This window comes from Brevundimonas sp. M20 (assembly GCF_006547065.1).
Lineage (GTDB): Bacteria > Pseudomonadota > Alphaproteobacteria > Caulobacterales > Caulobacteraceae > Brevundimonas.
Genome location: NZ_CP041243.1, coordinates 787,314 through 839,854 on the forward strand (window position 1 = coordinate 787,314; position 52,541 = coordinate 839,854).

Genomic DNA, 52,541 nt, shown 5'->3' on the forward strand with positions numbered 1-52,541 from the left:
TCGGGCTGAATGCCCATCACTATTTAGCCCAAGGGGCCTTGAGTTCGCGATATTAAATTTGGGCGACGAGAAGTATTATTCGCCCCAGTGACGATGCCGCCGGCGGCGGCGCGATCGCCTTTCAAAGATCGCCGGGGGCGGCTTGTCGGAAGCGTATGGCGAATGATCCGGCCTTCGATGATGTCTTGGCCCCGATCGGTCGCCTAGCCCCCGACCGTGTCGCCCTTGCACCTGTGGCGACAGAACCAAGACAAGCTGGCCGCCCCACTCCGCGACCTAACGGCGGAAATCGAGGACGTTGCACGTACGCGGAACCTGATCGCCTACGGCCTTTTCAGCGCGTGCTCCCAGCCCGAGGCGTCTTTGACGTGTCGCGATCCTGTCGGCGCCGAAGTGACGATCTCGCTGGCCGAACTTGCTGAGGTCGCAGAACGGCTCGACGCGGTCCGCCTACGGCTACACCATCTGACCTGAGGTACCCCACTAACCCCGGTGCGGGCTCTGGACCGCGACCAGCTTCCGATCGGCTGCCGAGCAGGTCACCAGCACCGAGCCGTCGGCGGTGTTGAACCGCACGATCCGGGTTCCGGTCGTCTCGACGATGTTCGTCGGCGGCACGCCGAAATCGGTCGCCATCTCCTGGATCGTGCGCAAGCAGGTCTGGAAGTCCATCGACCGCGTCATCGTCGGCAGGCCGTCGCTACTGATGCCGGTGGTGACCTCGGGCTCCATCGTCGGCTGCTGGAGTGACCGGCTTTCGCGCGTGTCTCGTTCGACCTGGTTCTCGCCGCAGGCGGTCAGTAGCAGGGCGCCGGCGGCGATGGCGGGCCAGGGAAGCAATCGCGTCATCACAAGTTCCCCGTGTCGAAGGTCTGCGCGGGCGGCGGCTCGCGATAGGTGAAGAAGTCGAGTTCGCCTTCGGTGACGTCGCTCTGCGAGTGACGGCGCAGGGTCATGTGCCCCTCGGCAAAGCACCACTCGACCTCATCGCCAGCGAAGGTCGCGCCGAACGCGTTTTGAAGCTGCTTGCTATCCCGACGGCATGGCTCGCCGTAAACGCCGATCAGGGCTTGGGCCATCTCGTCGAAAGCGCGCGGCGTTATCTTCACGCTGAATCAGTCGAACTTGCCGTCTGTGAAGATGACCATGGATCGGCCCGCACCGACACCAGCGACGCTGTACTTGGTGAAGTCACAGCTTCCGCTGTCCGAACACCGGGTCACAGTCTCGGCTGCGCGCGCCTCTGCGATCGTCGTCACGTCAGGCTTCAGCCCCCTGAACTCGAACGATGGAAGCGGAACCGGCGGGGCCTCGACCTGGGGGGCTTCCCGCTGAGGTTCCGCCGGGTTCGAACACGCTACAAGCGCTCCGATCATGGACAGCAAGAGCAACCTACGCATCGCGGCAGACCTTCAGCGCTGCGTTTGCAGCCCGGTCAGCGGCTTCTCTCTCGGCGCTCTTGCTGACGGATGTCGCGGCCTTCGCGGCGGCACGGGCGTAGTCCGCGCACGGCCCAACTTGCAAATCGGCTGCGGCTGATCCGCAGGTCTCGGCGAGATCACGGGCTACGTCGGGGGTCGGATCGGTCAGGAAGCCGTAGTGAAGCGCGAAGCAGGGAACGACGCGGGCCGGCAGGCCAAGGTCAGTGACTGGGGTTTCGCCAAGCGTCAGGACTTCGTCATTCGGCTTCTCAGCCATGGGCGTGGCCTGCCCGCAGGCCGAAAGCGCCAAGGCAGCGACGATCGGTAGAGCCAAGCGCAACACAACCTCCCCGGTGATCTGTCCTCATCTCCCGGTTCGGTGGTCAGGGTCAACGGTGAAGGTCATCGAGTGTGATCAGCCAGCTTCGCCGCCCACTAATAATGGGGTTCGCCCCGTGCATCCGAAACTCAACGGTGCGGTGGTTGACCGGAGGTGCGGTCGCCGGAGCCGTGGTTGGCGGAGGTGAAACCGGGCAGGTTGTCGATCAAGAAGACGATCCGCTCGGCGTCCAGTGGGTCTGGTCGATATGCAAAGCGGTGCAGGCCTCGGTCAGCTGGGCGTTGCCCTGTTTCCCGGTGTGGCGGACGTGGTTGAAGGCGCCGGCGGGATGGCGCCGAAGACGGCGCCGGACTCCGTCACCGGGTTGCAGGAGACCCGGGCGCGGTTGCGGCGGGGGTCCGAGAGCACCCCTGAAGCGTCAGCCGCGAGGGCCTGCCCTAACCCGCCCGGATCAGACTTCGCTCAGGAGGTCGAAGCCGCCGTAGATCATGCGCTTGCCGTCAAACGGCGGCGCGACGTCGGCCATGCGCTCATCCTGCATGAGGGCCTCCCAGCCGGCGTCGCGCGTCGCCCTGTCGGGCCAGGTGATCCAGCCGACCGCGACGGTCTCTCCCTCCTGAAGCGCGACGGCGCGGCGGAAGTCGGTCAGCTTGCCCTCGGGCACATCCGCGCCCCAGGTCTCGGTGACGGATACGGCGCCGTGCGCCTTGAACAGGGCTGTCGTGAGGGTCGAGTGCTCCAGATAGGCCGCCTTGTCAGCGGTCCGGACGGGGATCACGGTGATGTCGATGAAGGCCATGGGGTTCTCCATTCAGGTCCGCGCCGGTGTCGGCGACCTGACCCTAACGCGTGACGCTACGGATCGACAGCCGGCGTAACGCGGGTCATCCTGCCGTTAACCGTCGCGGGGACCGTCGCCATGATCAGCCTGGCCCATCTGAAGAACCGTCTGGGGCAGTACGCCGCCCTGTGGATCGGGGCCTTCCTGCTGTCCGGGGTGGGGATCTGGCTGGTGGCGGTGTTCGTCGATCTGATCGACGCGACGGACCTGATCCTGCCGGCGGCCCTGATCGGTACGGCGCTGATCCTCGGCGTCGGCGTGATCGCCAGCCTTCTGTCGCGCGAGACGGTCGGGACGAAGCTGGCGGTGCTGGTGCTGGCGGCCCTTCTGGTGCTGCCCCTGCTGTGGGCGCCGATGTCGGCGGCGGTGGCCATCGCCTTCTTCGCGGATCGCTCCATCGAGTATTCGCAGGCCTATGCCGCCTTCCAGATCGGGGTGGCGCGGCTGCTGTTCCCGCTGAGTCAGGCGATCGGGGACGGTGATCTGTTCGGCTGGGTGTGGAGCGCCTTCCAGTGGGTGTCGACCGTGGTGGGCTTCCTGGCGGCCCTGACCAAGATCTGGCCCGCGGTGCGTCGCTTGCTGGGGCCGGAGCCCAAGGCGGAAGAGAGCTAGGCGCTCAGGCGAGGATGTCGAGCAGGCTGCCGTACATGGCGTCGGCGGTCTTGAGCACGGAGACATTGGCGCGGAAGGCGGTCTCGGCCTGAATACGCTCGACGCTTTCACCCGCCAGATCGGCGAGGGGCGCGCGGGCGGTGCGCTCGGCGCTGGCGGCGAAGCGGGCCGAGGCGTCGGCGATGCCCGAGGCGGCGATGGCGAAGGCTTGCATGGCAGGCTCCCGTGAAGCGGTCAGTGTCGCGCGCCGGCCTTACCGGGCGGCTGACAAGCATGGTGAACGCTTGACCGCACGGCGTTCCGGGCGGAACCTGCTTGCATGAACAGTCCACCCGCCCCCGGCGAACGCTATCAGTCGTTCAGCCAATTCTATCCGTACTATATCCACGAGCACTCCAACCGGACGTGTCGACGGATCCACATCATCGGCTCGGCGCTGGTGATCGGGGTCGCGGTGCTGGCGCTGGTGACGCTGAACGCCTGGTGGCTGCTGGCCATGCCGGTGATCGGCTACGGCTTCGCCTGGGTGGGGCATTTCTTCTTCGAGAAGAACCGGCCGGCGACGTTCCAGTACCCGCTGTGGAGCCTGATGGGCGACTGGCGGATGTTCTTCGAGACGATCAGCGGCAAGCGGAAGTTCTGAAGGCCAGAAAAAACCCCGGCTCGCGAGAGCCGGGGCTTTTTTGTTTGGGGCGCCGGGGCGGGCTTAGTTCGATGCGCCCGTTGCGCGCGGGGAGGCGGCGGCCATCAGGGGCGCGTTGCGGCTGGGGGTGTCGTCCCAGTCCGGCGGGCAGCCTTCAAAGCGACCGGCGTCGGCGATGGTCAGGGTGCGCATGTTCAGGCGCATGGCCGGCTGCATCGACCCGCGGCCGTGACCGGTGAACAGGTCGACCTTCTGGCCCTTGATCGCGCCGCCGGTGTCCGAGGCGTACCAGTAGCCGTCGTGAAGGGTGCCGTCGGCCAGACGCAGGCCGACCGTTTCGCGGATGAACAGGACGCTGCGGCGCGGAATGTAGCGGGGGTCAACAGCGACGGTGCGCATGGCGACCGGACGGCAGCCGAGGCTGTCGTTGCCCGTCGCGCCGCCGCCGCCTGCGTGATAGAGGCGCGCCGATGCGTTCCAGCGGGCGTCGCCGTCCATCAGGGCCTGTTGTTCGGAGGTCAGTTCGACCGCCATGCCGTCGTTGGAACCTTCATTCGTCGGGGCGGTTTCCTCAGCACCCCACGACTGCGCGGCAGCCGCTTCGTAGGTGACCGGTTCACCGGTGACGTCCGCTTGGGCGGGGAAGGCCATCGCCCAGAAAAGGGCGAACGCGGCGGCAGTGCCGAACATGAGCGGACTCGCGGAATCACCGGCCCCTGACGCGTCCGGCGAGGGGCTTTTCGTTTCCAATTGTGTCAAAAAACGGACCTGACAGATCAGCTGCGACCACCTGTCCGGATGATCGGTGGATAAGCAGGGCTTCTGCATGGTCAAGCGGAACCGTGCTTGGCTGATGCTGACAAGTCTGTAAGCTGTATTCGCAGATCAACAACTCTTTGCTGGATCGAGATGCTTACTGTCTATGGCGATATTCGTTCGGGCAACTGTTTGAAGGTCAAGTGGTTGCTGGAATGGCTGGGCCGTGATTATCACTGGGTTGAAACTGATGTCACAACCGGTGTGACCCGATCTCCACAGTTTTTGGCCCTGAACCCGGCTGGCCAGACGCCGACGATTGTATTTGATGACGGCAGACCGCTGGCGCAGTCGAACGCCATACTTGTCCACATGGCGGAAGGGACGGCCCTGATCCCGATCGACCCGTTCGACCGGGCGAAGATGTTCGAGTGGCTGTTCTGGGAGCAGTACAGTCATGAACCCTGTATCGCCGTGGTGCGCTTCCAGCGCGCCATCGCCGGGCGCGCGGCCGGGGAGATTGATCCCCGCCTGATCGAAAAGGGCTACGCCGCGCTGGCGCGGATGGAGGCCGGTCTGGCCGGGCGCGACTGGCTGGTCGGGGAGGCGGTGTCCTTGGCCGATCTGGCGCTGGTCGCCTACACCCGGGTGGCGCATGAGGGCGATTTCGATCTGACGGCGTACCCCAATGTTCGGACCTGGGTCGGGAAGGTGGAGGCCGCGTTCGGCATCGCGTGAAAGCAAGACTCCGCTGGACCTTGCGGCGAGGCGCATTTAACCCCTGAGCCTCCACAGCCCGGACACTGCCCCATGAAGCGTTTCGCCCTCGCCGCCGCCGCCGTCTGCGTGGTGGCCGCCGTCGCCGTTCCCGCCGCCGTTCAGGCCTGGGGCAATACCGGACACCGGTTGATCGGCGTCGCCGCGATGCGGGGCCTGCCGGAGGAAATGCCCGCCTTCCTGCGCACGCCGGGCGCCGCGTCGGATGTGGGCGAACTGTCGCGCGAGCCGGACCGCTGGAAGGGCGCCGGTCAGCCGCACGACCGCGAGCGGGATACAGCCCACTTCGTCGATCTGGATGACAACGGCTTCGTCTTCAACGCCCGGGGGCCTTCGGTCGACAGCCTGCCGCGTCTGAAGTCGGAATACGATGCGGCCCTGATCGCCGCCGGTCTGGACGTCGATGACGCCGGCTATCTCCCGTATGCGATCTGGGACGCCTACCAGAACCTGGTGCGGGACTTCGCCTACTGGCGCGTGCTGAACGCCCAGGAAGCGCGCGAAACCGACGAGATGAAAAAGGCCTGGTATCGGGTGGACCGCGAGCGCCGCGAGGCCCTGATCCTGCGCGACATGGGCGTGCTGGGCCACTACATCGGCGACGGCTCGCAGCCGCACCACACGACCATCCACTACAACGGTTGGGACCGGAACACCCCGAACCCGGAAGGCTTCACCACCTCGCGCCAGACCCACGGCCTGTTCGAGGGCGCCTTCACCGCCCGCGTCGCCCGTCTGGACGCCATCGAGGCGGCGATGGCCGCGCCGAAGCTGGACGGCTTCGACCTGCGCGCCCGGGTGCCCGCCTATCTGCGCGAGACCCTGTCGCAGGTGACGCCCTTCTATCGTCTGGAGAAGGCGGGCGGCTTCGCGGACGGCGACCGTCGCGGCGCCGAGTTCACCATCGCCCGTCTGGCGGCGGGGGCGTCGGAACTGCGGGACTTCTACATTCTGGCGTGGCGCGACTCGGCCGACGACAACATTGGCTGGCCCGCCGTGAAGGTGGCCGAGGTCGAGGCCGGGACGGCTGATCCCTGGCTGGCCATGCACGGCGAGGACTGACCCCGGGTGGGTGAAGAGTGTTAGTGAGCAGGAGGTGAGCGAGATCGCACCGGTGGTCACGACAGCGGCTCACCCCTTCGCTCACTTGCACTTTTCATCTCTTCACCTGCGCTGCCCATGTCCGACCTGACCCCTCCCGTCGTCATCCTCGACAAGTCCCAGCTGGCCGACAATATCGGCGCGGTCGCGCGGGTGATGGCCAATTTCGGTCTCAGCGAACTGCGCCTCGTCAGCCCGCGGGACGGCTGGCCGCAGGACCGGGCCTGGGCGACGGCGTCGGGCGCCGACTGGGTTCTGGAAGGCGTCAAGGTGTTCGACACCGTGGCCGAGGCGGTCGCGGACCTGAACACCGTCTTCTCGACCACCGCCCGCCCGAGAGAGACGCGGATGCCGGTGCGCACCCCGCGCGAGAGCGCCCGCATCCTGTACGACGACACCGCCTCGGGCCTGAGAACCGGCCTGCTGTTCGGCGGCGAACGCGCGGGGCTGGAGACGACCGATATCGCCCTGACGAGCGGCATCACCACCATTCCGATCGACCCGAAGCACCATTCGCTGAATCTGGCGCAGGCGGTGGCGATCAACGCCTATGAGTGGCGCACCCTGATCCTCGATGCCCCGCCGCCGCGCTTCCGCGAGCAGGATCCGCCTGCGTCCAACGACCTGCTGGTCGGGATGTACGAGCATCTGGAGACCGAGCTGGAGGCGGGCGGCTTCTTCTATCCGCCCGAGAAGAAGCGTTCGATGACCCAGAACCTGCGCGTCATGCTGGGCCGCTCGGCCTTCAGCGAGCAGGAGGTGGCGACCTTTCGGGGCGTGATCCACGCCCTGTCGAAGGGCCGCGGACGCCTGCTGGCCAAGATGGCGGCGAAGAAGGATGAGACGCCCTCAAGCACCGAGCCGCCGCGCGGCGAGGGGTAGGGCGAACATGAAACTGGTCCTGATCTACCCCCTTGCTGCGCTGGCGGAGATCGCGGGCTGTTTCGCCTTCTGGGCCTGGTTGAAGCTGGATCGGTCGCCGTTGTGGCTGGTCCCCGGCGTGGCCTGTCTGATCGCGTTTGCGTGCTTGCTGACCCTCGTACCGACCGATGCGGCGGGGCGGGCGTTCGCGGTCTATGGCGGGGTCTATATCTGCGCCTCGCTGGCGTGGATGGCGCTGGTCGAGAAAAGCCCGCCGGACCGCTGGGACCTGATCGGCGGCGCGGTGTGTCTGATCGGCGCGGGGATCATCCTGTTTGCGCCCAGAGGCTGAAGTGCGGTTGATCCGCCGGGGTGTCTCCTGTAGACGCCGCCCCGTTGGGGAGTAGCCGCCGGCGCCCATTCAAAGGCCGGGTTCGCGTCAACATACTCGTGGTCTTCAGGCCCGTGGCGCGATCAGTGGACCTCATGTCCGCCTGGCGAGACCAGCGTGCCTTGCGATCCCCAACCGGCGGGGGCGTGAGCGCGCTGTCTCGTGCGTCCGGCGGATTCTGTTCTGATGACCCCTCTGTCCATCGCCGTGCTGTCCCTCAGCATGTCCACGGACGCCTTTGCGGCGGCTGTCGGCCGCGGCGCGGCGCACCGGCCTCCGGTCGCCACCGCCATTCGCAACGGGCTGGTCTTCGGCGTGATCGAAGCCATCACGCCTCTGATCGGCTGGGGGCTGGGCATGATCGCCGCCGGGCTTGTCGAGCAGATCGACCACTGGATCGCCTTCGGCCTGCTGGGCGCGGTCGGCGCGAAGATGCTGTGGGAAGCCTTCCAGCCGGTCGATGAGGACGACGACGGATCACGCGCCGCTCGCAACGGCGTGCTGGCCCTGATCGCCACGGCGGTCGGCACCAGCATCGACGCGGCGGCGGTCGGCGTGGGGCTGGCCTTCATCGGGGCCAACATCTGGATCATCGCCCTGTCGATCGGCTTCACCACCTTCGCCCTGACCACCCTCGGCATGCTGATCGGCAAGGCCGTCGGCGCGCGCTTCGGCAAGATCGCCGAGTTTCTGGGCGGGGTGGCCCTGATCGTGATCGGCTCGACCATCCTGGCCGAACACATGGGCTGGATCGGCTGAGTTTTCTTTCTCCCCCGAGGGGAGAGGGGTCAGGCGTTCAGCAACCGTTCCACGAACGCCGGCACCGTTTCGGTTGCGGGACCATACAGGCCCTCATCGAACATCCGCGCGCCCTGCGTCGGTTCGAGATTGATCTCCACCGTCCGGGCCCGGGCGCGGCGGGCGTCCTGCACAAAGCCCGCGGCCGGATAGACGGCGCCCGAGGTGCCGATGGAGACGAACAGGTCGGCGTCGGCGATCGCCGCGTCGATCACAGGCATGGCCAGCGGCATCTCGCCGAACCAGACGATGTGCGGGCGCAGCCAGCCGTCGGGGTTGAACGGGCTGTCGTGGCGCGGGTCCAGATCGCCGGGGCAGTCGATGACCCGGCCCGTGGCGGTGCAGTGCGCCTTCAGCAGTTCGCCGTGCATGTGGATCAACTGGAACCCCGGCGCGGGCGGAACCCGCGCATGGGCGCGGTCGTGCAGGTCGTCGACGTTCTGGGTGACCAGCAGGAAGTCGCCCTCCCACCGCGCGGCCAGTTCCGCCAGCGCATGGTGGGCCAGGTTGGGCTGGACCTCGGCCAGCTGGCGGCGGCGCTTGTTGTAGAAGTCCTGCACCAGCGCCGGATTGGCCGCGAAGCCCTCGGGCGTGGCGACTTCCTCGATCCGGTGGCCCTCCCACAGGCCGTCCGAGGCGCGGAACGTCGGCACGCCGCTTTCCGCCGATATTCCGGCGCCGGTGAGGATGACGAGGTTGCGGTGATTGCCCATCACCACTCTCGCCACGCGTCGATTTCGTCGACGAGGGCCTTCTGCCGGGCGACGTGCGCCATCTCCTCCAGCAGAGCAAAAATATCGTCCCGCTCCTCGGTCTCGATGACGCCTCCTGCTCGGTCATCGGCCTCATTGAACCATTGCACCGTTTCTTTGAGGATCGCCCGAACCTCTGCCCGGCGAGGTTTGGCTCCCAGGTCTCTCAGCGCCACACAGGCGTCGAGAACGACTTTGCGGGCTGCGAGCGTGAAGTCTTCGGGCGGATATGGAGGTGACGGCGACCACCTTTCAAAGGGCGTTTCGGATAGAAGCTGCTCCCATGTCAGTTGGGCAAGACGGGTCCGATAGCGTTCTTTCCGGGCCGCCCGTTTGGCGTTGTCGCTTGCGGTTTTGAGCGCGGCTTCCTCAACCAGTTTGTCGCAGTCATTCGCCCACCGCCATTCGCCCTCGACAGCGTAGTTGATGCTGCTCAGCGTGCCGAAGCTCGTACCAATGGCGAAGGCAGAGACGGCTTTCGCGTTGGCCTGCTCATTCGCGGTCAGTCGCAACTCTCCCAACAGGTGGACGTCTGTCTGGTCGGTCTCCGGTTCCCACAAGTCCCGGGTCACTCCGAGGACGGCAGGCCGCCCCGTATAAGCAAAGCGATGTTCCTCAAGAATGGACGCGCGCTTCGTGTCTTCCAACACCGGAGGCGATGGCCAGATTCCGGTCAACGCCGCCACAACGATGAAACGATCATCTACCCACAGCACTTTGAATGCCCCGAACCGACCGGTTTCGGGCGGAGCAAATTCGGAAAAAGGGCTTGTCCGGAAGGCGTAAACCTCGCCGGCCCGGGGGGAGACGTTGGTCTTGGCGGGGCTCTTGAGGTTCATGGCATGGCCTCGGGCAGGGTGGTCGAGGTCGCCAGACTTTCCCGAAGATGGTCGATCATCAAGCGGACCTTAGGCGGGGCGTGACGGCGGTGGGGATAGACGGCCCAAACGCCTTCGTCGGGTGGGCGGTGATCGGGCAGCAGGGCGACGAGGGCACCGGAAGCGAGTGGTCCGGAGACATAGAAATCCGGTAGCTGGCACAGGCCGAGGCCCTGCATGGCGGCGTCCAGAACCGCCGCGCCGGAATTGCAGCGCCAGCGGCCCTGCGGACGGAAGCTGGTCTCGCGGCCGCCTTCGGTGAAGCGCCAGTGTTCGGACGAGCCGGTCAGCAGATCGTGGGCGGAGAGTTCCGACAGGGCTCGGGGCGCGCCACGGCGGGCGAGGTAGTCCGGGCTGGCGCAGAGGATCAGGCGGCGGGAGGCCAGCTTGCGCGCGATCAGGCGGGAATCCGTCAGGTGGCCGAAGCGCACCGCCAGATCGTAGCCGTCGCCGACGAGGTCCCGCAGGCGGTTGTCCAGGTCCAGTTCAATGGACAGCTCCGGATGGGCGCGGGCGAAGCTGTTGACGGCGGGGGCCACGAACCGTTCGCCGTAGGAGACCGAACAGGTCATCCGCAACAGGCCGCGCGGGGCGCTGTCGTCAGGCTGGACAGCGGCGAGGGCCTCGTCCCGCTCATCGATCAGGCGGCGGCAGCGGTCGAGGAAGTCGCGCCCGGCGTCGGTCAGTTCGACCCGACGGGTGGTGCGGTTCAGCAGCCGGGTCTGGAGCCGGTCCTCCAGCTTTGCTATCTCGCGGCTGACGGCGGAGGTGGACAGGCCGAGGCGTTTGGCGGCGGCCGAGAAGCTGGCCTGCTCCGCTACGGCGGTGAATTCGTCGATCCCGTCCCAGCGACTGCTCATGCGGACGATGCAGCACGATTGTCCCGCATCAGCAATAATGTTTTGCGTTTGTCGCCGTTTCGTCTGTCCTCACGCAGGCCTAGAAGGGGCCCATAGATCACTTTCCCCTCAAGCAGCGCGCCGGCGCGCGGCAAGCGATAGGGGCCTCCGGAGGACCTTGGATCATGAAAACCCGCGCCGCCGTCGCCTTCGAGGCCAAACGTCCGCTTGAGATCGTCGAGGTCGATCTGGAAGGCCCGCGCGCCGGTGAGGTGCTGGTCGAGATCAAGGCCACGGGCATCTGCCACACCGACGCCTATACGCTGGACGGTCTGGACTCGGAGGGCATCTTCCCGAGCATTCTCGGCCACGAGGGCGCGGGCGTGGTGGTCGAGGTCGGCCCGGGCGTGACCTCGGTCGAGGTCGGCGATCACGTGATCCCGCTGTACACGCCGGAATGCCGCCAGTGTAAGTCGTGCCTGAGCCGCAAGACCAATCTGTGCACCTCGATCCGGGGCACGCAGGGCAAGGGCCTGATGCCCGACGGCACCTCGCGCTTCAGCTACAAGGGGCAGTCCATCGCCCACTACATGGGCTGCTCGACCTTCTCGAACTACACCGTCCTGCCCGAGATCGCCCTGGCGAAGATCCGCAAGGACGCGCCGTTCGACAAGGCCTGCTACGTCGGCTGCGGCGTGACCACGGGCGTCGGCGCGGTGGTCAACTCGGCCAAGGTCGAACCGGGCGCCAATGCGGTCGTCTTCGGTCTGGGCGGCATTGGCCTGAACGTCATCCAGGGCCTGAAGATGGTCGGCGCCGACATGATCATCGGCGTGGACATCAACGGCGACAAGGAAGAGTGGGGCCGTCGCTTCGGCATGACCCACTTCGTCAACCCGAAGACCGTGTCGGATGTGGTCGCCCATCTGGTCGAGCTGACCGGCGGCGGCGCGGACTACACCTTCGACTGCACCGGCAACACCGTTGTCATGCGTCAGGCGCTGGAAGCCTGCCACCGCGGCTGGGGCGAGAGCATCATCATCGGCGTGGCCGAGGCGGGCAAGGAGATCGCCACCCGCCCGTTCCAGCTGGTCACCGGCCGCGTCTGGAAGGGCTCGGCCTTCGGCGGCGCGCGCGGCCGCACCGACACGCCGAAGATCGTCGACTGGTACATGGACGGCAAGATCGAGATCGACCCGATGATCACCCACACCTTCGGTCTGGAAGACATCAACAAGGCCTTCGACCTGATGCATGAAGGCAAGAGCATCCGGTCGGTGGTGGTGTTCTGACGACAGGGTTGCTGAAAGCAACGGACTTGTGCGAAGTCAGGTCACCTTGAGGGAGGACACACTGTTCACACACATCACCGTCGGCGCGAACGACATCGAGGCGTCGCGGAAATTCTATGACGCGGCGCTGGGCGCGTTGGGGATTGAGCCGGGCCAGCCGGACGGCATGGGCCGCGTCTGGTGGCGCACCGCGCGCGGCTCGTTCGCGATCACCAAACCTATCGACGGCGACCCGGCCTGCCACGCCAACGGCGGCACCATCGGCTTCGGCGCGCGTGATGCGGAGGCTGTGAAGGCCTTCCACGACGCCGGCGTCGAGGCGGGCGGCACGTCGATCGAGGATCCGCCCGGCGAGCGCAAGGGCCCGTTCGGCGCGCTGTATCTGTCCTATCTGCGCGATCCGTCGGGCAACAAGATCTGCGCCCTGCACCGGCCGAAGTAACGGCTGCGCTTGCGACAACTGACCGCGTCATCGCGTCGATATGAACGGGGCTACCAAGCCCCGTTCAATGAAGGGGGACGACATGAAATTCGACGCGCAGAAGGCCCTGATCGCCTACTCCGGTGTGCTGACGGCGGTCTTTGTCGGGGTAATGATTTCGGGCGCGGTGCAGGGCGTGGGTCCGGCGCGTTTCACCGAGATCGACGTTCACCGCATCAATGTGCGCGAGCCGGACGGCACGCTGCGCATGGTGATTTCCAACCAGACCGCCTTCCCGGAAATTCCCTATCGCGGGCGCGAGGTGCCCCATCCGGGGCGTGATTCCGCAGGCATGCTGTTCATGAACGAGGAAGGCACCGAGGTCGGTGGTCTGGTGTTCGGCGGCCGGAATGTCGATGGCGTCAAAACCTCCGGCGGCAGTCTTACCTTCGACGGCTATGAGCAGGATCAGACCGTCCAGATCATGGGCTTCCAGCAGGGCCCGCGCCGGGTGTCGGGTGTCTTTGTGAATGATCGGCCCGAAGAGTCGATCGACTATGACGTGCTGACCCGTCTGGCCGGCATGAGCCCGGAGGAACAGCAGGCGGCGATGCTCGCAGCCAATATGGACGGCCAGCCCCGCGCCTTCCTGGGGCGTCAGGGCAGCGGCGCGTCGGAACTGGTCTTGCGCGACGCAGCCGGGCGGGCGCGTCTGGTGTTGAGCGTGGCGGCGGATGGCGGCGCGCGCATCACCTTCAGGGACGAGAATGGGCAGCCCACCCGTGTGGTGACGCCCGAGGGCTGAGGCGGTTCAAAAGGGCGCTGCTCGTGCGGCGGATTATGAAGAAGGCCGGGTTCGGCCTGCGGATCATCGGAGTTTGAGTTTTATGGAAGTCACGAAGACCCACACCGTCCACGGCGGCACGCTGCGCTATCTGAAGCACGACAGCGCGGTGACCGGCACGCCGATGACCCTGTCGGTTTTCGTCCCCGGCGGCGAGGGGCCGTTCCCGGTGCTGATCTGGCTGTCGGGTCTGACCTGCACCGAGGACAATTTCACCACCAAGGCCGGGGCCTATCAGGCGGCCGCCGAGCACGGGGTGATTATCGTCGCCCCTGACACCTCGCCACGGGGAGAGGGCGTCGCCGATGATCCAGCCTATGACCTCGGTCAGGGGGCGGGCTTCTATGTCGATGCGACGCAGGCGCCGTGGGCGCCGCATTTCCGCATGGAAAGCTATGTCACCGGCGAGCTGATCGATCTGATCGACCGCGAGTTCCCGACCACCAAGGTCTGCTCCATCTCGGGCCATTCGATGGGCGGGCACGGGGCGCTGACGCTGGCGTTGCGCCATCCGGACCTGTTCCGTTCGGTCTCGGCCTTTGCGCCGATCAGTTCGCCGACGCGCTGCCCGTGGGGCGAGAAGGCCTTCACCGCCTATCTGGGCGAGGACCGGGCCGACTGGGCGAACCACGACGCGGCCCTGCTGATCGAGAACGGCGCGGCCAAGGGGCGCTATGACGACATTCTGGTTGATCAGGGCGACGCCGACAGCTTCCTGGTCGAGCAGCTGAAGCCTGAACTGCTGATCGCGGCCGGCGAGGCGAGCGGTCAGAAGGTCACGGTGCGGATGCAGCCGGGCTACGACCACTCCTACTTCTTCATGGCCAGCTTCATCGCCGACCATGTGGCCTTCCATGCGGCGCGGTTGAAGGCGTAGGCTCCGGGCGAACCGGAGAGACGCCATGAGACGGTCCAGCCCCAAGGCGTTCGCCCTGATCCTGTCCGCCCTGCTGCTGGCCGCGCCTGTCGCGGCGCAGGAGCAGATGGGCGATCCGTCCTTCCGTCCGACCGTGGCGCGTCCCGCCTATGCGGGCGAGGGGCCGCTGATCCAGCTGGATGCGGCGCATGACAGCGTGCAGACCCTGGACGGACGTTATGCGGGTTTCGCGGCTCTGGTGCGCGCGGACGGCTATCGCATCCGGGCGGGCGAGCGGAAGCTGGACGCGCCCGGCGCGCTGGACGGCGTCGATGTGCTGGTCATCTCCAACGCGGTCCGCCCCGCCGACGGCAGCAGCCCGGACGCCTTCACGCCGGGCGAGATCGCCGCGCTGGACGCCTGGGTGCGGGCGGGGGGATCGCTTCTGCTGGCGGCCGACCACGCGCCCTACGGCAGCGCCAATGAGACGCTGGGGCGGGCGCTGGGCGTCGAGATGGGCAAGGGCTACGCCTTCGTCCTGACGCCCGGAGGGCCGCTGACCAATCTGGACTATCCGGCCGAGGCCTTGGGCGAGCATCCGATCACGGGCGGACGGGACCAGGGGGAGCGCGTTCGTCATGTCCGCACCTTCACCGGCCAGTCGCTGCGCGGGGCGGAGGGCGCGACCGTGCTGTTGGCGATGAGCGCGGATGCGCGCGAGGCAGCGGACCTGCCGACCCTGCGGGAGATCGACCGGCGGCTGGAGGCCGGGCAGGCGTCCGACGTCGTGCTGGCCGAGCTGTCGCGGCCCGCGCTGCCGGCGCAGGGACTGGCGTTCGAGCACGGACGGGGCCGGGTGGTGGTGCTGGGCGAGGCCGGGATGCTGACGGCGCAGGTCGTCCGTTTCCCCGCCGATTCCGGGCGCGAGGATGTCGTTTTCGGTCTACAGACCCCCGGCCATGACGATCAGCAGTTCGCCTTGAACCTGCTGCACTGGCTGAGCCGCATTGAGGGACTGAGATGAGCGACGACCGCTACGATGCGATGTTTTCGGCCCTGTGCACCGAGGTCGGCTTCTGCCTGCACGACAAGGGACAGAAGCGCGTGATCGCGGCCCTGCCCGAGGGGCTGGATGCGGCGACCAAGGTGGCCTTCGCGGCTGCGGGCGTGGACTATCTGAACGCGCTGGGCGACCACCGCCGCGCCGTGCGGGACTGCATGAAGGCGCACCTGCCCAAGGACTAGCGTTCGTCCTTCGCCCCGTCGGTGGGCGCCGATGTCGTCGTGGTGGTCGTGCTTGTGGTCGTGGTGACGGTTCGCGACGTTGAGTAGCTGATGGTGCACCCCGGCGCGTTGACGAACTGGCCGTCGCTGGTGTGGCAGTTGGAGCTGGCCGTGATTGGCTCTCCGCCCATACAGCCGCCCAGTCCGAGCACGGCGGCGGCGATCAGAAGGGCAGGGCGTCGTGCGGTCATTAGGCGGCTCCGGTGAGACGCTCCACCGTCTGACGTCCGGGCGGATCGCGCAAGGCCGTGAATCCAAGCTTGACCTCGCCCCGCGACGCAGCCTTTGAAGGGCGGCGGGCGTTCAAAGCCTGAGAAAATCCCGCTGCTGCGCCTTTGGCTGGACGGCTGGAGCGCCTACATGCGGTTCAAGATCAACCTGTCGACAGGAGCCCTCCATGGCCTTCACCCTTCCGCCCCTTCCGTACGCCTATGACGCCCTGGAGCCGGCCATCGACAAGGAGACGATGACCTTCCACCACGACAAGCATCACCAGACCTACGTCGATAACCTGAACAAGGCCGTCGACGCAGACGCCTCGCTGCAGGGCAAGTCGCTGGAGGAGCTGTTCGCGACCATGTCGAAGCTGCCGAAGGCCGTGCGCAACAACGGCGGCGGTCACTGGAACCACAGCCTGTTCTGGGAACTGCTGGCGCCGCAGGGCCAGACGGGTGAGCCGTCGGCTGAACTGGCCGCGAAGATCGACGCCGAACTGGGCGGTCTGGACAAGTTCAAGGCGGACTTCGACGCCGCCGGCGCCGGTCAGTTCGGCTCGGGCTGGGCCTGGCTGATCCTTCAGGACGGCAAGCTGAAGGTCACCTCGACCCCGAACCAGGACAACCCGCTGATGGACGTGGCCGATGAGAAGGGCGCCGTCCTCTTGGCCGCCGACGTGTGGGAACACGCCTATTACCTGAAGTACCAGAACCGCCGCGTCGACTACCTGAAAGCCTTCTGGTCGGTGGTGAACTGGAACAAGGTCAACGAGCTGTACGAAGCCGCCAAGTAAGCGGTCCGTCCGTCAGAACATAGGGAAGGCGCCGTAGCGATGCGGCGCCTTTCTTGTGTTTGGGTTTGTTAGCGCTAACATCACTCTCAACAAACATATCGCCGGGGAGCGGGACATGAGGGATTGGGCGAAGCGCGCGGGGCGTGCGGCGGCGGCGATGGCCGTGTGCGGGGCTCTGCTGTCGTGGGGCGCGGCGGTCGCGCAGACCCGGACCATTGTGGCGGACGCTTCCGCCGAGAGCCGTCCGCGTGACCGGATGGCGGACTTCTCCATCGGCGCCGACTATCCGGGGGTGACGGGGCGCGAGGATGCGCTGGCCCAGCTGCAGATCGCCCGCGAGGAACTGGGTTTCCGCTACATCCGCTTCCACGCCATCTTCCATGACGACATGGGCGTCTATCGCGAGGTGGACGGTCAGCCGGTCTATGACTTCAGCAAGATCGACGTCCTGTACGACCGGTTCCTGGCCATGGGGATCAAGCCGTTCGTCGAACTGGGCTTCACGCCGCACGACATGCGGACCTCTGACCAGACAATCTTTTACTGGAAGGGCAACACCTCCCATCCGCAGCCCGAGAAATGGGACGCGCTGGTGGACGCCTTCGTGCGGCATCTGATCCAGCGCTACGGCGCCGAGGAGGTGCGGACCTGGTTCTTCGAGGTATGGAACGAGCCCAATCTGGACGGCTTCTGGGAGCGGGCGGATCAGGCAGCCTATTTCGACCTCTATGTGCGCACGGCCAAGGTCATCAAGGCGATCGACCCGGCCCTGCCGGTCGGCGGGCCATCCACAGCGGGCGCGGCCTGGGTGCCGGAACTGCTGGCCTATGCGCGGGCGCATGACGCCCCGGTCGATTTCGTGACGACCCACACCTATGGCGTGGCGGGCGGCTTCCTGGATGAGAACGGGGAAGGGGACAACAAGCTGCTGCCCAACGAGGACGCGATCATCGGCGACGTCCGGCGGGTGCGCGAGCAGATCGAGGCCTCGGCGACGCCGGGCCTGCCGCTGTACTTCACCGAATGGAGCACCAGCTACAACCCGCGTGATCCGGTGCACGACAGCCATCTGAGCGCCTCCTACATCCTGAGCCGCCTGAAGCCGGTCGAGGGTGTGGTGCAGGGCATGAGCTACTGGACCTATTCCGACCTGTTCGAGGAGCCGGGTCCGCAGACGCGCCCGTTCGACGGAGGGTTCGGACTGATGAGCCCGCAGGGCGTCCGCAAGCCGTCGTGGTTCGCCTACAAATACCTTGCCCGACTGGGCGACCGGGAGCTGGCGAACACCGACGCGCAGAGTGTGGTGGCGCTGAACGACGGGGCTTTGCAGGTGCTGGCCTGGCATTATGAAGCGCCGAACCAGACGGTGAGCAACCGGCCGTACTTCCGCGCGGTGCAGCCCGACCGTGAACTGGCGCCGCTGGTCATCGAGGCTCGGGGGCTGACACCGGGTGCGCATCGGGTGCAGATTCGCCGGGTCGGATTCCGCAGCAACGATGCCTACACCGCCTATCTGGAGATGGGGCGTCCCGAGACGCTGACCCCGGAGCAACTGGCGCATTTGCAGGGGCTGACGCGGGACGAGCCGGAGACCCGGGTCGTGTCGGTCGGCCCGGATGGGCAAGCCCGGCTCGAACTGCCGATGCGCGCCTATGACGTGGTTCTGGTGGAATTCTCGCAGGAGTCGCGTTGATCCATATGCGCGATTCACCAGCCGCTAACCGTGACCATTGGGGCGGTGGTTAAGAGGTGGTCCAATAGGACTGCGGGCCGATTGTCCCCCGAGTTCGTCCCGTATGCGCGTTCTGACTTGCCTGACCGAGGATCATAACCTGCTCCTCGTGGCCCTCGCGGCCGTGATATGCGTCGTTGGCTCTGTTGTTCTCAACCGCCTGTTCGACAAGAACCGTCGCAGCTCCGCCAAGGCGCGGCTGCCGTGGCTGTTTCTCGGCGCCATGGCGGGCGGGGCGACGATCTGGTGCACCCATTTCGTCGCCATGCTGGCTTACCGCCCCGGCGTGGAGGTGGCCTACGCCCCTGTCCTGACCGGCCTGTCCCTGCTGGTGGCGATGTTCGCCTGCGCTCTGGCGATCGGTGTCGGATCGCTGCGCGGTCGATACGCCGCTGCGTCAGGAGGGGTGTTGTTCGGGCTGGGCGTGACGGCCATGCACTATACCGGCATGTCGGCCTTCACCGCGGAAGCGCTGGTGATCTGGCATCCAGCCTATGTCGTGGCTTCGATCGTCGCCGCCGTGGTCGGGGGCGCCGCCGCCTTCCATATCGCGACCGATGACCGGCGCTGGATGCGCCCGGTCGTGGCGCCGTTGCTGCTGGTTCTGACCATCGTCGCCCTGCACTTCACCGGCATGGGGGCCCTGACGGTTCTGCCGCTGGCGCCGAGCGCGGATGCGACGCTGCTGACCGAGGCTGAAGCCCTGCTGGCCGCGAGCGTGGCTGCGATCGGCTTCCTTATCCTGGGTACGGCTGTCGCCAGCTATGCGCTGGAGGCGCAAACCGAACGTCAGTCGCAGGATCGTCTGAGCGGCCTGATCGAGGGTAGCGTGGACGGCATGGTGGTCGTCGCGGACGGCAAGGTTCGTCTGGCCAACCACGCGTTCACCGAGCTTTGCGGCGTGCAGGAAGGCCAGACCGTCGATACCGACATCGGCGAGTGGATCGAGGATGTCGCGTCACTCCAGCCGGGTCTGCTGATGCAGAGCCGCGTCAGGGCGCGGGACGGCGCGCCCGTACCGGTCGAGATCGCCGTGCGCGAAGAGATGGCTGGCGCGAACACTACGCCGGTGCAGATCTTCGCCGTGCGCGATCTGCGCTCGCGTATCGCGCAGGAACGCCGCATCGCGCATCTGGCGCGCAACGACAGCCTGACAGGCCTGCCCAACCGCACCTCCTTCCTTGAGAAGCTGGAGCGACTGGCGGCGACCGACAGCGGCTTCGCCCTGCTGGCAATCGATCTGGACCGCTTCAAGGAGGTCAATGATCTCTACGGTCACGCCGTGGGTGATCGACTGCTGTTGCATGTGGCCGACCACATGAAGGCCGCCACCCGCGAAGGCGAGTTCGTGGCGCGACTGGGCGGTGACGAGTTCGTGGCCCTGATCCCGATCCGCGAGCGGATGGACGCCCACGCCGCCGCCGAGCGCCTGCGTCAGGCGATCCTGACGCCGCTGGAGGCGGAACACGCGGAGCTGCAATGCGGCGCCTCGGTCGGCATCGCCTTGTGGCCGGATGATGCGACCGAAGCCTCGGTGCTGATCAACGACGCCGATCTGGCGATGTATCGGGCCAAGAGCTCGCTGACGACGGACATCTGCTTCTATGAAGGCGCGATGGATGAGGCGGTGCGCCATCGTCGCCGGATCACTTTGGGCCTGCGCGATGCGCTTGAGAACGATCGCTTCGAGTTGCACTATCAACTGCAGGCGTCGGTCGAGACGGGCGATGTGACCGGCTTTGAAGCCCTGCTTCGCTGGAAGCAGGCGGACGGGACCTACATTTCGCCGGCCGACTTCATCCCGCTGGCGGAAGAGACAGGTCTGATCCTGCCGATCGGCGAGTGGGTGCTGCGTCAGGCCTGTTCGGAGGCGGCCAGCTGGGACAGGCCGCACCGCATCGCGGTGAACCTGTCGCCGGTCCAGCTGTCGCACGTCGACCTGCCGCGCCTGGTGCACCAGATCCTGATCGAGACGGGGCTGTCTCCGAACCGGCTGGAGCTGGAAATCACCGAGACGGCGATGATCTCGGACATGGAGCGGACCACCCACATTCTGCGCCAGCTGAAACTGCTGGGCGTGTCGGTGGCGATGGATGACTTCGGCACGGGCTATTCGTCGCTGTCGACCCTGCGGGCCTTCCCGTTCGACAAGATCAAGCTGGACCGGACCTTCATGTCCGAGCTGGACGGCGGGCCTCAATCCAAGGCCATCATCCGCGCCGTGCTGGCGCTGGGCGAAAGCCTGGACATCCCGATCCTCGCCGAAGGCGTGGAGACGCAGGAGCAACTGGTCTTCCTGCGCGAGCAGGGCTGTGACGAGGTGCAGGGCTACCTCCTGGGCCGCCCCAGCCGTGATGCGGCCCGGGATATGGGCGCGCTGACGGCGGAGACACACGTGGCCTGAAGACAGGGCGGCGTTGACTCATGGTGTGTCCATGGGCATAAGCGCCGCCTTCGCGCGCCTGACTCCGGTCAGGGGCGGGATTTATGACGGACGATGCGTGGACCGCCGTTGGGATCGTCTCTCCAGTTGGGGAGGGACCGGGCCGCATCAACATAGAGAGTGACTTATGTCCAAGCGCCACAGCGCCAAGTACAAGATCGACCGGGCCATGGGTGAAAACCTGTGGGGCCGTTCGAAGTCCCCGGTTAACAAGCGCTCGTACGGCCCCGGCCAGCACGGCCAGCGCCGCAAGTCGAAAGTCTCGGACTTCGGCCTGCAGCTGAAGGCCAAGCAGAAGCTGAAGGGCTACTACGGCAACATCACCGAGAAGCAATTCGCCGCGACCTACGCCGAAGCGACCCGTCGCAAGGGCAACAGCTCGGAGAACCTGATCGGTCTGCTGGAATCGCGTCTGGACGCGATCGTCTACCGCGCCAAGTTCGTCCCGACCGTCTGGGCCGCTCGCCAGTTCGTCAGCCACGGCCACGTGACCGTCGACGGCAAGAAGGTCGACATCGGTTCGTACCGCGTGAAGCCGGGTCAGGTGATCGAGGTCAAGGAAAAGTCGCGCAACATGGCTCTGGTGCTCGAAGCCCAGCAGTCGTCGGAGCGTGACATCCCCGACTACCTGGAGATCGGTGATCGTGGCTTCTCGGTTCGTTACGTCCGCGTTCCGGAACTGGCCGACGTGCCGTATCCGGTGAAGATGGAACCGAACCTGGTCGTCGAATACTACTCGTCCTGATCGCGCAGCGATCTCGACGAAATCGAAGTTGAAGGGCTCCGGAGCAATCCGGGGCCCTTTTGCTTTGGATCAGCGCCTGTGACGGTTCACTTTCGGGCCGAATAACGGCACACTGTGTCCGGGTTCAGGGTCCAGCCGAGGAGGCCGGGATGAAATCGAAGATCACGCTCGCCGTCGTGCTGGCGCTCGCCTCGCTGACGGCCGCTTGCGGAACCGTGCCGGGCCTGTTCACGGGAGACCGTGCGTCGGCGAACATGCCGGGCCAGCTGGAGCCCATCCATGCGGCGGCCATCGGTCAGGATCAGGCGGTCTTCTGGGTCAGCTCGAACGGCTGCACCAGCAAGGCGGACCTGACGCCGGTCGTGCGGCCGGTGCGCAACGGCTCGGTGATCACCCTGCGCCGCATCAAGGAAGACCGTTGTGTCGAGGTGCAGCCGCAAGGCGTAGAGATGCGCTGGTCCTTCGAGGAGTTGGGGCTCGAGCCCGGCGCACGGGTCTCGGTCGAGAACCCCTACCAGCTGACGCCCTCGGCCTGAAACCGGAGCGAGTGACCGCAGTGCGGTCGTAGGCTCGACCGTGCGGTTGGGACAAGGCCGCGCCTTGCCGATTGTTCACGTGTCATTCCGCGCCGCGGACGGCAGATTGCACGCAAGCTTCACCAATGAAGCGCTCCCACAGTATTGGAAGGGGATTTCCACATGCGTCGCCTCGCGCTCGTTCTCGCTCTCGCCATCGCCGCGCCCTCGCTGGGGGGCTGCATCATCATCGCCACGGACAAGCCGAGCACCCGCGTCGTGCACCAGCCGCCGGCGGAAGCGGGGCAGTGATGCGCGCGCTGATCGCGGCGGCCCTGTGCGCGCCCCTGCTGTCGGGCTGCGTGATCTATGCCAGTGACTCCGGCGAGTCCGAGGTCGTGGCTCAGTGGGGCGGCCCGCGCGCCGCGCCGCTGGAAGCGGTTCGTTCAGCCCGGATCGCGGACGGTCGTCTGACGGTCCGCGTCGAATCCAACGGCTGTACGGACACCACCCACTTCGTGGTGGACCTGACGCCGCAGGACGACGGCTGGACCGACATCGCCCTGCGCCGCAACACTCGGGACCTGTGCAAGGCCCTGGTTCCCGATGGCGTCGAGGTGAGTTGGTCGCTGATTGAGTTGGGGCTTCAGCCTGATACTCAGGCGCGTCTGGTCAATCCGACGACGCTGTAAAATCAAAGGGCCGGATCGCCATGCGGTCCGGCCCTTTCGATTCAGATTTTCTGGAAAGCCGGCAGCATTTCCGCCGGGATGCGATGGGGGCGCATGGTCTTCGCATCCACCAGAACCCATTCGGTGACGCCCTGGGCGCAGAGTTTGCCTTCAGCATCCTCAATGCGGACGTAACGGTTGAAGCGCGGGCCCTGCGGATCGCCGACCCAGGTGCGGGCCTTCACGTCCACGGCGTCGGGCATCAGGGGGCGAAAGTAGTCGATCTCGTGCCGAACGCCGACCCACGACCATTTCGTGCGGGTCTCTTCGTCGAAGCTCGCGTTCCAGTGGGCGGTGCCCGCATCCTGCAGCCAGCCGACATAAACCACGTTGTTCACATGGCCGTTCTCGTCGATGTGTTCGGGACGGACCTCCAGCGGGAGGACGAAGATCTCGCGGTCTTCGCGCGGCTCCAGCTGGACGCGGGCCATCAGTCTTCCTGACCCAGGACGACGCCCTTCTCGGCCATCAGCGACTGCAGTTCGCCGCTGTTGAACATCTCGCGCACGATGTCCGAGCCGCCCACGAACTCGCCCTTCACATAGAGCTGGGGAATGGTCGGCCAGTCGGTGAAGGCCTTGATGCCTTCGCGCAGGGCTTCGTCCTGCAGGACGTCGACGCCGACGAATGACGCGCCGATATGATCGAGGATCTGGACCGCCAGCGAGGAGAAGCCGCAACGCGGAGCGTCCGGGGTGCCCTTCATGAACAGGACGACGTCGTGTTGGGCGACGGTGTCGGCGATGAAGGCGTGGACGGGGTCGGCGACAGCTTGATCGGTCACGGCGGGGGCCTTTCAGTGAAGGGCGTCAGCTAGGGTCGGACAGGCCGGGGGTCAAGGGCGTGCGGCGACGGAGCCGCATCCGGCGTCCGATCTTCCCTGGGGGGAATGGCGCGATCAGGCCGCCCTGGCCCCGGCGACGCGGGCCATTTCGATCTGGGCGGCGAGGCCCGGAGGCAGGTCGCGGTCCGGGACGAGAGCCAGTTCGTTCAGGCGTTCGACCGCCGGGGCCTCGATCAGCACGCTGGCGATGGACGGATCGGTCAGGGCGTAGGCCAGACAGATGGCTTCGGCCGACCAGGCGTTGGTCTGATGAAGGAAGGCGAAGGTGCCCACACCGGCCAGCGGGTCGTGCGGGGCGCGGGCCGCGGATTTGCCGAAACCGAAGAAGCCCTTCTTCTCCTCATTCACAACGGTGGCTTTCTTCACCGTGTCGAGATTGTCCGGGAAATAGCCGTACACGAAGATCGCCATGTCACGCTGACGGGCGTCGCGCAGACGCGAACGGATCTGCCAGGGCGAGTTGACGTGGTAGGGCGTGAACAGGACATCAAATGCGCCGGTGGAGACGTAGGTGTCCATCACCTCGCCCTCGCCGGAGATGCCCAGCAGACGGATGCGCTGGGTAGCGCGCAGGGCCTTGAGCGCGTTCAGCGAGGACTGGGGCAGTTCGTGGTCTTCCGGCTGGTCCAGCACGGCCAGATCGAACCAGCCCAGACCGGAGGCGTGCAGGGCCCGGTCAATGGCGCTGGTCATGCCCTCGGCGGAGAAGTCGCGATCCGAACCTCGGCGGCCGTCGCCGGCGCCCAGCATCAGGGAGACCTGCACCAGCTTGCGGTCGACGTGGCGCAGCGCCTCGCCCAGCACCTCGGCCAGGACGGGATCGGCGGTGGTCAGGCGGTAGCTGTTGATGCCCGCCTCGAGCGCCGAATAGATCAGTTCGCGTCCGGCCTCGGGGCCGCCGGCGATGTCGCGGGCGCCCAGGCTGAGGGTGACGACCGAAACGGCCTGGCCGACGTTGCCGAAGGGACGGTAGCGCATGGGGTCAGCCCTCCGCGGGGACCGAGGTTTCAAGGGCGAGAGCATGCAGTTCGCCGCCCATCTTCCCCTTCAGGGCGGCATAGACGAGCTGATGCTGCTTCACGCGCGGCATGCCCGCAAAAGCCGTCGAGACAATACGCGCACGGTAATGGTCGCCGTCGCCGGCCAGATCGTCGATGGCGATCTCGGCGTCGGGGAAGGCCTCAATCAGATGACCGTGCAGGTCTTCGACGGACATGGGCATGGGCGGACGCACTCCGGAGTTCTGTCAGAAGCATGCCGCGTAAACCTTAATGGCTGGCTACGCTGCGTGGCGCTCCAGCAGCACCACGGGCTCGGTCTTGTAGGTGGTTTCGGCGTAGGGGGTGTAGCCGGCGCGGCGGGCGAGGGCGTGGGACGGGGCGTTGTCGGGGGCGATCATGCAGACTGTGCGGGGGGCGTTGAGGGTGTCGTCGGCCCAGGCGAGGGCGGCGGAGAGGGCCTCGAAGGCCATGCCCTTGCGCTGATAGCGAGGGGCGACGCCCCAGCCGAGTTCGGGCGCATCGAACGGCGGGTCCATCAGACGTCGCGCATCGAAGATGCCGACGCCGCCCACATAGTCGCCGGTGGCGGTTTCGCGGATCGCCCAACTGCCGTGACCCAAAGCTTCCCAATGGCCGATGTCTCGCAGCAGGCGGAACCACACGTCCTCGCTGGACATGGCGGTCGGGAAGATGGCTGTGGCGAAGGCGGGGTCGCCCCACAGGGTGACGAGGTCCGCATAGTCCGAGACCTGCATGGGGGTCAGGGTCAGGCGTTCGGTGATGAGGGTGGTGCTCATGCGCTGAACAGGGCGCCCGCGCGCTCGATGCGGGTTCGGCCTGATGCGTCGGTTACGGCGTAGGTGAATCCGGGCTGCAGGGCGAAGGCGCCTGCGCGGCCCTGCTTGTCCAGCGCCAGCAGGGCGACCTGCGAGTTGGCGACCTTCGTTCCGCGCAAGCGGGCGAGGCGTTCGATCACGCTGCGGCAGGCGGCGGTCGGGTCGAGGCCGTGGCGCATGGCCTCAACGACCGAGTGTGAGCCGGAGACCCGGACGACATCCTCGCCCACGCCGGTGGCGGTCGCGCCGCCGACCTCGTCATCGACATAGAGGCCCGCGCCGATGATGGGGCTGTCGCCCACGCGACCCCGCATCTTGAAGGCCATGCCGGAGGTCGTGCAGGCGCCCGCGATGCGGTTGTCGGCGTCGATGGCCACGAGACCGATGGTGTCGTGGTTGCCCGGTCCGCCGGGCATGGAGCGCCAGTCGCTATTCTCGCTGTTGATGCGCGGCGCGTATTCGGCGGTCTTCAGCCATTCGCGCCATGCGGCCTCGGCGCGGGGCGTCAGCAGGTTCCGCGTGGGGAAGCCCTGGTCGACGGCGAAGGTCCGGGCGCCGGTCCCGACCAGCATGGTGTGGGGCGTCTTCTCCATGACGGCGCGGGCGACCGAGACGGCGTGGACCACATCCTCCAGCGCGCAGACGGCGCCGATGTCGCCCGCCCAGGTCATGACGCAGGCGTCGAGGGTGACGAGGCCGTCGCGGTCCGGGAGGCCGCCCAGCCCGACGGAAGAGTTGCTTTCGTCCAGTTCCGCGACCTTGCCGCCCGCCTCGACCATGTCGAGAGCCGAGCCGCCTGCCTGACGCGCGGCCCAGCCGGCGGCATTGGCCGCGGCGCCGAAGTCCCAGGTCGAGACCATGACGGCGAGGGCGGCGTCATCCCGGGCGACGGCGGAGGTCGCGAGGGCCGCCGCCGGAGCGGCGGTGAGAAGGGTGCGGCGTGTGGTGGTCATGACTCCCCCGGAACTGAGGGAGCGGAGGCTACATCAACCCCAGCTGTTTGAAACTGGCCACGCCGTCCCGGCCGACGATCAGGTGGTCATGGACCGAGAGGCCCAAGGCGCGGGCGGCTTCCACGACCTGACGGGTCATCTCGATGTCCGCGCGGGACGGAGTCGGGTCGCCGGACGGGTGGTTGTGGACAATGATCATCGACTTGGCTGACAGCTCCAGCGCGCGGCGGACGACCTCGCGCGGATAGACGGGCGCATGATCGACGGTGCCACGGTTCTGAATCTCGTCGAGGATCAGCTGGTTGCGGTTGTCCAGATACAGAACCCGGAACTGTTCGCGCGGCTCATGCTGGAGCGACAGACGGACGTAGGCGAGCAGCGCCGTCCATGAGGAGATGACCGTCCGCTTGTTGGCCTCTTCCTTGGTGACGCGCCGGGCGACCTCATGCAGGGCGGCCAGGTCGAGGGCGGTTTCGGCGCCGATGCCCTTGGCGCGCCCCCTTGAATCCTCGGCCTTGACCGTCATCAGGTCCTCGACCGAGGCGGCGAGGACGGCGGCGAGGGAGCCGAAGCGGGTCAGAAGGGCCTTCGCGATGGGTTTGACATCGCCCTGCGGCTGGCTGCGGAACAGGAAGAGCTCCAGCAGTTCATAGTCCGGCAGGTGATGGATGCCCGCGCCGCGAGCCCGCTCGCGCAGCCGTTCGCGGTGGCCGGCGTGGTGGGGCGTCTTGGGCTTCTGATGCGGCGTTTCGAACATGCGCCCTCCGGGACGCATGCAGCCTATCCTAGAATTTCGGGCGGAACAGCCCGGCGGGACTGGCGGTGAAGAGTTCGTACCCGTCGTCCGTTACCCCGATGGTGTGCTCGCACTGCGAAGACAGGGACTTGTCGCGGGTCACGGCGGTCCAGCCGTCGGACAGAACCTTCACGTGCGGCTTGCCGAGGTTCACCATCGGCTCGACGGTGAAGAACATGCCCTTCTTGAGTGTCGCGCCTTCGCCACGGCGGCCGTAGTGCAGGACGTTGGGGCTGTCGTGGAACAGGCGGCCGATGCCGTGACCGCAGAAGTCGCGGACGACCGACATGCGCTGGGCCTCGACCACCTGCTGGATGGCGTAGCCGATGTCGCCGAAGGTGTTTCCCGGCTTGACCATGGAGAGGCCGGCTTCGAGCGAGTCATAGGTGACGTCGATCAGCTTGCGGGCGCGGGCGTTGATGTTCCCGACCGCGAACATGCGGCTGGAGTCCCCGTGCCAGCCGTCAACGATGACGGTGTGGTCGATATTGACGATATCGCCGTCCTTCAGCGTCTTCTCACCCGGAATCCCGTGGCAGACGACGTGGTTGATCGAGGTGCAGACGGTTTTCTCGTAACCCTTGTAGCCGAGACATGCGGGCAGGCCGCCGTTGTCGAGGGTGAACTCGCGGATCAGATCGTCGATGCGGCCTGTCGCGACGCCCGGAACCACGTACTCGCCGATCATGTCCAGCGCCCGGGCGACCAGATTACCGGCGGCGCGCATGCCCTCCCACGCTTCCTCATCCTGATGGACGCGGATTTCGTGGGTGCGGACGAAGTGATCGGTGTCCAGTTCGGGGGTCTCGTACATGCGTCGTCTTTCGGCGCGGCCCTTGTCGAAATCAGGGCCGCCAGGGCAGGGCGCGATCCAGCTGGATCGCTTCAGGCGTCAGGTGGCAACTATAGCACAGAACCTCAACCCCGTGGGAGGCGGCCTCGCGCAGGGCGGGGCCGTAGGCCTTGTCGATGTCGTCGGCGGTGCTGAAGGCGGCGCAGTCCATGCGCTGGACGATGAACAGCATGATGGCCCGGTCGCCCGCGTCGACCACCCGCTCCAGCGCCTTGAGGTGTTTGACCGCACGCTCGGTCTTGCAGTCCGGGAACTCGGCGAGGCCGGGCGTGCGGCTGAAGTGAACGTTCTTGATCTCGACCCAGGCGGAGGGCCGGGTCAGTCCGTCGGCGTCGCCCTGCAGCAGGATGTCGATGCGGCTGTTCTGGTCGTATCGGACCTCTCGCCGCAGGATGGGGTAGCCCGTCAGTTCGGGGATGGCGTCGGCGGCGATGGCGGCCTCACCGATGCGGTTGGGGTTCATGGTGTTGACCCCGACCAGCCCGGCGCCCGGCAACTCAACCATTTCCAGCGTCAGGGGCAGCTTGCGCTTTGGATCGGGCGAGCGGCTCATCCAGACCGGCAGGCCCGGTTCGGTCAGGCCGAGCATGGCGCCGGGGTTGGGAACGTGGATGGTGGTCTCGGTCCCGTCGGCCAAAGTCACGTCGGCGAGGAAGCGCTTGTAGCGGCGGATCAGGGTTCCGCGTTCGAGAGGCGACTTGAAGCGCATGACGCAGTCTCTAGCTTGGGAAGATGACTGATGCATCTCCCACCGCCGCTGTCCTGATCATCGGAGACGAAGTCCTTTCCGGACGGACGCAGGACACGAACCTGAACACCATCGCGCGGTTCCTGACGGCATCGGGTATCGATCTGCTGGAGGCGCGGACGGTCGGGGACCGGACGGAGCAGATCGTCGAGAACCTGAACGCCCTGCGGTCGGCGCATGACTATGTCTTCACCACCGGCGGCATCGGACCGACGCATGACGACATCACCGCCGATGCCGTGGCCAAGGCGTTCGGCGTCGCGTTGCCGGAGCATCCGGATGCGGTGGCGATCCTCGAGAACCGCTATGGCCCGGGCGAGTTCAATGCGGCGCGGCGGCGGATGGCGCGCATTCCCGAGGGCGGGACGCTGATCGCCAATCCGGTGACGGATGCTCCGGGCTTCCAGATCGGCAATGTCTTCGTGATGGCCGGGGTGCCCAGGATCATGACCGCCATGCTGGAGGATGTCGCGCCGCGCCTGCGGACCGGGGCAGTGGTGCTGTCGCGGACGATCCGGGTCAGCGGCGTGGGCGAGGGCGCGGTGGCCGACATCCTGACGGCGGCGGCTAAGGCCGAGCGCGAGGTCAGCTTCGGAAGCTATCCGTTCGGCCACGGCTCGGCCAGCGAGATCGGGACGAACCTGGTGGTGCGCGGCCGGGACGCCGACAGGTTGGAAACAGCCGTGACGAGGTTGGTCGCCGAACTGGCGGTGGCGGGGATCGGCGCGGCTGAGGTCTAGGCGCCCGCGCGACCGGTGAAGGCGTCGACCACAGCCTGACAGGCCGGGTTGCCGCGGCCCTCGCGGTCCAGAAGCACCGGGCTGTCGTCGGGGCGGTTGCGGCCTTCCTCGCGGGTGAGCCAACTGTCATTGTCGCGCAGGCCCCAGGTGGTGAAGGCGTAGCGCTGGCTTTCGGGGAGGGCGTGGAAGGCCTCGGCCAATTCGCCGACGCGGGCGACCTGCTGGTCGCGCTTCTCCTTCAGCGAGCGCAGGTCCGGCATACGGCCGCCGTCGCGGAAAAGCGAGAAGTCCAGCTCCGACACATGGATCGGCAGACCCAGCGAGGCGGCGTCGCGGAAGAAGTTCGTGATATTGCCCGCCGGGATCTCGATGTTGAGATGGGACTGCGTCCCGATCCCCTCGATGGGTGCGCCGAGCTTGAGCAGGCGCTCGACCAGCTTCAGGAAGGTCGTGCCTTTCTGCGGTATGTTCTCCAGATTGTATTCGTTGAGGAACAGGACGGCGTCCGGGTCGGCTTCCTTTGCGATCTGGAAGGCGCGGACCATGTAGCCGTCCATGCCCAGGGCGCGACTCCAGTGGCAGTCGCGCAGGCCGGTCCCGTCCTCGGAGACGGGCTCATTGACCACGTCCCAGCCCGCCATCTGGCCCCGGTAGCGCCCGGCGAAGGCGCGGATATAGCGCTCGTACTCGGCGGCGAAACGGTCGCGGGGGACGACGGCGTCGTTGAAGACTTCGGACCCTTGCGAGTACCAGATCAGGGTGTGCCCGTGGACGCGCAGGCCGTTGTCGCCCGCGAAGGAAACGACCCGGTCCGAGGCGCTGAAGTCATAGGCGAAGCCGGGGCCGAGGGTCCGCTCCATCTTCTGCTCCCATTCGGGAGTCATCTGGCCGCAGTGGCGGCGGACCTGTTCGATCCAGTCCTGCTGATCCAGTTGCCAGGTCATGCCGATCGTGCCGAAGGGCGCGGGCACGATGTCCTTGAGCGGTGCGGCGAGCGGGCCAGTCGAGGGCTTGGCAGCGGCGAAGCGGTCGCAGGCGGTCAGGGCGACCGCCGAGCCGAGCGTCGAGCCCAGCAAGGTCCTGCGGGACAGCCTATCCGGCACGCCGACGCAGGCCCATTTCGTCGAAGGCGGCGGTTTCGCGCTTGCCGGCGGCGATCATGGCGTTCAGGCGGGTGGTCTCGGCCACATGCTCGAACTTCTTCAGTTCTTCGAAGGCGCCGGTGAGAGCGTCGCGGGCGCCGATCTCCTCGGCATCAATTTCGGCCACATCAGTCTCGGCGGCGGCTTTACGCAGCTTCCACCCGTTCAGATAGGCCTGCAGCATCATGCCGGCCTCGACGTCCTGACGGGCGCGTTCCTGCTCGACCTCAGCCTCGGCGGCGAGGACGGCCAGCCGCATTTCGGCGGAGGCGCGGCGGGCGGTGATCTCGGCGAGGCGCTTCTGGAGAGTCTCGACCTCGTAGTTCGAGATCCGGATCAGCGATTGGGCCCAGGCGGTCATTTGTTCACTCCGGTCACTGGCTGATCATGCCTTGGTTCAGGATTGCCTCCAGCCGGGTAAACGAATCGGAAAGAGACGTGTGATCGTCCTTGTCCTGACCCAGGAACCCTTCCAGGGCGGGGTTGAGCGCGATGGCGCGGTCGACGATGGGGTCGGCGCCCGAACGATAGGCGCCGATCTTGATCAGCTCCTCCATGTTCGCATAGGCGCTGAGGCACTGGCGCGCGCGCTTGTTCAGTTCGCGCTCCGGCGGGGTCTGGCAGCCCGGCAGGGTCCGGCTGACGGACTTCAATACGTCGATGGCCGGGAAGCGACCGCGCTCTGCGATCTTGCGATCCATGACGATGTGGCCGTCCAGAATACCACGCACGGCGTCGGCGATGGGTTCATCGTGGTCCCCGCCGTCCACCAGCACGGTGAACAGGGCGGTGATCGGTCCGGCGGTGGTGCCGTCGGGGCGAACGGGGCCGGGCCCGGCGCGTTCGAGCAGCTTGGGCAGTTCGGTGAAGACGGTGGGCGTATAGCCCTTGGTCGTCGGCGGCTCGCCCGCGGCCAGACCAATCTCGCGCTGGGCCATGGCGAAGCGGGTGACCGAGTCCATCAGGCACAGAACCTCGAGGTCCTGATCGCGGAAGTATTCCGAGATGGCCATGGTCATGTAGGCGGACTGGCGGCGCTTGAGGGCGGGCTCGTCGGAGGTGGCGACGACAACGACCGCGCGGCGTAACCCCTCTTCGCCGAGGGTCTCCTCGACGAACTCGCGCACTTCACGGCCCCGTTCGCCGATCAGGCCGACGACGACGACATCGCAGGTGGCCTGTTTGGCCAGCATTGACAGAAGCACCGACTTTCCGACGCCGGAGCCCGCGAAGATGCCCAGGCGCTGGCCCCGGCAGGTGGTGGTGAAGACGTCCATTGAGCGAACGCCGAGGTCAAGACGCTCGCCCACGCGCCCGCGCGAATGGGCCGGAGGCGGTGGCGCACGCAGCGGATAGGCGGCAGGTCCTTGGGGAAGCGGCCCCTTGCCGTCGATAGGCTGGCCGAAGGCGTCAATGATCCGGCCGAGCCAGGCGGTGGTCGGGCGGACGCTGGCGGCAGTGTCGATGATGCGAATGTCGGCGCCGGGGGCCACGCCCTCGACCGGGCCGAAAGGCATCAGCAAGGCCTTGGCGTCGCGGAAGCCGACGACCTCGGCGGGAAGGGGGGGGAGGCCGCGCCCGCGCTCGATCTCGGCGCGGGCGCCGACGGCGAGACGGCTAAGGCCGCCGCGAGATTCTATCAGCAGGCCGCTGACGCCCGCGACCTTGCCGGTCACGACCAGCGGGTCGATCGCTTCGACGGCGGCGGCGAGATTGCGCAAACGGAGCCCCTGAACAGGTCACAACGGATGCGGGAACGTGGTTAATCGAAGGTGAAGATCGGCTCAGTTGGCTGTGGGAACCGGTGCGTCGGCAGGCTGTTCGCCCCCCTCGCGGCCCGTCGTCAGTATGGCGCCGACCGAGGCGACGATGATGCAGCCGATGGCCAGCCACTGCAGACTGCTGAGCCGCTCGTGCAGGATAATCAGACCGGCGACGGCCCCGACGGCGGGTTCGCAGGACAGAAGGACGCCGAAAGTGCGCTTGGGGATGTGGCGCAGGGCGATCATTTCCAGCGAGTAGGGTAGCGCGCTGGAGGCGATGGCGACGCAGACACCGATGATCAGCACGGACGGCAGCAGGAGGTTCGCGCCCGCGGTCGCGACACCGAACGGCAGGATGACCATGGCGGCCGTGCCCATGCCCAAGGCGACAGACTGGCCAGCATGCATGTGCGACAGGCGTTTGCCGAAGACGATGTAGAGCGCCCAGAACAGGCCGGCGGCGGCGGCGAACGCCACGCCGACCGGGTCGAGCGCATGGGCTCCGCTCCAGATCGGCAGCAGCATGCCGAGACCGACGACGGCGCAGGCGATCCAGACGAAATGGATCAGCCGTCGCGCATGAAGCAGGGCCAGGACCAGGGGGCCGGAGAACTCGATGGCGATGGCGAGCCCGAGCGGGATGGTCCGCAGCGACATGTAGAAGCTGAGGTTCATCAGGCCGAGTACGAGGCCGTAGAGCAGAACCCGTCCCGCATCATCGCGGTTCAGGCGGAACCGCCACGGTCGCCAGACGGCGATCAGGATCAGGGCGGACAGACCGACGCGCAGCGCCGACGTGCCTTCGGCGCCGACGATCGGAAAGAGCTGTTTTGCAAAGGAGGTTCCGATCGCCAGCGAAACCATGCCCGCGAGGAGGGCTGCATACGGCATGGCGGCCGCGACTGCGGGGGAGGACAGTGAGCGGTGCGCGCCAGCGATCGACATGAACGGACCATAGCCGGGAAACCGTTGCGCTTCCCGGCGATTTCAGGCTCTCCTGTGCCTGAAATCGTCTTTTAGGGGCTATAAATGGCGGAATTCGTCACTCTGGATGCCTTCGACCACCGGTTGCTGGACCGCATGCGGCGCAACAATCTGGAACCGGCGCGGGTGACAGCCGAGGCGGTCGGGTTGTCGGAATCCGCCGTGTTGCGTCGTCTGCGTCGCCTGCGCGCCGAGCGGGTGATCGTGGGTGATGTCGCGATAATCGACCCGGCGCGGGTTGAGCCGCGCATCATCCTGCATGTGATGGTCGAAATGAACACCCAGGAGCGCGGGATGATGAATGCCTTTCAGGCTTCGATGCGCGCCAGTCCGGAGGTTCAGGGCTGCTGGGACGTGACGGGACCGACCGACTACCTTCTGACGGCGTCGGTGCGGTCGATGGCGGAGTATGAAGCTTTCGGTATTCGCGAGCTGACACCACAAAAAGGCGTGCGCGCGTATCAGAGCATGATCGTGATCCGGGAAGTCGTGGGGTTCGACCCTGGCCGTGCGGTGCTGTCGGGGCCACGTTGAGCGTGCGGTACGAGTTAATCAGACCTGAACAAAGCACTACGGGTTTGTCCGTGCAGAAAAACAACCATTACTAAAGTTTCGGAGCATCAGTCTACAACCATAAATGGCGGCTTGGGGATGGAGCCGCTCTATCCGGGAGGTTGCGATGTTTGCTTCGCGTCGTCGGCAGGATGGTGAGCTTCAGGGGCGTATCGACGAGCTTGAGGGGCGAATGGCGGCGATTGGCCGTTCGCAGGCGGTGATCGAGTTCAATCTGGACGGCACGATCATCAGTGCGAACGAGAACTTCCTGCTGGCGATGGGGTACGCCATTGAGGAAATCCGGGGCGCGCACCACCGAACCTTCATGGACCCCGCTGAAGCGACCAGCGCGGAATATGCGGACTTCTGGCGCGCCCTTAACGAGGGCAGGTTTATGGCCGGCAAGTTCCGGCGCTTCGCGAAGGGGCAGAGGGAGATTTGGCTGCAGGCCTCCTACAACCCGATCATGGGCGCGGACGGGCGACCGGTGCGGGTGATCAAGCTGGCGGTCGACATCACCAGCGAGGAACGTGAAAGCCAACGGCGCGAAGCGGCTCGGGTTGAGGCGGAGCAGGCGCAGACTGCGTTAGTCGATGCTCTCGCGTCCAGCCTGTCCCGGCTGTCAGAGGGTGATCTGACGACGCGGGTCGAAGGTGAGATGAGTGGCGCGCACAAGCGCATCCGCGACGACTACAACTCGGCGGTCGATAGCCTGCGGGCGGCGCTGACCCAGGTGACGGAGGCAGTCGGCGGTCTGCGGGGGGGCTCGGACGAGATCTCTTCCGCTTCGGATGATCTGTCCCGCCGCACCGAACAGCAGGCGGCGAGCCTGGAAGAGACCGCCGCAGCGCTGGACGAGATTACGGCGACGGTTCAGCGCAGCGCTGAGGGAGCCCGTAAGGCCTCCGCCGCAGCGGCAGGCGCCCGGTCCGAGGCCGAGCGTTCAGGTGAGGTGGTTCGCAGCGCCATCTCGGCGATGGACGAAATCCAGAAGAGTTCGGTCCAGATCGGGGAGATCATCGGCGTCATCGACGAGATCGCCTTCCAGACCAATTTGTTGGCGCTCAACGCGGGTGTGGAGGCGGCGCGCGCGGGTGACTCCGGACGAGGCTTTGCGGTGGTCGCATCGGAGGTTCGGTCACTGGCCCAGCGTTCTGCGGAGGCGGCCAAGGAGATCAAGACGCTGATCTCGACATCGACCAGCCAGGTGGCGGCTGGCGTGAAGCTGGTGGACGAAGCGGGATCGGCCCTGTCGGCCATTGTGGTGCGGGTCGCCGAGATGGACTCGCTGGTCTCTGAAATCTCGGCCTCCGCGCAGGAGCAGGCCACCGGCCTCCAGCAGGTCAACTCGGCCGTGAACCAGATGGATCAGGTCACCCAGCAGAACGCCGCGATGGTGGAGGAGACCACCGCCGCGGCGGCGAACTTGAAAACCGAGGCAGCGCAATTAGCGACCCTGGTTCAGCGGTTCGAGACCGGAGCCGAGGCGTCCGGGCCAAAGGTGCACACGCTCAAGCCGCGTCCCGGAGCACCGGCTCCGTTGGCCCGTGAGCGGGCGAAGCTGGTGGCGTTCGCCGGCGGGGGTGGTTCCGGCGGCGGTTTGGCGGTGGACGACGGGTGGCAGGAGTTCTGACGGCGGAGCGGCTCATCCGCGCGACATAAGTCTTGCGTGGGATAGGGGCCTACCTAGATCGAACGGGTTCAGCTTTGCGCAACGTGCTCTAGTATCGCGTTCAGACCGCCGCCCCGGAGACCTCCCATGTCCGACGCCTCGTATGACGCCAGCCGCCACCGCAAGTCGGGACGTGGCAAGATTTACGACTCCATCATCGAGACCATCGGCGATACCCCGCTGGTGGGGCTGCCGCGCCTGTCGGCGGAGTACCAGCCGAAGGCGCGCGTACTGGCCAAGCTGGAGTTCTTCAATCCGATCTCGTCCGTGAAGGACCGGATCGGGGTGGCGATGATCGAGGCGCTGGAGCAGGCCGGGAAGATTGGGCCCGGGAGCGTTCTGATCGAGCCCACCAGCGGCAATACGGGTATCGCTTTGGCGTTTGTGGCCGCGGCCAAGGGATACAAGCTGATCCTTGTCATGCCGGAGAGCATGTCGATGGAGCGCCGCAAGATGCTGGTTCTGCTGGGCGCCGAACTGGTGCTTACCCCGGCCGAGAAGGGCATGAAGGGCGCCATCGCCATGGCGCAGGAACTGCTGGAACGGACCCCGGGCGCGGTCAGCCCGGCCCAGTTCGACAACCCCGCCAATCCGGCCATTCACCGCGAAACGACTGCGGAGGAAATCTGGGCTGACACCGCCGGAGCGGTCGACATCGTCGTCGCGGGCGTGGGCACCGGTGGCACGATCACCGGCGTGGGCCAGGTTCTGAAGGCCAGGAAGCCCTCAGTCCGGATGATCGCGGTGGAGCCGACCGCGTCTCCGGTACTGTCAGGTGGTGACCCGGGGCCGCACAAGATTCAGGGCATCGGCGCAGGCTTTATCCCGACCATCGTGGATCGCTCAATCATCGACGGGGTCGAACAGGTGTCGAACGAGGATGCTTTTGAGATGGCCCGCAAGGCGGCGCGGGTCGAGGGCATCCCTGTGGGTATCTCGTCGGGTGCGGCTCTGACGGCGGCGTTCAGGATCGCGGCCCGCGAGGAGAACGCGGGCAAGACCATCGTGGCGATCATCCCGAGCTTCGCCGAGCGCTATCTGTCCACGGCGTTGTTCGAAGGTCTGTGAAGACCGTCACAGCCGGTTAACCGCGTCGGTTGTATCCTTGGTCGCCATGTCTGAACCCGCCGCCATGCCCGAGGAGGTCGCGCCCGTCGCCGGCCACCGCGCGCGCCACGCGCTGCTGAAGCGGCTGGCGGATGTGGTGTCGTTGCCGGCGAGCCGGATCAATGCGTTCGAGCGTTCGGTGACGGGCGACCTGCTGGTCGAGATGTTGCGTCTGGCCTCGCACGAGGACAGACGTCGGGTGGCTGCGCGTCTGGCCCCGTTGACCGAGATCCCCAATGCGCTGGCCCGGATGCTGCTGCGCGATGAACCGGACATCGCCGGGCTGCTGATCGAGCAGTGCGCCTCGTTGTCGGACGCCGATCTGGTCGCCTGCGCTCGCGACGCGGCGCTTGAACACCGGGTGCTGATTGCGGCGCGGCGGGGTGTGTCAGAGGTGGTCGCCGAAACGCTGCTGAGCTTCGGGGAAAGCGAGGTCATTGAAGCCTTGCTCCGCAATACCTCCGCTCGCCTCAGTCAGGTCGCGGTCGAGGGCGTGGTCAGTCTGAGTCGAACCGAGCGGAACCTGTGTGTTCACCTGCTGAAGCGTCCGGAACTGCGCCCGTCCGGCGCCTATGTGATGTTCTGGTGGTCCAGTCCGGATGATCGGCGAACCATCCTTCAACGCTTCGCCGTATCGCGCGAGGTCATGCAGGAGGTCGCCGAAGACGTCTTCGCCATGGCGGCGGAGGAAGGTTGGCAGGATCCGGTTTCACGCAAGGCGCTGCAATTCATCGAGCGCCGTCAACGCAATCGCGCGGCCATCGCGAAGAGCCCTTACGGCGGGTTGGAGGAAGCCGTTGCGGCGGCGGGCCTGAAGGGTATGTCGCGGGACCTCGCAACAGAGATCGCCCATCTGTCGGGGGTGAAGCCGATCACCGGCGCGAAGATACTCGGCGATCCCGGCGGGGAACCGCTGGCGATCCTGTGCAAGGCGACGGGCCTGGGTCGAGGAGATTTGCAGGCTTTGTGGCGCTCGTTGCGGCGCCCGGAGTTGCTGCCGGACGGCTCCGTCGATCCAATCTGGGAACGGGTCCAGATCACCTACGAAATGCTCGCGGTTGATCGTGCTCAGACTGTTCTTCGATACTGGAACTGGTCTCTGTCCTCGGCCTTGACGCCAGCTCTACTCAGGGCGATCCGGGATGGCGAGGAAGACGCCCTGGATGACTATTCAGCGCCCGAACGGGCCGCAATGCTGGCCCTCGCGGAGAACTTCGGTCGCTAGGCGTGCGGCCAGAGGTTTCGTCGAAATACCAGAACAAATCGCCAAACTGTCCGGCGTTGCCAACAGTAGCGAACGTCTTTATTTCACTCCAAATGAAGGGCTGGGGATGATCCAGTCGATCCACTGCAATTTGGCTGGGAAACCATGGAAGAAAACTCGCAACTGCTCGAGATGACCGCCGATATCGTTTCGGCCTATGTCGGCAACAACAATGTGCAGGCTTCGGAAGTGCCGGGCCTGATTTCGAGCATCCACGCGGCGCTGTCGCAAGTGTCGACGGGTGTCGTGGAGCCCGAGCCCGAGCCCCGCGAACCGGCGGTTCCGGTTCGCAAGTCGATTACGCCGGACTATCTGATCTGTCTGGAAGACGGCCGCAAGTTCAAGTCGCTGAAGCGTCACCTGCGCACCAAGTACAACATGAGCCCCGAGGAATACCGCGCCAAGTGGAACCTGCCGAAGGACTATCCGATGGTCGCCCCGAACTACGCCAAGGCGCGTTCTGATCTGGCCAAGCAGATGGGTCTGGGGCAGGGCGGTCGTAAGCCGGCCCGCGCGACTCGCGCCAAGAAGTAAGGGTCGCAAGGACGAACAGAAGCGCCCGCCGGAGTGATCCGGCGGGCGTTTTGCGGTCTGGAGGTGGATCAGGCCGCCTGGGCTCCGCGCCGCATACGCCAGAACCGCAGGGTGCGCAGGGCGGCCTCGCGGCTGAGTTCGGCGTACATGCGGGCGTAGGCGTGAGCCTTGGCCATGGCGTCGCCGTCATCGTTCAGCAGGACCACGGCGTAGGTCAGGAACAGAGCCCGATCGAGATCGGCGGCCTTGCAAACCACCGCCAGAGCATCAAGTTCGCGTCTGTCGATAATCTGACGCGCCGTATGGAAATCGATATCCGACAGCTGCGCCAGTGCGATCAGGAAGGATGTCCGGCTGCCTGAGCGCAGGAAGCGGGCGAGCATGCGGGGCGTCAGCTGGCCGGCGGCCTTCAGTTCCTCGACATAGGCCAGACACTCCGAATAGTCGGCGGGCAGGGCGCCGTCGTCGGTGGCGATCCGGGTGCGACCCGCGGCCAGCGCAGCCTCCAGCAAGGCCGGGTCCATGCGGGCGTTCTGCTCAAGAATCTGGTTCCGCAGGCGCGCTTCCACGACGAAATACATGTCGTTCAGCAGATCGGCGGGCAAACCGGCCCGAGAGACGGCGGTCTCGTGCAGGGCGGGGTTCGCCTTGGCGCGCTCAACGGCGACCTCGGAGGCCCGTCGCGACAGGCGGGCGCCATCGTTGCGCAGGAGGGTGCCCAGGGTTTCGTCGTCGCCGCGTTCAACGATGACCTCCGAAACAGCCTCGGAGAGCGTCGACCGTGTCGAGACGGCGCGTAGATGGTCCTGACCGTGTTTGCGCACGACGCCCAGCAGGTCCTCGTCTGTCAGGACGGGGGAGTGGGCCAGAACGGCGCCGGCGACCGCCGCCTCGTCGTTGGCGAGGCGGCGGATCAGGGCGTGTGGCGCGTCCGGGGCTGAAGCGAAGCGGGTCGCCAGCTCGGTGCGAACCGCCATCTCCATATCGTCCGCGAGTTTGGCCAGGACGGCGCCATAGTGCTCGTCCTCGGTGGCGGTGCGGTTGGGTGCGCCGAAGAAATGTTCAGTCAGTTCGCGCAGCAGCGCCCGGCGCTTTTCGCTGGAGCCCTCTTCGGCCAGAGCGATCAGATCGGGGAGGCGCGACACGGTCATGGTGTCGCTCACTGGTAGTCCCCTTCGGGCGCGGCGGGCTGAATGCGGGTCCGGCCCTGGGCGTCCCTAATGAGCGTGGGACCCGACTGAGGTTCGGCAAGGTCCTGGGAAGCCAGCGACACCGGCGTGGTTACGGCGAGGCCGTCTACGTAGGACGGCTCGGGAATGCTCACGGCGTCAGGCGTCCGGCCATTCTGCCGGTGAACAGAATAGTAGCGGGCGCCCTGTTCCGTAGGAGCGGCCCGGGATGCGCTCTCAATCGGCGCGGCGGCAGGCGCTGACGGTTGCTGGATGCGGAAGATCGGCGCGTCCCGGCGCGGGGCCATGGGGTCGACCGCCTCGTCGGCGTTTTGCACAGCGACAGGCGCGGGCTGGGCCGCCGCCATGGCGACGTCCGCAGGGGCGGGCTGACCGCGTCCGCCCTGCTCGGGGAGGTACTCAGGCATCGCGCGGGAAGGCTGGGCGGCGGCCGGAGCGGGCGCAACGGTCGCGCGGGCTGGAGGCGGAGGTGGCGGCACGGGAGTTGCGGCGGGCGGCGGCGTCCGAAGCCATGCGTTGGCGGGTGTCAGCGTGCGAGGCGCGGCGACCGGCGCCGGAGCTTCAACCGTAGCTGCGTAGCCGCCGTGCGGAATGACGCGATTGGGACGGCGCTGGGCGGCCGCAGGCTGACCATCGCGGTCGGTCGTTGGCAGGGCGACGACCTCCGGTCGGCCGGCCCAACGCAGATACTGGGGCGGTGCGGTCTGGGCCTGGGCAGCGTCAGCAAGCCCGGTCGCGGTGAGGGCGAGGGTCGCGAGGCCGAGGGTCAGGCAGGGGGCGCGGCGCAAGAGCGGCTCCGAACTCGGGAGGTCTGGGCGCACAGGGTATTCTTGGCGGGCTTAATCCGTCGCTAACGCGCGCAAGTGATTTGTCGATCAGGACAGGTGCGCGCGAACGCGGCGTTCGGCGAAGCCGACGGCGCCGCTGAGGGCGAGCCCCATGGCCATCAGGCACACCAGCGCCGCCAGCATATCGGCCGTGCGCAGACGATTTCCGGCCTCAAGCAGGCGCCAGGCAAGACCCTGCGTGACGCCGGAGCCGGAAACGAACTCCGCGACGACCGCGCCGATGACCGCCTGACCCGCGGCTACCCGGAAGCCCTCCAGCGCGAAGGGCAGGGCGGCGGGAAGGCGTAGTCGGAACATGCGCTGCAGCCGTGATGCGCCGTACAAATCAAACAGGCGCTCGAGGTCGGGGTCGGCGGCCTTCAGGCCCGTCAGCACGCCGGAGAAGATGGGGAAGAAGGCAACGGCGGCTGCCAGGCCGATGACCGCGCGGTCGGCATTGTCGAGCCCGGCCCAGATGAGAACCAGCGGAGCGATGGCGACAATCGGAGTCACCTGAACCGCGACCGCGAGTGGGCGCACGGCCTGTTCGCCTGTTCGGCTGAGTGAGACGACAAGCGCCAGGCCCCCGCCGACGAGGCCGGCGAAGAAGAGCGCCAGAACCGCCATACGGAAGGTCTGAAACGCGGAGCCCATGAGCAACGGCGCGTGCTCAATCAGGGCAACCGCGATCGCACTGGGGGGCGGCAGGAAATAGATCGGAACGTTGAGAACGCGGCAGGCGACCTCCCAAACCGCGATCAGTAGCAAGACCAGGCCGAGCGGCGCGAGAACGCGGCTCATGAGACGCGGTCCGGCATGGCGTGGGCCAGGGCGCGGGTGAGGGCTTCGACGGTCTCTCGATACGCGGGCATGGAACGCCAGTCGGCCGGGCGCGGAATGACTCCCGGCGTGGGGCGAGCCATGGCAACCTGGCCGCTGACGGCGTCCAGCACGACGGTTCGTCCGGCGAGATAAACGGCTTCTTCAATGTCGTGAGTGACGAAGACAACCGCGGGCCGCGGCGAGCGTCCGGCCCAGAGGCGGTGAATATCCTCAATCAGATGCCGCCGTGTGACGCTGTCGAGCGCGGCGAAGGGTTCATCGAGAAGCAGCAGGTCAGGTTGGGTGACCAGAGCCCGGGCCAGTGAGGCGCGCATGGCCATGCCGCCGGACAACTGACGCGGACGGGCGGTCAGACGCTCGCCAAGGCCTACGGAGGCCAGAGCGACGGCGGCGCGAGCTCGCGCTTCGTCCTTGGGTGTTCCGGACAGCTCGAGCGGCAGCGCGACGTTGGTCTGGGCATCGGCCCAAGGCATCAGGGTCGGCGACTGGAAGACAAAGGCTGTGCGCCCGGGGGCGGCGGCCCGAACCCTGCCTTCGGTCGGAACTTCCAGCCCTGCCAAAAGGCGTAATGTCGTGGATTTGCCCGCGCCGGAAGCGCCGACCACGCCGACAATTTCACCGGGCGCAATGGACAGGTTCAGTGGGCCAATCGGGGCTCGGTCAGGGTAACGGACAACGACATCGTGAAGCGCCGCAGTTGTGTCAGCCACGGCCGCGGCCCGGCAGGTACTGGGTGGTGAAGGCCTGCCGCCAGTCGAGGTTGGGCGGATAGACGCCTGCCTGGCTGGTGGCGTCGAAGAAGGCCTGCCAGCGCTCCTCGGTCATTGTCCCGAGGCCGTAGAGGGCAGCATCCCCACCGTCGACGATGCCGTTACTGCGAAGCTTCTCCCGGGCCTGATCGAGAATATCCTGGGTCATCTCGGGATTGTCGCGTCGGATCAGTTCGTCCGCCGCCTTGCCGTCGCCCTGAATGTAGTCGCGCCAGCCCTCGGCGGAGGCCGCGATGAAGTTGCGCAGGGCTGAGGCGTTGTCGCGGGCGAACGCCGTGGGGGCGAGAACCATGGTGGCGTAGGAAGGGTATCCTTCGTCAGCCAGCAGGAAGACCCGGGGTTCGAAGCCAGCTTCCTTCTGTATCGTATAGGGTTCGGAGGTCAGGTAGCCCTGCTGCACCGCCCGTCGGTCGGCGATGAAAGGCGCCGGGTTGAAGGTGTATTTGCGCACCTGCGCATCGGTGAAGCCGTACTTTTCCTTGAGCCAGACCCAGAAGGCGTTGATCGAGGCGTCCGCCAGCAGGAAGGGACGTCCGGCAAGGTCCGCGATGCTTTCCAGCGCCGGGTCCGGGTGGGCGATGAGGACCTGCGGGTCTTTCTGGAAGAAAGCCGCGACGGCCTTCACCGGCGCGCCTTCCGCCACGAGGTTCAGCGGGATGAAGCTGTTGGACCCCATGCCCAGTTCGACCGCGCCGGTTGCCAGCAACTGGGGCACGTTCACGCCGGGGCCGCCCTGGATGATCTGGACGTTCAGACCACGCTTCTCGTAGGCCCCGGAAGCAAGCGCCTGATAGAAGCCGCCGTGCTCGGCCTGTGCGCGCCAGTCGGTGGCGAAGCGCAGGCGGATTCGACCGTCGGCGTCGGGCTCGACCTCGGAGTTGTTGTTGAAGCAGGAGGCGACGGCGGCGCTGGCGACAACAGCGCCCGCGCCGGCCAGAAGGGCGCGGCGGTTCGGCGACAGTCTGCGATTCCCGCGCGAGGTCATGACCTTATGTACGGCTAAGGCGATGGCGGCGAAAGGGCGAAGGAGAGGCAGCGGGACGCCGGAATTTAGCGAGGGGACGAAGGGCCTCGGCGAACCGGTGCTCCTCGTCCCCTCGCCAAGTCCGGGTTGGACTTGGCCGTTGAGGTTTTGGACCCTGGCGTCAGCGTCAGCGAGGCAAGCCTCGACAACGGTCAGCTGTATCCTTTCGCGCTCCTGGTCTCCGGCGTTCCGCGGGTCTGGCCCGCGCCGTCCTTTGATCCCGATCCGGTTCCTTTCCGGTTCCGTCTCCGGCCGAAGCCGTAGACATCCCCTTGGGGCCTTGATCCTGCCTCCCGCCCGTTACGATCCGAAGATCGCCCGAAGCGTCGGGTCAGAGAGCCGGGCCGGTTCGCCTTGAGCCCCGGGTCTCCCCGGTTTTCCGCGCCGCCGTGTCCCTCGGCCTGATCAAGCTCGCTCCAAATCCCGGATCCAGCAAGCGCCCGGAATGCCCCGCTTGTGGATCAATTGAGGGATAAAACTTGTCCAATCCATGTATCGCAAATTCCAGATCGGCAATTTTCTTCGATATGTGAAGATATTGCGACGTTATGCACAGGGTGGCGAAAGAGGGTCAATTTTGCTCCGAAACGCTCCTGAATTCGCTCAGCCAGGGACGGTGCGGTCGAGCCAGGTCCGGATTTCGGAAAGTGTCTGGGCTGCGACCGGGCCGCCGAAATGGACGAAGCCGTGCGGCGCGAGCGGGACCTGTATCAGTTCGGCAGGCGCAGCTATCGACCAGGCATCGGCCATGAGTGTGCTGTCGTCCCTCAGCGGGTCGAGGTCGCCCGAGATGAAGAGGGCCGGAGGGAGGTCCCGCATTTCGGCGTACAGGGGCGATACATCAGGCAGACGGCGACCCGCCTCGTCGCGATCCGGGAGCAGACGCGCCATGTCCCCCGCCATGGTCGGGCCGTTGAGGAGGAGGGTGTCGCGTCCGGCCTCTCGCACGGAGGGCGTCCCGGACAGATCGAACACGCCGTAGAGAAAGACGCAGCCCCTGAAGGCGGCGAGCCTGTTCTCGTTGCGAAGCGTCACAGCGGTGAGGGCGGCCAGATGGCCGCCGGCGGACTGGCCGGACAGGAAGAGGTCCATGGTCCCGAACCGGGCGGCGGCGTGGTCGACCAGCCAACGACCGGCGGCGGCGCAGTCCGAGATTGCGTGCTGAAGCAGGATGCCGCGGCTCTCGCTGAGAAGGCGGTAGTCGACAGAGACCACAGCCAGTCCGGTCTCGGCGGCGAGGTCGGCATTGAGATGATCGTTCAGCCCCGCGCTGCCGAGGACCCAGCCGCCCCCGTGCATGTCGAGCACGACGCCGCGCGGTGGTTTCGGCGGGTGCAGGATACGGAGCGGAACGCCGCCGTCGGCGGAGGGGATGCGGATGGTTTCCACGCGTACCTTGCGGTGACGGAGCCATGCGGCGGTCACGGTGCGGGCGGGAATGTCGAAAGCGCCGCTGGCCCACTGACCGAGTTCCAGCCGCCAGCCATCCGTCTTCAGGCGGGGCATGACGGACAGGGTCGCGTTGATGCGCGAAGCAGCGCGGCGCTCGGACGGCGTCAGATCGAGACGGCGGAGTGTGGCGGGCATAGGAAGACGCTAGGCCTGTTCGTTGAACCTGGCGATGCGGCGTCCGGACGCCGTCAGCCGGTCAAAGCCGCCTTCTTCTCTTCCAGTTCGAGCCATTCCAGTTCGATCTCCTCGAGTTGGGTCCGGGCTTTTTCGGCGGCCTTCATCGCGCGGTCGAAGGCAGCGGGATCGCGGCTGTAGAGGGCGGGATCAGACAGGATGGCGTCCTGTTTGGCGATCTCGACCGGAAGGGTCTCAAGCAGGCCCTCGATCTCCTTGAGGCGGTGGACGTCCTTGAAAGAGAGTTTGCCGGCTTTTTTCGGCGCGGCTACGGGCTCGACCCTCGGCGCGGTGGCGGTTCGGGGCATTTCGACCGCCGAAGGCGGCGGGGTGAGGAAACCGGGGTTCTGTCGGATGAAGTCGGACCAGCCGCCGGGGGTTTCGACGATGTCGCCGCGTCCGTTCATGGCGATAGTCGAAGTCGCGAGACGATCAACGAAGTCCCGGTCGTGGCTGACCAGGATCAGGGTGCCGTCATAGCTCTCGAGCAGTTCCTCAAGCTTTTCGAGAGTATCCATGTCGAGGTCATTGGTCGGCTCGTCGAGGATCAGCATGTTGGCCGGCTTGGCCAGGGCCCGGGCCAAGAGAAGGCGGTTCCGCTCGCCGCCCGAGAGCGTGGAGATCGGCTGACGCAACTGCCCTTCCTGGAACAGGAATTCCTTGGCGTAGGCGGCGACGTGCCTGGAGTGGCCACGCACGAGAATGGAGTCGCCGCCGCCCGGGGTCAGGGCGTCCCAAAGGGTCATGTCCGACTTCAGGCCCTCACGCGACTGGTCCAGATAGACCGGCTCGAGGTTGGCTCCCATGCGGACCGTGCCCTCATCAGGTGCGAGTTCGCCGAGCAGAACCTTCACCAGGGTCGTTTTGCCCGCGCCGTTGGGGCCGACGATGGCCAGACGGTCGCCGCGAATGACCCGGGTGGTGAGGCCCTTGAAGATGGTGCGGTCGCCGAAGCGTTTGCTGACGCCCTTGAGGTCGGCGACGAGTTTGCCGGAGGTGGCGCCGCTGTCGACCCCGAGCTGGAGTTCGCGCGGGAGATCGCGGACACGTTCCGCCCGGTCGGCGCGCATGGCCTGAAGGGCGCGGGCGCGACCTTCGTTGCGGGTGCGTTGGGCAGTGATCGAGCGGTAGAAGGTGTAGGTTTCGGCCTCGATCCGCTTGGTCAGGCGGCGAAGGGACTCCGCTTCCTCCTCCATGACCTTGGCGGCCCATTCGTCGAAGGCGGCGAAGCCCTTGTCGAGCGTGCGCACCTTTCGGCCTTCCAGCCAATGCACCGACTGGGTGACGCGATTCAGGAAGGCGCGGTCGTGGCTGACGACCAGCACGGCGAAGCGCGCCGACAGCAACTCGTTCTCGAGCAGTTCGATGGCGAGAATGTCGAGGTGGTTGGTCGGCTCGTCCAGCAGGAGCAGGTCGGGCTCCTCGGCGAAGGCCTTGGCCAAGGCGGCGCGGCGGGTTTCGCCGCCGGACAGGTTTACGGTCGACTTGTTGGGATCGAGCCCGAATGTCGTGAGCCAGCTCTCGGCGGTCCAGCGCTCGGCCTCGCCGGAGGCGGCGTAGTCCAGCAGCGTGTCGCCCTTGATATCGGGTTCCTGCGGGACATAGGCAAAGCGGGTGCCCGCCTGCACGGAGCGGTCGCCGGCGTCGGGCTCGATCAGGCCCATGACCAGCTTCATCAGGGTGGACTTGCCGGCGCCGTTGCGGCCGACGAGCGCGGCGCGTGTGCGCGGCTCAATCGCCATGTCGACGCCGTCGAACAGCGGGCGTTGTCCATCCTGGAGACGGACATCCTTGAGGGCGATAAGCGGGGGACGGGCAGCCATGGCGGGCCATATAGAGGAGGGGGCGATCGCTCGCCACGCCGGAGTTCACTTGACCCATACCGTCTGGACGGTATGTAGCGGAAATGGACATCGCCGTACGCCGCCGCGCCCCCGACACCACCCGCGCCGAGATCATCGAGAAGGCGCTTGAGGTCGTTGCTGAACTCGGCCCCAAAGGCTTTACGCTGGACGCGGTCGCCGCGCGGACGACAGTGAGCAAGGGCGCGCTGCTGCATCATTTTCCGACGAAGATGGCGTTGCTTGAAGGTGTGGTGGATCACCTCGGTGCGCTGTTCAGCGAGGCGGTGGTCGCTGAAGCGGCGCGGGATCCGCAGCCCTACGGACGGTCAGCGCGGGCCTATCTGCGCGTCACCATAAACGATGTGGGAACGCCCGAAGAGCTGAGCATCGGACGCGCCATTCTGGCGGCCTGCGCAGTTGAGCCTTCCCTGAAGCAGCGCTGGACGGAGGTGACCGCGGCCGCGCGCGCGGATGATCCGACGGATCCCGTGGGAGCGGATGATGCGCTGTTGCTGCGTCTTGTGGCCGACGGTCTGTGGATGTCGGACATCTTCGGTGTCTACGACGTATCGCCGGAGCAACGTCAGGCGCTTCTTTCGTTGCTGACGCCGGGCCACGTGCTGATGGAGAGCCCTGCGTGAGCCCGTTGACCTGGATCGCGTTGCTTGGGGCGATCTGCCTTGAGGTCGCGGGGACGACGCTTCTGCAGATGTCGCAGCAGTTCACCCGACCATGGCCTACAGCGGGGCTGGCTGCCTGCTACGGCATGGCCTTCTACCTGCTGTCCATCGCCTTGCGGCAGGTTCCGGTTGGTTTGGCCTACGCGATCTGGAGCGGGCTGGGCGTGGTGATGATCGCGACCATCGGCGCCGTGCTGTTCAAGCAGAGGCTGGATTTTCCGGCCATCGCCGGACTGACGCTGATCGTCGGCGGAGTGATGGTGATCAACCTGTTTTCGAAATCCGTGAGCCACTGACGGCGACACACGGCGACACGGGGCGCTGATCGGCGTATGGAGCCGCCGATGTACGCCTTCTGGGAAAACAAGACGCTCGAGGAGATGAGCCGCGCGGAGTGGGAAAGCCTCTGCGACGGTTGCGGCCTGTGCTGTCTGGTGCGGTTCGAGGATGAGGATACCGGCGAGGTGATCCCCACGCGGGTGCACTGCAAGCTGTTCGATTCAGACCGCTGCACCTGCTCGGATTACGCCAACCGGAAGAAGCACGTTCCGGACTGCATCAAGCTGACGCCGCAAAATATCGAGGCGCTGGAGTGGATGCCGAAATCCTGTGCCTATCGGCGCATCCATGAGGGGCGCACCCTGGCGCCCTGGCATCATCTGGTTTCGGGTAGCCGGGAGACGGTGCACGAGGCCGGAGTTTCGGTACGTGGCCAGACGGTGTCGGAGTTGGCCTTGAAGGAGGCGGAGGATGCGCTGGACTTCGAAGCACCGGAGTGGCGCGAGGAACGCGGCGTCTGAAATTTCAAAAATTCAGCCGAATTTCTGAAAAGAAGTTCCGGGATTCCCGAGGCTTGTAAAAAACAGTTCGCCATCTTCCAACGCTCGGACGCTGGCGCCGCATACTTTGGGCATCACGGGAAAGACCGCAAAGCCCCGGCGGCCGCGGTCCCGATCCACGGAGATCATGATGCTCAATTGGCGGCGGCCCTTCGGGGATCGACGGCGCATCGCCGCGCCTGAAACGAAGGATAGTCGGGCCGGCGCCTTGATCGCACTGACCGGCGACGGACGGGCCCGATGGACGCCAAGGGACTACGCGAGTCTCGCGGTGGAGGGCTTCACAAAGAATCCGGTGGCGTATCGGTGTGTCCGCATGATCGCCGAAGCGGCTGCGGCGACACCGTTGCGGGTGTTCTCGGACGGGGTGCGGCGGGACCACCATCCGGCGGCGCTGCTGCTTGGGCGTCCCAACCCCGAGCAGTCCGGTGTCGAATGGCTGGAGGGCGTGTACGGGGCGCTTCAGACGGCGGGCAACGCCTATGTCGAAGCAGCGGGTGATGGCGCGCCGGAAGAGCTCTGGTCCCTGCGGCCTGATCGAATGAAAGTCGTGCCGGGACGGAGTGGTTGGCCTGAGGCCTACGAATACTCGCTGCATGGCCGTTCGGTGAAGCTGGCGCGGGCGACGGACGGCTGGATGCCGGTGCTGCATCTGAAGCTGTTCCATCCCGTGGACGACCACTACGGCTTCTCGCCGCTGGAGGCGGCGTTGTTCGCCATTGATGTGCACAACGCCTCGGGGCGGTGGAACAAGGCGCTGCTGGACAACTCGGCCCGCCCCTCGGGCGCGCTGGTGTTCGGTGGGCGGGAGGGCGAGCGGCTGACCGATGCCCAGTTCGCCCTGCTGAAGGCGCAGATCGAGGACATGCACAGCGGCTCGACCAATGCGGGACGGCCACTGGTGCTGGAGGGTGGGCTGGACTGGAAGCCGCTGAGCTGGACCCCGGCGGACATGGATTTCATCGCCGGCAAGCATGCGGCGGCGCGGGAAATCGCGCTGGCGTTCGGGGTGCCGCCTCAACTGCTGGGTATTCCCGGTGACGCGACCTACGCCAACTACCGCGAAGCCAACACCGCCTTTTGGCGGGCAACCATAGCACCGCTTGTTCGCAAGACGGCGGCGGCCCTGACCTCCTGGCTGGGCGGGCGCTTCCACGACGTGAAGATCGAGCCTGATCTGGACGCCGTGCCGGCCCTGCAGCCCGAGCGTGAGGCGTTGTGGGCGCGGTTGGAGGCGGCGACCTTCCTGACCGATGAGGAACGGCGACGCATGGCCGGACTGGAGAACTGACATGGAGGCTATGCGGAAAGCGCCGGTGGCCCTGATCGCCGCCCTGGTGGTTCAGACTCTGGGCGGCCTTGTATGGGCTGGCGGGGCGGCCGCCCGGATCAGCACTCTGGAAGACCGGGTCGGGGAGCAACGACTGGTCGCCGAAAGACTGGCCCGCCTTGAGGCGCAGGGCGAGGCGACACGCGCGACGGTGGATCGCATCGAGCAGCGGCTCGAGGCCCGCCGATGAGCGAAGTCGCTACGAACGCCGGGCTGGCGATTGAAGGCTATGCCTCATTGTGGGGTGTGGCGGACCTGAACCGTGATGTGGTGGCGAAGGGCGCGTTTTCGGCCAGTCTGGCGCGGGCCGGGGCAGGCGGTGTGCGCATGCTGCATCAGCACGAAGGCCGATCCGTCGTCGGGGTCTGGGAGACGATGGTTGAAGACGACCGCGGCCTGTTCGTTCGTGGTCGGATCATGGATTGGTCAGCCGAGGCCCGGTTCGCTGGAGCTCTTGCGAAAGCCGGTGCGATTGATGGACTGTCTATCGGCTTCAAGGCCATGCGTGCCCGCCGGGAGGGCGCTTTGAGGGTGCTGAGCGAGGTGGATTTGTGGGAGGTTTCGCTGGTGACCTTCCCGATGCTGCCGGGCGCGCGGTTCAGTCCTTCGCCTTGACGGACGCCGCTGACCAGCCGTCGATGATCGTGCGCACCCGGGCGAAAACCTTGGGATCCTTGACTGTTCGCCCGGCGATGAGGGCGAAGAATATGGCGAGCGGGAGCGGGAGCCTGAGGACGAGGGCGCCGATCACGGCGATCACGCCGATCAGAACCCAGAGGCCGACAAGCAGCCCGGTCTGATCTGGAGGAATGGGGATGTCCTGGGGGGTGGCAGTTCGCCGATGGGGCGGCGGAGCATTCACCTCCTGAACTCGCTGGAGCGCGCCGACGTTTTTCAGTGGCGGCGGATCGGCGGATCGGGAGGCTGGAACATGGTCGCTGTGCCGCTGCAGGTCCCGCAACGGGCTGGGCGGCATGTGGCGGGCCGGTTCGAAGGGGACTGACACCCCCGCCGCATTGACCGTGAAGATTTGGTCGAAGGGGATGGTCGCGAAATCAATGGCGCGCGTGTCCTGGCCATAGCTGTCGCCCATCAGGCCGAGGAGGACACCGTTCCGCAGACGGGCCTTGAAAGCGACAGGATCCGGCAGGGCGCCGACCATGGCGTGGACACTGCCCAGATCGCCGGTCGGGCCTGACGCCGGAGGCGGTCGGTTCCTGTCGACGATCATTTCGGTGAACAGGCCGAAGCCAGAGTTGCGGCGCTGGCTCGGCCGGCTCTCCTCGAACTGGCCGGCGAGGTCTGGGACGTCAGCGCGCAGGTCGTGGGCCAGAGCGGCCATGACGGCCTGTTCGAGTCGGGTGTAGCGGCTCATTCGGCGCCTTCGGGTGGCGATGTGCGTCGCCCGAAAAGACCGTCGAGGATTCGGCCGCGCCAAGTGAGTGCGGCTTCGATGAGTGCACCTAGCAGCGGTCCATAGCCGAAAAGACCGACGATGTTTCGGGCGAGTCTTGTCACGCCCGCACCCTAACCGCGATCGGCGGTTTCTGAGAAGCGAAGACGACATGAAAGAGACCAAACAGGCTCCGGCAACGCCGGAGGCGCGCGCCGCCCTGCACGAAATGATGGCGGCGTTCGAGGCGTTCAAAGGCGCCAATGACGCACGGCTGGCCGAGGTCGAGCGAAAGACCTCGGCCGATACCCTTCTGGAGGAAAAGGTCGCGCGTATCGACCGGGCGGTGGCCAGTGCGCAGGCCCGGCTCGACCGCGTTCTGAGCGAAAGCCGCCGCCCGCCGCTGGGTATTGAGCCGAAGGCGGTCGAAGCCCCCGAGGCCAAGGCGGCTTTCGATGGTTACCTGCGAGCGGGTGGCGGCCTCGGCCTGGAACTGAAGGCCGGGCTTTCATCGGCCTCCGACTCGGCCGGCTACGTTGTGCCGGAACAGACCGAACGGGCCATTGAGCGGCGTCTGACCGCGGGGTCGCCGATGCGGGAAATCGCGTCGGTGCGAACGGTGCAGGCCGGCGTCTTCCGCAAGCCGGTGTCGATCAGCGGGGTCGGATCGGGCTGGGTGGCCGAGACGGCCGGGCGACCCGAGACCGACCCCGCCACACTGGCGCTGCTGGAGTTCCCGTCGGCGGATCTCTACGCCTGCCCGGCGGCGACACAGTCGCTGCTCGACGACGCTCTGGTCGATCTGGACGAGTGGTTGGCCGCCGAGGTGGAGGACGCCTTCGCGGCGCAGGAGACCCAGGCGTTCGTCAACGGCGACGGAACGAACAAGCCGCGCGGCTTCCTGAACTATGACATCGTCGCCGATGCGGATCAGGACTGGGGCGAAATCGGCTATGTCGCCTCGGGCGCGGCAGGCGCATTCGCGGCAGCCAACCCGACGGACCGGCTGATCGATCTGATCTATGCGCCCAAGGCCCAGTACCGGCCGAACGCCCGCTTCGTGATGAACCGACGAACAGTCTCGGCGGTTCGCAAGTTCAAGGATGCAGACGGCAACTACATCTGGCAGCCGGCGCAGCGGGCAGGGGATACGGCCTCTCTGCTCGGCTATCCGGTGAGCGAGATCGAGACGATGCCGAACATCGCGGCAAATGCGCCGGCTATCGCGTTCGGTGACTTCCGACGGGGGTATCTGATCGTCGACCGTGCAGGGGTGCGGGTGCTGCGCGACCCCTATTCGGCCAAGCCGTATGTGCTGTTCTACACCACCCGCCGCGTTGGTGGCACCGTTCTTCAGAATAGTGGAGTTGCCGCCGCTCCCGGGCCGGGAGGGGGCAGACCAGCCTGTCGCTGTCGTAGCGGCCGATCCATGGCGCGAAATGGAAGTGCGCGCGGGGCCGTCACCCGAGGCCCTGACTGTGCGTGGGGCGGTCCGCTCGCC

64 protein-coding genes and 2 pseudogenes are annotated in these 52,541 nt (G+C 66.5%); 35 read left to right on the forward strand and 31 right to left on the reverse strand.

Annotated features, from left to right (window positions below; all coding sequences use genetic code 11):
* The first annotated feature begins 216 nt into the window (after positions 1 to 216).
* Positions 217 to 474, forward strand: coding sequence for a hypothetical protein (locus FKQ52_RS16370; protein ID WP_168196787.1), 258 nt, complete (start codon positions 217 to 219; stop codon positions 472 to 474).
* Between the two features lie 9 nt (positions 475 to 483).
* On the opposite strand, the gene FKQ52_RS03695 is transcribed toward FKQ52_RS16370, so the two are convergent.
* From FKQ52_RS03695 to FKQ52_RS03710, 4 genes are all read right to left on the reverse strand, one after another.
* Positions 484 to 849, reverse strand: coding sequence for a hypothetical protein (locus FKQ52_RS03695; protein ID WP_141625941.1), 366 nt, complete (start codon positions 847 to 849; stop codon positions 484 to 486).
* Positions 849 to 1,079 (reverse strand): hypothetical protein, encoded by a 231-nt coding sequence (locus FKQ52_RS03700; RefSeq protein WP_141625942.1) that lies wholly within the window; start codon positions 1,077 to 1,079, stop codon positions 849 to 851. Before FKQ52_RS03700 ends, FKQ52_RS03695 begins: the two co-directional genes overlap by 1 nt.
* 313 nt (positions 1,080 to 1,392) lie before the next feature.
* On the reverse strand, positions 1,393 to 1,755 hold the full coding sequence (locus FKQ52_RS03705) for a hypothetical protein (protein ID WP_141625943.1): 363 nt from the start codon (positions 1,753 to 1,755) through the stop codon (positions 1,393 to 1,395).
* A 457-nt stretch (positions 1,756 to 2,212) separates the two neighbouring features.
* Positions 2,213 to 2,560, reverse strand: coding sequence for a DUF1428 domain-containing protein (locus FKQ52_RS03710; RefSeq protein WP_141625944.1), 348 nt, complete (start codon positions 2,558 to 2,560; stop codon positions 2,213 to 2,215).
* Between the two features lie 120 nt (positions 2,561 to 2,680).
* On the opposite strand from FKQ52_RS03710, the gene FKQ52_RS03715 reads away from it, so the two are divergent.
* Complete coding sequence (locus FKQ52_RS03715) at positions 2,681 to 3,214, forward strand: hypothetical protein (protein ID WP_141625945.1); 534 nt, start codon at positions 2,681 to 2,683, stop codon at positions 3,212 to 3,214.
* A gap of 4 nt (positions 3,215 to 3,218) precedes the next feature.
* On the opposite strand, the gene FKQ52_RS03720 is transcribed toward FKQ52_RS03715, so the two are convergent.
* A complete protein-coding gene (locus FKQ52_RS03720; RefSeq protein ID WP_141625946.1) occupies positions 3,219 to 3,428 on the reverse strand; it encodes a flagellar hook protein FlgE in 210 nt (69 codons plus the stop codon).
* A gap of 105 nt (positions 3,429 to 3,533) precedes the next feature.
* Here FKQ52_RS03720 and FKQ52_RS03725 point away from each other — a divergent pair, with 105 nt between their 5' ends.
* Positions 3,534 to 3,857, forward strand: a complete 324-nt coding sequence (locus FKQ52_RS03725) for an Mpo1-like protein (protein WP_141625947.1) — start codon at positions 3,534 to 3,536, stop codon at positions 3,855 to 3,857.
* A 63-nt stretch (positions 3,858 to 3,920) separates the two neighbouring features.
* Here the strand turns inward: FKQ52_RS03725 and FKQ52_RS03730 are convergent, their stop codons facing one another.
* Complete coding sequence (locus FKQ52_RS03730; protein WP_141625948.1) at positions 3,921 to 4,547, reverse strand: 3D domain-containing protein; 627 nt, start codon at positions 4,545 to 4,547, stop codon at positions 3,921 to 3,923.
* Positions 4,548 to 4,766: 219 nt separating this feature from the next.
* Between FKQ52_RS03730 and FKQ52_RS16590 the strand changes: the two are divergent.
* The 6 genes and pseudogenes from FKQ52_RS16590 to FKQ52_RS03755 all read left to right on the forward strand — a co-directional run.
* A pseudogene (locus tag FKQ52_RS16590) lies at positions 4,767 to 4,931 on the forward strand (glutathione S-transferase N-terminal domain-containing protein); the annotation flags it as partial.
* A 54-nt stretch (positions 4,932 to 4,985) separates the two neighbouring features.
* The gene (locus FKQ52_RS16595; RefSeq protein WP_240811789.1) at positions 4,986 to 5,351 is read left to right on the forward strand and encodes a glutathione S-transferase family protein; all 366 of its coding nucleotides are present in this window, start codon (positions 4,986 to 4,988) and stop codon (positions 5,349 to 5,351) included.
* A 72-nt stretch (positions 5,352 to 5,423) separates the two neighbouring features.
* Positions 5,424 to 6,452 carry a S1/P1 Nuclease gene (locus FKQ52_RS03740; RefSeq protein ID WP_141625950.1) on the forward strand — a complete coding sequence of 343 codons (1,029 nt, stop codon included), beginning with the start codon at positions 5,424 to 5,426 and terminating at the stop codon, positions 6,450 to 6,452.
* 117 nt (positions 6,453 to 6,569) lie between these two features.
* The gene (locus FKQ52_RS03745; protein ID WP_141625951.1) at positions 6,570 to 7,373 is read left to right on the forward strand and encodes an RNA methyltransferase; all 804 of its coding nucleotides are present in this window, start codon (positions 6,570 to 6,572) and stop codon (positions 7,371 to 7,373) included.
* A 7-nt stretch (positions 7,374 to 7,380) separates the two neighbouring features.
* Positions 7,381 to 7,704, forward strand: a complete 324-nt coding sequence (locus tag FKQ52_RS03750; RefSeq protein WP_141625952.1) for a YnfA family protein — start codon at positions 7,381 to 7,383, stop codon at positions 7,702 to 7,704.
* A 225-nt stretch (positions 7,705 to 7,929) separates the two neighbouring features.
* The gene (locus tag FKQ52_RS03755; RefSeq protein WP_141625953.1) at positions 7,930 to 8,502 is read left to right on the forward strand and encodes a manganese efflux pump MntP family protein; all 573 of its coding nucleotides are present in this window, start codon (positions 7,930 to 7,932) and stop codon (positions 8,500 to 8,502) included.
* A 29-nt stretch (positions 8,503 to 8,531) separates the two neighbouring features.
* Here the strand turns inward: FKQ52_RS03755 and FKQ52_RS03760 are convergent, their stop codons facing one another.
* The 3 genes from FKQ52_RS03760 to FKQ52_RS03770 are packed head-to-tail and all read right to left on the reverse strand — an operon-like array spanning position 8,532 to position 11,031.
* Positions 8,532 to 9,254, reverse strand: coding sequence for an NAD-dependent deacylase (locus FKQ52_RS03760; protein WP_141628217.1), 723 nt, complete (start codon positions 9,252 to 9,254; stop codon positions 8,532 to 8,534).
* Positions 9,254 to 10,132 (reverse strand): hypothetical protein, encoded by an 879-nt coding sequence (locus FKQ52_RS03765; protein ID WP_141625954.1) that lies wholly within the window; start codon positions 10,130 to 10,132, stop codon positions 9,254 to 9,256. Before FKQ52_RS03765 ends, FKQ52_RS03760 begins: the two co-directional genes overlap by 1 nt.
* Positions 10,129 to 11,031: a LysR family transcriptional regulator gene (locus tag FKQ52_RS03770; protein ID WP_141625955.1), complete on the reverse strand. Its 903-nt coding sequence runs from the start codon at positions 11,029 to 11,031 to the stop codon at positions 10,129 to 10,131. Before FKQ52_RS03770 ends, FKQ52_RS03765 begins: the two co-directional genes overlap by 4 nt.
* A gap of 164 nt (positions 11,032 to 11,195) precedes the next feature.
* On the opposite strand from FKQ52_RS03770, the gene FKQ52_RS03775 reads away from it, so the two are divergent.
* The 6 genes from FKQ52_RS03775 (at position 11,196) to FKQ52_RS03800 (ending at position 15,668) form a co-directional block, all read left to right on the forward strand.
* Positions 11,196 to 12,302, forward strand: coding sequence for an S-(hydroxymethyl)glutathione dehydrogenase/class III alcohol dehydrogenase (locus FKQ52_RS03775; protein WP_141625956.1), 1,107 nt, complete (start codon positions 11,196 to 11,198; stop codon positions 12,300 to 12,302).
* 61 nt (positions 12,303 to 12,363) lie between these two features.
* The gene (locus FKQ52_RS03780) at positions 12,364 to 12,744 is read left to right on the forward strand and encodes a VOC family protein (protein WP_141628218.1); all 381 of its coding nucleotides are present in this window, start codon (positions 12,364 to 12,366) and stop codon (positions 12,742 to 12,744) included.
* 82 nt (positions 12,745 to 12,826) lie between these two features.
* Entirely contained in the window at positions 12,827 to 13,528 is a 702-nt protein-coding gene (locus FKQ52_RS03785) for a hypothetical protein (RefSeq protein WP_141625957.1), read from the forward strand.
* An 82-nt stretch (positions 13,529 to 13,610) separates the two neighbouring features.
* Entirely contained in the window at positions 13,611 to 14,444 is an 834-nt protein-coding gene (fghA, locus tag FKQ52_RS03790) for an S-formylglutathione hydrolase (protein WP_141625958.1), read from the forward strand.
* A gap of 25 nt (positions 14,445 to 14,469) precedes the next feature.
* Entirely contained in the window at positions 14,470 to 15,447 is a 978-nt protein-coding gene (locus FKQ52_RS03795) for a DUF4350 domain-containing protein (protein WP_141625959.1), read from the forward strand.
* On the forward strand, positions 15,444 to 15,668 hold the full coding sequence (locus tag FKQ52_RS03800; protein ID WP_141625960.1) for a hypothetical protein: 225 nt from the start codon (positions 15,444 to 15,446) through the stop codon (positions 15,666 to 15,668). Before FKQ52_RS03795 ends, FKQ52_RS03800 begins: the two co-directional genes overlap by 4 nt.
* On the opposite strand, the gene FKQ52_RS03805 is transcribed toward FKQ52_RS03800, so the two are convergent.
* Positions 15,665 to 15,898: a hypothetical protein gene (locus FKQ52_RS03805; protein WP_141625961.1), complete on the reverse strand. Its 234-nt coding sequence runs from the start codon at positions 15,896 to 15,898 to the stop codon at positions 15,665 to 15,667. The two genes, FKQ52_RS03800 and FKQ52_RS03805, sit on opposite strands and share 4 nt — an antisense overlap.
* 206 nt (positions 15,899 to 16,104) lie before the next feature.
* On the opposite strand from FKQ52_RS03805, the gene FKQ52_RS03810 reads away from it, so the two are divergent.
* The 7 genes from FKQ52_RS03810 (at position 16,105) to FKQ52_RS03835 (ending at position 22,843) form a co-directional block, all read left to right on the forward strand.
* Positions 16,105 to 16,716, forward strand: a complete 612-nt coding sequence (locus FKQ52_RS03810) for a superoxide dismutase (protein ID WP_141625962.1) — start codon at positions 16,105 to 16,107, stop codon at positions 16,714 to 16,716.
* Positions 16,717 to 16,831: 115 nt separating this feature from the next.
* Positions 16,832 to 18,409: a beta-xylosidase gene (locus tag FKQ52_RS03815; RefSeq protein ID WP_168196788.1), complete on the forward strand. Its 1,578-nt coding sequence runs from the start codon at positions 16,832 to 16,834 to the stop codon at positions 18,407 to 18,409.
* Between the two features lie 103 nt (positions 18,410 to 18,512).
* A complete protein-coding gene (locus tag FKQ52_RS03820) occupies positions 18,513 to 20,852 on the forward strand; it encodes an EAL domain-containing protein (protein ID WP_141625963.1) in 2,340 nt (779 codons plus the stop codon).
* 166 nt (positions 20,853 to 21,018) lie between these two features.
* On the forward strand, positions 21,019 to 21,636 hold the full coding sequence (gene rpsD, locus FKQ52_RS03825) for a 30S ribosomal protein S4 (protein WP_141625964.1): 618 nt from the start codon (positions 21,019 to 21,021) through the stop codon (positions 21,634 to 21,636).
* A gap of 149 nt (positions 21,637 to 21,785) precedes the next feature.
* Positions 21,786 to 22,172: a hypothetical protein gene (locus FKQ52_RS03830; protein WP_141625965.1), complete on the forward strand. Its 387-nt coding sequence runs from the start codon at positions 21,786 to 21,788 to the stop codon at positions 22,170 to 22,172.
* Positions 22,173 to 22,334: 162 nt separating this feature from the next.
* On the forward strand, positions 22,335 to 22,463 hold the full coding sequence (locus FKQ52_RS16745) for a hypothetical protein (protein ID WP_255431442.1): 129 nt from the start codon (positions 22,335 to 22,337) through the stop codon (positions 22,461 to 22,463).
* Positions 22,463 to 22,843, forward strand: a complete 381-nt coding sequence (locus FKQ52_RS03835) for a hypothetical protein (RefSeq protein WP_141625966.1) — start codon at positions 22,463 to 22,465, stop codon at positions 22,841 to 22,843. Before FKQ52_RS16745 ends, FKQ52_RS03835 begins: the two co-directional genes overlap by 1 nt.
* 41 nt (positions 22,844 to 22,884) lie before the next feature.
* On the opposite strand, the gene FKQ52_RS03840 is transcribed toward FKQ52_RS03835, so the two are convergent.
* The 9 genes from FKQ52_RS03840 to sfsA form a co-directional block, all read right to left on the reverse strand.
* Complete coding sequence (locus tag FKQ52_RS03840; protein ID WP_141625967.1) at positions 22,885 to 23,313, reverse strand: thioesterase family protein; 429 nt, start codon at positions 23,311 to 23,313, stop codon at positions 22,885 to 22,887.
* Positions 23,313 to 23,666 carry a Grx4 family monothiol glutaredoxin gene (grxD, locus tag FKQ52_RS03845; protein WP_141625968.1) on the reverse strand — a complete coding sequence of 118 codons (354 nt, stop codon included), beginning with the start codon at positions 23,664 to 23,666 and terminating at the stop codon, positions 23,313 to 23,315. Before grxD ends, FKQ52_RS03840 begins: the two co-directional genes overlap by 1 nt.
* Positions 23,667 to 23,780: 114 nt before the next feature.
* Complete coding sequence (locus FKQ52_RS03850; protein WP_141625969.1) at positions 23,781 to 24,704, reverse strand: oxidoreductase; 924 nt, start codon at positions 24,702 to 24,704, stop codon at positions 23,781 to 23,783.
* Positions 24,705 to 24,708: 4 nt separating this feature from the next.
* On the reverse strand, positions 24,709 to 24,948 hold the full coding sequence (locus FKQ52_RS03855; RefSeq protein ID WP_141625970.1) for a BolA family protein: 240 nt from the start codon (positions 24,946 to 24,948) through the stop codon (positions 24,709 to 24,711).
* Between the two features lie 57 nt (positions 24,949 to 25,005).
* Complete coding sequence (locus FKQ52_RS03860; protein WP_141625971.1) at positions 25,006 to 25,524, reverse strand: GNAT family N-acetyltransferase; 519 nt, start codon at positions 25,522 to 25,524, stop codon at positions 25,006 to 25,008.
* On the reverse strand, positions 25,521 to 26,516 hold the full coding sequence (locus tag FKQ52_RS03865; RefSeq protein ID WP_141625972.1) for a N(4)-(beta-N-acetylglucosaminyl)-L-asparaginase: 996 nt from the start codon (positions 26,514 to 26,516) through the stop codon (positions 25,521 to 25,523). The genes FKQ52_RS03860 and FKQ52_RS03865 overlap by 4 nt, the downstream gene beginning before the upstream one ends.
* A gap of 28 nt (positions 26,517 to 26,544) precedes the next feature.
* Positions 26,545 to 27,291 (reverse strand): DNA repair protein RadC, encoded by a 747-nt coding sequence (gene radC / locus FKQ52_RS03870; RefSeq protein WP_370451030.1) that lies wholly within the window; start codon positions 27,289 to 27,291, stop codon positions 26,545 to 26,547.
* 10 nt (positions 27,292 to 27,301) lie between these two features.
* Positions 27,302 to 28,126, reverse strand: a complete 825-nt coding sequence (gene map, locus FKQ52_RS03875; protein ID WP_141625973.1) for a type I methionyl aminopeptidase — start codon at positions 28,124 to 28,126, stop codon at positions 27,302 to 27,304.
* Positions 28,127 to 28,157: 31 nt separating this feature from the next.
* Positions 28,158 to 28,874, reverse strand: a complete 717-nt coding sequence (sfsA, locus tag FKQ52_RS03880) for a DNA/RNA nuclease SfsA (protein WP_141625974.1) — start codon at positions 28,872 to 28,874, stop codon at positions 28,158 to 28,160.
* Between the two features lie 23 nt (positions 28,875 to 28,897).
* Here sfsA and FKQ52_RS03885 point away from each other — a divergent pair, with 23 nt between their 5' ends.
* Positions 28,898 to 29,653 carry a competence/damage-inducible protein A gene (locus FKQ52_RS03885; RefSeq protein WP_141625975.1) on the forward strand — a complete coding sequence of 252 codons (756 nt, stop codon included), beginning with the start codon at positions 28,898 to 28,900 and terminating at the stop codon, positions 29,651 to 29,653.
* On the opposite strand, the gene FKQ52_RS03890 is transcribed toward FKQ52_RS03885, so the two are convergent.
* The 4 genes from FKQ52_RS03890 to FKQ52_RS03905 all read right to left on the reverse strand — a co-directional run bounded on the left by FKQ52_RS03890 (position 29,650) and on the right by FKQ52_RS03905 (position 33,503).
* Positions 29,650 to 30,729: an endo-1,4-beta-xylanase gene (locus FKQ52_RS03890; RefSeq protein WP_240811733.1), complete on the reverse strand. Its 1,080-nt coding sequence runs from the start codon at positions 30,727 to 30,729 to the stop codon at positions 29,650 to 29,652. The genes FKQ52_RS03885 and FKQ52_RS03890 overlap by 4 nt on opposite strands.
* A gap of 16 nt (positions 30,730 to 30,745) precedes the next feature.
* The gene (locus FKQ52_RS03895) at positions 30,746 to 31,156 is read right to left on the reverse strand and encodes a flagellar export protein FliJ (RefSeq protein ID WP_141625976.1); all 411 of its coding nucleotides are present in this window, start codon (positions 31,154 to 31,156) and stop codon (positions 30,746 to 30,748) included.
* A gap of 13 nt (positions 31,157 to 31,169) precedes the next feature.
* Positions 31,170 to 32,516 (reverse strand): flagellar protein export ATPase FliI, encoded by a 1,347-nt coding sequence (gene fliI / locus FKQ52_RS03900; protein WP_141625977.1) that lies wholly within the window; start codon positions 32,514 to 32,516, stop codon positions 31,170 to 31,172.
* A gap of 63 nt (positions 32,517 to 32,579) precedes the next feature.
* Positions 32,580 to 33,503 carry a DMT family transporter gene (locus FKQ52_RS03905; RefSeq protein WP_141625978.1) on the reverse strand — a complete coding sequence of 308 codons (924 nt, stop codon included), beginning with the start codon at positions 33,501 to 33,503 and terminating at the stop codon, positions 32,580 to 32,582.
* A gap of 84 nt (positions 33,504 to 33,587) precedes the next feature.
* Between FKQ52_RS03905 and FKQ52_RS03910 the strand changes: the two genes are divergently transcribed.
* The 5 genes from FKQ52_RS03910 to FKQ52_RS03930 all read left to right on the forward strand — a co-directional run bounded on the left by FKQ52_RS03910 (position 33,588) and on the right by FKQ52_RS03930 (position 38,674).
* A complete protein-coding gene (locus tag FKQ52_RS03910) occupies positions 33,588 to 34,076 on the forward strand; it encodes an Lrp/AsnC family transcriptional regulator (RefSeq protein WP_141625979.1) in 489 nt (162 codons plus the stop codon).
* Between the two features lie 211 nt (positions 34,077 to 34,287).
* Positions 34,288 to 35,730, forward strand: a complete 1,443-nt coding sequence (locus FKQ52_RS03915; protein WP_141625980.1) for a methyl-accepting chemotaxis protein — start codon at positions 34,288 to 34,290, stop codon at positions 35,728 to 35,730.
* Between the two features lie 126 nt (positions 35,731 to 35,856).
* Positions 35,857 to 36,837, forward strand: a complete 981-nt coding sequence (cysK, locus tag FKQ52_RS03920) for a cysteine synthase A (RefSeq protein ID WP_141625981.1) — start codon at positions 35,857 to 35,859, stop codon at positions 36,835 to 36,837.
* 46 nt (positions 36,838 to 36,883) lie between these two features.
* Positions 36,884 to 38,101, forward strand: coding sequence for a DUF2336 domain-containing protein (locus tag FKQ52_RS03925; protein WP_141625982.1), 1,218 nt, complete (start codon positions 36,884 to 36,886; stop codon positions 38,099 to 38,101).
* Positions 38,102 to 38,245: 144 nt separating this feature from the next.
* Positions 38,246 to 38,674, forward strand: coding sequence for a MucR family transcriptional regulator (locus FKQ52_RS03930; protein ID WP_141625983.1), 429 nt, complete (start codon positions 38,246 to 38,248; stop codon positions 38,672 to 38,674).
* Between the two features lie 68 nt (positions 38,675 to 38,742).
* Here FKQ52_RS03930 and FKQ52_RS03935 read toward each other — a convergent pair whose 3' ends face one another.
* From FKQ52_RS03935 to FKQ52_RS03965, 7 genes are all read right to left on the reverse strand, one after another.
* Positions 38,743 to 39,825: a DUF2336 domain-containing protein gene (locus FKQ52_RS03935; protein WP_141628222.1), complete on the reverse strand. Its 1,083-nt coding sequence runs from the start codon at positions 39,823 to 39,825 to the stop codon at positions 38,743 to 38,745.
* A gap of 8 nt (positions 39,826 to 39,833) precedes the next feature.
* Entirely contained in the window at positions 39,834 to 40,652 is an 819-nt protein-coding gene (locus FKQ52_RS03940; protein WP_141625984.1) for a hypothetical protein, read from the reverse strand.
* An 87-nt stretch (positions 40,653 to 40,739) separates the two neighbouring features.
* Positions 40,740 to 41,492 (reverse strand): ABC transporter permease, encoded by a 753-nt coding sequence (locus tag FKQ52_RS03945; protein ID WP_141625985.1) that lies wholly within the window; start codon positions 41,490 to 41,492, stop codon positions 40,740 to 40,742.
* On the reverse strand, positions 41,489 to 42,244 hold the full coding sequence (locus tag FKQ52_RS03950; protein ID WP_141625986.1) for an ABC transporter ATP-binding protein: 756 nt from the start codon (positions 42,242 to 42,244) through the stop codon (positions 41,489 to 41,491). The genes FKQ52_RS03945 and FKQ52_RS03950 overlap by 4 nt, the downstream gene beginning before the upstream one ends.
* Complete coding sequence (locus FKQ52_RS03955) at positions 42,237 to 43,289, reverse strand: ABC transporter substrate-binding protein (protein ID WP_141625987.1); 1,053 nt, start codon at positions 43,287 to 43,289, stop codon at positions 42,237 to 42,239. The genes FKQ52_RS03950 and FKQ52_RS03955 overlap by 8 nt, the downstream gene beginning before the upstream one ends.
* 642 nt (positions 43,290 to 43,931) lie before the next feature.
* Positions 43,932 to 44,915 carry an alpha/beta hydrolase gene (locus FKQ52_RS03960; RefSeq protein ID WP_141625988.1) on the reverse strand — a complete coding sequence of 328 codons (984 nt, stop codon included), beginning with the start codon at positions 44,913 to 44,915 and terminating at the stop codon, positions 43,932 to 43,934.
* 53 nt (positions 44,916 to 44,968) lie between these two features.
* Positions 44,969 to 46,777: an ABC-F family ATP-binding cassette domain-containing protein gene (locus tag FKQ52_RS03965; protein ID WP_141625989.1), complete on the reverse strand. Its 1,809-nt coding sequence runs from the start codon at positions 46,775 to 46,777 to the stop codon at positions 44,969 to 44,971.
* A gap of 83 nt (positions 46,778 to 46,860) precedes the next feature.
* Here FKQ52_RS03965 and FKQ52_RS03970 point away from each other — a divergent pair, with 83 nt between their 5' ends.
* The 6 genes from FKQ52_RS03970 (at position 46,861) to FKQ52_RS03995 (ending at position 50,262) form a co-directional block, all read left to right on the forward strand.
* Entirely contained in the window at positions 46,861 to 47,439 is a 579-nt protein-coding gene (locus FKQ52_RS03970) for a TetR/AcrR family transcriptional regulator (protein WP_141625990.1), read from the forward strand.
* Entirely contained in the window at positions 47,436 to 47,774 is a 339-nt protein-coding gene (locus tag FKQ52_RS03975; RefSeq protein WP_141625991.1) for a multidrug efflux SMR transporter, read from the forward strand. The genes FKQ52_RS03970 and FKQ52_RS03975 overlap by 4 nt, the downstream gene beginning before the upstream one ends.
* 36 nt (positions 47,775 to 47,810) lie before the next feature.
* Positions 47,811 to 48,278 carry a YcgN family cysteine cluster protein gene (locus FKQ52_RS03980; RefSeq protein WP_370451032.1) on the forward strand — a complete coding sequence of 156 codons (468 nt, stop codon included), beginning with the start codon at positions 47,811 to 47,813 and terminating at the stop codon, positions 48,276 to 48,278.
* 169 nt (positions 48,279 to 48,447) lie between these two features.
* Positions 48,448 to 49,608, forward strand: coding sequence for a phage portal protein (locus FKQ52_RS03985; protein ID WP_141628223.1), 1,161 nt, complete (start codon positions 48,448 to 48,450; stop codon positions 49,606 to 49,608).
* Position 49,609: 1 nt separating this feature from the next.
* The gene (locus FKQ52_RS03990) at positions 49,610 to 49,837 is read left to right on the forward strand and encodes a hypothetical protein (RefSeq protein ID WP_141625993.1); all 228 of its coding nucleotides are present in this window, start codon (positions 49,610 to 49,612) and stop codon (positions 49,835 to 49,837) included.
* Positions 49,834 to 50,262 carry an HK97 family phage prohead protease gene (locus FKQ52_RS03995; protein ID WP_141625994.1) on the forward strand — a complete coding sequence of 143 codons (429 nt, stop codon included), beginning with the start codon at positions 49,834 to 49,836 and terminating at the stop codon, positions 50,260 to 50,262. The genes FKQ52_RS03990 and FKQ52_RS03995 overlap by 4 nt, the downstream gene beginning before the upstream one ends.
* Here the strand turns inward: FKQ52_RS03995 and FKQ52_RS04000 are convergent.
* Positions 50,246 to 51,022 carry a hypothetical protein gene (locus FKQ52_RS04000; protein WP_141625995.1) on the reverse strand — a complete coding sequence of 259 codons (777 nt, stop codon included), beginning with the start codon at positions 51,020 to 51,022 and terminating at the stop codon, positions 50,246 to 50,248. The two genes, FKQ52_RS03995 and FKQ52_RS04000, sit on opposite strands and share 17 nt — an antisense overlap.
* Before the next feature lie 190 nt (positions 51,023 to 51,212).
* Here FKQ52_RS04000 and FKQ52_RS04005 point away from each other — a divergent pair.
* Positions 51,213 to 52,391: pseudogene (locus FKQ52_RS04005) on the forward strand (phage major capsid protein); the annotation flags it as partial.
* Between the last annotated feature and the right edge of the window lie 150 nt (positions 52,392 to 52,541).

Coding starts and splice junctions, on each gene's coding strand:
- FKQ52_RS03695 (WP_141625941.1), bottom strand. CDS start 849: ATGACGCGATTGCTTCCCTGGCCCGCCATCGCCGCCGGCGCCCTGCTA.
- FKQ52_RS03700 (WP_141625942.1), bottom strand. CDS start 1,079: ATGGCCCAAGCCCTGATCGGCGTTTACGGCGAGCCATGCCGTCGGGAT.
- FKQ52_RS03710 (WP_141625944.1), bottom strand. CDS start 2,560: ATGGCCTTCATCGACATCACCGTGATCCCCGTCCGGACCGCTGACAAG.
- FKQ52_RS03715 (WP_141625945.1), top strand. CDS start 2,681: ATGATCAGCCTGGCCCATCTGAAGAACCGTCTGGGGCAGTACGCCGCC.
- FKQ52_RS03720 (WP_141625946.1), bottom strand. CDS start 3,428: ATGCAAGCCTTCGCCATCGCCGCCTCGGGCATCGCCGACGCCTCGGCC.
- FKQ52_RS03725 (WP_141625947.1), top strand. CDS start 3,534: ATGAACAGTCCACCCGCCCCCGGCGAACGCTATCAGTCGTTCAGCCAA.
- FKQ52_RS03730 (WP_141625948.1), bottom strand. CDS start 4,547: ATGTTCGGCACTGCCGCCGCGTTCGCCCTTTTCTGGGCGATGGCCTTC.
- FKQ52_RS16595 (WP_240811789.1), top strand. CDS start 4,986: ATGGCGGAAGGGACGGCCCTGATCCCGATCGACCCGTTCGACCGGGCG.
- FKQ52_RS03740 (WP_141625950.1), top strand. CDS start 5,424: ATGAAGCGTTTCGCCCTCGCCGCCGCCGCCGTCTGCGTGGTGGCCGCC.
- FKQ52_RS03745 (WP_141625951.1), top strand. CDS start 6,570: ATGTCCGACCTGACCCCTCCCGTCGTCATCCTCGACAAGTCCCAGCTG.
- FKQ52_RS03750 (WP_141625952.1), top strand. CDS start 7,381: ATGAAACTGGTCCTGATCTACCCCCTTGCTGCGCTGGCGGAGATCGCG.
- FKQ52_RS03755 (WP_141625953.1), top strand. CDS start 7,930: ATGACCCCTCTGTCCATCGCCGTGCTGTCCCTCAGCATGTCCACGGAC.
- FKQ52_RS03760 (WP_141628217.1), bottom strand. CDS start 9,254: ATGGGCAATCACCGCAACCTCGTCATCCTCACCGGCGCCGGAATATCG.
- FKQ52_RS03765 (WP_141625954.1), bottom strand. CDS start 10,132: ATGAACCTCAAGAGCCCCGCCAAGACCAACGTCTCCCCCCGGGCCGGC.
- FKQ52_RS03770 (WP_141625955.1), bottom strand. CDS start 11,031: ATGAGCAGTCGCTGGGACGGGATCGACGAATTCACCGCCGTAGCGGAG.
- FKQ52_RS03775 (WP_141625956.1), top strand. CDS start 11,196: ATGAAAACCCGCGCCGCCGTCGCCTTCGAGGCCAAACGTCCGCTTGAG.
- FKQ52_RS03785 (WP_141625957.1), top strand. CDS start 12,827: ATGAAATTCGACGCGCAGAAGGCCCTGATCGCCTACTCCGGTGTGCTG.
- fghA (WP_141625958.1), top strand. CDS start 13,611: ATGGAAGTCACGAAGACCCACACCGTCCACGGCGGCACGCTGCGCTAT.
- FKQ52_RS03795 (WP_141625959.1), top strand. CDS start 14,470: ATGAGACGGTCCAGCCCCAAGGCGTTCGCCCTGATCCTGTCCGCCCTG.
- FKQ52_RS03800 (WP_141625960.1), top strand. CDS start 15,444: ATGAGCGACGACCGCTACGATGCGATGTTTTCGGCCCTGTGCACCGAG.
- FKQ52_RS03805 (WP_141625961.1), bottom strand. CDS start 15,898: ATGACCGCACGACGCCCTGCCCTTCTGATCGCCGCCGCCGTGCTCGGA.
- FKQ52_RS03810 (WP_141625962.1), top strand. CDS start 16,105: ATGGCCTTCACCCTTCCGCCCCTTCCGTACGCCTATGACGCCCTGGAG.
- FKQ52_RS03815 (WP_168196788.1), top strand. CDS start 16,832: ATGAGGGATTGGGCGAAGCGCGCGGGGCGTGCGGCGGCGGCGATGGCC.
- FKQ52_RS03820 (WP_141625963.1), top strand. CDS start 18,513: ATGCGCGTTCTGACTTGCCTGACCGAGGATCATAACCTGCTCCTCGTG.
- rpsD (WP_141625964.1), top strand. CDS start 21,019: ATGTCCAAGCGCCACAGCGCCAAGTACAAGATCGACCGGGCCATGGGT.
- FKQ52_RS03830 (WP_141625965.1), top strand. CDS start 21,786: ATGAAATCGAAGATCACGCTCGCCGTCGTGCTGGCGCTCGCCTCGCTG.
- FKQ52_RS16745 (WP_255431442.1), top strand. CDS start 22,335: ATGCGTCGCCTCGCGCTCGTTCTCGCTCTCGCCATCGCCGCGCCCTCG.
- FKQ52_RS03835 (WP_141625966.1), top strand. CDS start 22,463: ATGCGCGCGCTGATCGCGGCGGCCCTGTGCGCGCCCCTGCTGTCGGGC.
- FKQ52_RS03840 (WP_141625967.1), bottom strand. CDS start 23,313: ATGGCCCGCGTCCAGCTGGAGCCGCGCGAAGACCGCGAGATCTTCGTC.
- FKQ52_RS03850 (WP_141625969.1), bottom strand. CDS start 24,704: ATGCGCTACCGTCCCTTCGGCAACGTCGGCCAGGCCGTTTCGGTCGTC.
- FKQ52_RS03855 (WP_141625970.1), bottom strand. CDS start 24,948: ATGCCCATGTCCGTCGAAGACCTGCACGGTCATCTGATTGAGGCCTTC.
- FKQ52_RS03860 (WP_141625971.1), bottom strand. CDS start 25,524: ATGAGCACCACCCTCATCACCGAACGCCTGACCCTGACCCCCATGCAG.
- FKQ52_RS03865 (WP_141625972.1), bottom strand. CDS start 26,516: ATGACCACCACACGCCGCACCCTTCTCACCGCCGCTCCGGCGGCGGCC.
- radC (WP_370451030.1), bottom strand. CDS start 27,291: ATGCGTCCCGGAGGGCGCATGTTCGAAACGCCGCATCAGAAGCCCAAG.
- map (WP_141625973.1), bottom strand. CDS start 28,126: ATGTACGAGACCCCCGAACTGGACACCGATCACTTCGTCCGCACCCAC.
- sfsA (WP_141625974.1), bottom strand. CDS start 28,874: ATGCGCTTCAAGTCGCCTCTCGAACGCGGAACCCTGATCCGCCGCTAC.
- FKQ52_RS03885 (WP_141625975.1), top strand. CDS start 28,898: ATGACTGATGCATCTCCCACCGCCGCTGTCCTGATCATCGGAGACGAA.
- FKQ52_RS03895 (WP_141625976.1), bottom strand. CDS start 31,156: ATGACCGCCTGGGCCCAATCGCTGATCCGGATCTCGAACTACGAGGTC.
- FKQ52_RS03905 (WP_141625978.1), bottom strand. CDS start 33,503: ATGTCGATCGCTGGCGCGCACCGCTCACTGTCCTCCCCCGCAGTCGCG.
- FKQ52_RS03910 (WP_141625979.1), top strand. CDS start 33,588: ATGGCGGAATTCGTCACTCTGGATGCCTTCGACCACCGGTTGCTGGAC.
- FKQ52_RS03915 (WP_141625980.1), top strand. CDS start 34,288: ATGGCGGCGATTGGCCGTTCGCAGGCGGTGATCGAGTTCAATCTGGAC.
- cysK (WP_141625981.1), top strand. CDS start 35,857: ATGTCCGACGCCTCGTATGACGCCAGCCGCCACCGCAAGTCGGGACGT.
- FKQ52_RS03925 (WP_141625982.1), top strand. CDS start 36,884: ATGTCTGAACCCGCCGCCATGCCCGAGGAGGTCGCGCCCGTCGCCGGC.
- FKQ52_RS03930 (WP_141625983.1), top strand. CDS start 38,246: ATGGAAGAAAACTCGCAACTGCTCGAGATGACCGCCGATATCGTTTCG.
- FKQ52_RS03935 (WP_141628222.1), bottom strand. CDS start 39,825: ATGACCGTGTCGCGCCTCCCCGATCTGATCGCTCTGGCCGAAGAGGGC.
- FKQ52_RS03945 (WP_141625985.1), bottom strand. CDS start 41,492: ATGAGCCGCGTTCTCGCGCCGCTCGGCCTGGTCTTGCTACTGATCGCG.
- FKQ52_RS03955 (WP_141625987.1), bottom strand. CDS start 43,289: ATGACCTCGCGCGGGAATCGCAGACTGTCGCCGAACCGCCGCGCCCTT.
- FKQ52_RS03960 (WP_141625988.1), bottom strand. CDS start 44,915: ATGCCCGCCACACTCCGCCGTCTCGATCTGACGCCGTCCGAGCGCCGC.
- FKQ52_RS03965 (WP_141625989.1), bottom strand. CDS start 46,777: ATGGCTGCCCGTCCCCCGCTTATCGCCCTCAAGGATGTCCGTCTCCAG.
- FKQ52_RS03970 (WP_141625990.1), top strand. CDS start 46,861: ATGGACATCGCCGTACGCCGCCGCGCCCCCGACACCACCCGCGCCGAG.
- FKQ52_RS03980 (WP_370451032.1), top strand. CDS start 47,811: ATGGAGCCGCCGATGTACGCCTTCTGGGAAAACAAGACGCTCGAGGAG.
- FKQ52_RS03985 (WP_141628223.1), top strand. CDS start 48,448: ATGCTCAATTGGCGGCGGCCCTTCGGGGATCGACGGCGCATCGCCGCG.
- FKQ52_RS03990 (WP_141625993.1), top strand. CDS start 49,610: ATGGAGGCTATGCGGAAAGCGCCGGTGGCCCTGATCGCCGCCCTGGTG.
- FKQ52_RS03995 (WP_141625994.1), top strand. CDS start 49,834: ATGAGCGAAGTCGCTACGAACGCCGGGCTGGCGATTGAAGGCTATGCC.
- FKQ52_RS04000 (WP_141625995.1), bottom strand. CDS start 51,022: ATGAGCCGCTACACCCGACTCGAACAGGCCGTCATGGCCGCTCTGGCC.